Genomic DNA, 57,671 nt, shown 5'->3' with positions numbered 1-57,671 from the left:
CTACAGTACGCCTTGATGTGCCCGTTTTTACACTCAATTCATTTATAGAAGGTAATGCGTCATTTTCGTTAATGTGACCGGTAGTCGCGTTCATAATTGCATTAGCCAATTGCTGATACTTCGGAATGCCGGCATTCAGATCTAATTTTAGAATTCTAATGATATCGTCTTGATACATATACTTAAAATGAGTCTTTAAATGTATAATATCAGTTCTGTTTAGATGAAGGAGTAGAAAATATTAACCTTAAGTAGTTCTGGCGGTGAACATATCAGACCGGGTTATTGGTAGCCCTATCAAATAATCCTGATGGTCCGCATCAGGATTATTTGTAATCTCACTGTAACATTTTTTTGAACATATGCATCTTATGGGTATAAGATTCAAAAAATGAAAACACTAATACTACTTACTGCCGCACTGTTATGGAATGTGATATTGCCGCAAGATATGCAGGCCCAGGATCTGCCGGTGTCAGGAAAAATATCAGGAAAAGTGCTGGATGAAAAAAAGGAAAGGTTTCCTTATGTTTCCGTAAGCTTGCTTCAGGCAAAGGATTCTGTCGTCCTTAAAGGAACGATCACTGATGATCAGGGTAGCTTTACTTTTCCAAAACTCATAGCGGGTTCTTATCTGTTGAAATACCAGGTAGTAGGTTATTCAGACATGGTTAAGGGGCCATTTGTGATATCAAGTGAGAAGCTGGCTGCGGAAGTACCGGCAGTAGGCATGTTAACTACTGTGAAACAATTAAATAATGTAAATGTCACCGCAAGAAAGCCGCTTATCGAAAGACAGGTGGACAAGACAGTTCTCAATATAGAAAATAGTGCACTCGCAACCGGAAATACAGCACTGGAAATCCTGCAAAAAGCGCCTGGTGTGAGCGTTGATAAGGACGGGAATATCAGTTTGCGTGGAAAAAAAGGTGTGACAGTTATGATTGACGGTAAACCAACCTATTTATCCAGCGAACAATTGGCAAATCTTCTACGTTCTACAGAAGGAAATTCAATTCAGTCTATAGAGCTGGTTACGAATCCGTCAGCCAAATACGATGCTGCAGGCAATTCAGGAATTATCAATATAAAATTGAAAAAGAACAGCAATTTCGGAACTAACGGGACCGTAACCGCAGGTGCCGGCTATGGTAAATATGGAAAGTGGAATACCGGGCTGTCGCTTAACCATCGTCAGAAAAAATTCAACTTTTATGGTGATATCAATTACAGTAGAAACAAAAGATTTCACGTATTAAATATAGACCGGGTGAATGAAACAGAGGAGAACAAGACGTTTTTTGACCAGAAAAGTAATGCAGTCGGACGCCGGAGAAATATGAACTATAAAGCTGGATTTGATTATTTCATAACCGATAATCATACTGTCGGTGTTGCCGTAAATGGTTACAGAAGTACAGGAAAGAACGACGTAGATGTCAGCACTGCCATTGGGTCGCAACGATTTGAGACAGATTCTTCTGTAATTGCTTTTAATCCAAATGATTATAAATATACTGGGATAACTTATAACCTGAATTATAAAGGAACTTTAGATACTACAGGGCAGGAAATTAATGTGGACGCTGATTATTCCAGATATCTCGGCAATCCGGACAACTTATTTGAGAATAACTACCTGGACAAAAACGGGCAGGTATACAAGGCCCCCTTTATCTTCCGGAATGCAACGCCTTCTACGGTGAATATTTACACAGCTAAAGCGGATTATACTTATCCCATTAACAAGAAAATGAAGCTGGAAGCAGGAGTGAAGGCAAGTAAAGTCAATACAGATAATAACTCTATTTTTGAGAACTTCGTAGAGAATCAATGGCAGAATGACGTAACCAGAAGTAACCAGTTTATATATGACGAAAGAATTCAGGCTGGATATGTTAACCTCAATAAACAGTTTTCCGGGTTGACAGTGCAGTTAGGTTTGCGCGGAGAAAACACAAATTCGAAAGGTAATTCCATCACTGAAAATAAGATAGTTAACAGACAGTATTTTGATCTGTTTCCCAGCCTTTTTGTTAACCGTGAGCTATCTAAGAATCATGACCTTGGCTTTTCATACAGCAGGAGAATTGACCGTCCCGATTACGAATCGTTAAATCCATTTATCTTTTTCGTTGACCTTTATACATATGGAATTGGTAACCCATTTCTAAAACCGCAATACACAAACTCTTTTGAACTTAGCTATGGTTATAAAAAAATGATCAATGTGACAATGGGTTATAGTCATACCAGCGACGTAATAACCCGCGTACTTGTCTCTGATACTGCTAAGAAAACACTGTTTATTTCTTCGCAGAATCTGGCTGTTCGCAACGCCTATAATATGAATATCAGCTCCCCTGTGAACTTTACCAAATGGTGGACTTCATCTAACAATCTGACTGTTTATTATAATGAGTTTAAAACTCCTGATTTACTCGGTGTTCCCTATGAAAGTGGAAAACTCGCTTTCAACCTAAATACAAATCAAACCATTACCCTTGATCCCAATACTAAATTTGAGATGTCGGGATTTTATCAGTCGGCACAAGTTGAGGGAACTTTATCACTGAAAGCTTTCTATGGTGTCGATTTGGGAGTCAGCAGGACATTTATGGATAAAAAGTTAAATGTGAAGGTCGCTGCCAATGATGTGTTTTATACACAGAAATATCATATTACCAGTGCACTTCCCGGACAGAATTACAGAGTCAATGAAAGGAATGAAAGCAGGGTATTACGTCTGACCTGCAGTTATAGGTTTGGTAACTCTGGGGTAAAGGCAGCACGTCAGCGTTCCAAAAGTTCAGATGCAGAGTCAAACCGGGTTAAGTCGGGAGGTTAGACGGTCTGATCATATTCCGACTTAATCTGACTGATTACACTGCTGGTCATAATTTTACCGACGTCCTCTATATTTGCGAGATTATGCTTAACGAATTCATGATATGAAGCCATATCGGGTGTTTTAATTTTGAGCATAAAGTCAAATGTTCCGGTAAGCTGGTAACATTCCAGAACCTCCTTGGCATGCAGAACACACTGGCGAAAATTTGAGAAACTTTCGCCGGTGTGTTTTAACATCGTGATCTTAGTGATGCAGATTAATCCGGACTCTATTTTACTACGGTCGATAACTGCAATGTATTTTTTAATAAATCCAAGATCTTCTAAACGTTTTCTGCGTTCAAATATCGGAGAGATGCTTAGGTGAAGAGAATTCGCCAGTTCTTTATTGGTGAGTTTTCCATTCTGGTGTAGCAGTTTTAAAATTCCAATACTAGTTGAATCCAGTTGTGTTTTCATAGTTGAATTTTTCAATATTATAATGAGGGCAGGATCGTACAGGAGATCTGCCTTTACGTAAATGTAACCTTTTGATAACTTTTTATTGGCCCAGATGATTTTACTTTAGGTTAATTATACGTTTGTTTTTAGAGTTAGAAATAACCATAATTTCTGTGAACATGTGAGCTAAAAGGTTATAATCTCTTTATAACTGGCATTTTTTTTCACAGCGAATTCTCCCGTTCAGGGACATTATGATAAGGGGAATAGCGTTTCTTTTTCGGCTTTGATCAGAAGATACTTTTGCACATATTATGTTGATGAAATTCTACCCTTTTGAGGAATACCAACATCTCGGATCTGCAAAAATAGGGAATGTGAAAGGTTTTTTTTTAAGTGTTTAAGACTGGAAATGAGTGTTCTAGCAGTCATTTATTTCAATTACCGGCCTATTGTAAAATGATTAGTTAACAACACTTGTTAATAACCCGGATTTATCCACAATAGAAACTGTAAAAACGAGTTAATTAATTGTATAGTAGTGTTTTAGTGGTTGGGTATAAGTTTATATTTTAATGTTGGTAATTTTCTTGAACTTCGCATTCTCCTTCACGAGAGAAGTAAATTTAACATTAAACTTTATAATATTATGCTGACACAAAATACCTGTACTACTGTTTGGAATAACTCACTTCAGACTATAAAAGCAAATATCCCGAATCAAAGTTATAAAACTTGGTTTGAGCCAATTTCTGCTTTAAAGCTGGAAGGAAATGTTCTTACTGTACAGGTTCCAAGTTTATTCTTCTATGAGTGGCTTGAGGAGCATTATGTAGGTTTATTACGTAAAACTGTTAAGCAGCAGCTCGGTGAAGAGGGCAGGCTTGAATATAATATCGTTGTAGATAAATCTCCGGGCAGTATCTCTCCTTATCCGGCAGTGAACCAGGGAACATCTCATAACACAACTCAGAAAGCACAAGGCTCTTCTGCACAGATCACACAGGCTAAAGATTTGAAGAATCCGTTTACGGTTCCAGGACTGAAGAGACTGAATGTTGACCCTCAGCTGAATCAAAATTACACACTTGAGAATTACATTGAAGGTGATTGTAATCGTCTAGCACGTTCAGCAGGTTTTGCTGTTGCTGCTAAGCCAGGTGCTACGTCTTTTAACCCGCTTATGATCTATGGTGCGGTAGGTTTAGGCAAGACTCACCTTGCACAGGCAATAGGCAATGAGATTAAACGGACGTTACCTGAGAAACTAGTTATATATGTGTCCTGTGAAAAGTTTTGCCAGCAGTTTGTGGAGTCTCTGAAAAACAATTCTATTAATGACTTTGTAAACTTCTATCAGGCAATGGACGTGATCATTATGGATGATGTACATAACTTTGCAGGAAAAGAAAAAACACAGGATATCTTCTTCCATATTTTTAACCATTTACATCAAAGTGGTAAACAAATTATCATCACTTCAGATAAGGCACCTAAAGATTTATCGGGACTTGAAGAGCGTTTGCTGAGCCGTTTCAAATGGGGACTTTCTGCTGATTTACAAATTCCTGAACTGGAAACTAGAATTGCGATTCTTAAGAAAAAAATGTCAGATGACGGTATTGAGCTTCCAGCAGAAGTTGTTGAGTATGTAGCAAATCATATTGATAATAATATTCGTGAATTGGAAGGTGCAATGGTCTCTTTAATTGCACAGTCTACGCTAAATAATAAACAAATTGATCTTCCGCTTGCTAAATCAATGCTGAAGAATTTTATTAAAAATAGTACAAAAGAAATCTCAATGGATTATATCCAGAAGGTGGTTTGTGAGTATTTTGATGTCGCTGCTGAGCTGGTTAAATCTCCTACCCGGAAGCGCGAAGTAGTTCAGGCAAGACAGATCTCTATGTATCTTTCCAAAAGCCTGACTAAGTCATCTTTGAAAAGTATCGGTGCATTTTATGGTGGAAGAGACCATTCTACAGTAATTTATGCGTGTCAGACCGTAGACGATCTGATACAGACTGACAAAAAGTTTAAAACCTACGTGGCTGATATAGAGAAGAAATTGAAAATGAGCTAAACAGCTTTATAGATTTTGGAGAAAAAGGCACCGGTGATTTAGATTTCACCGGTGCCTTTTTTATTTTACACCTGCCACCCTTTAAATTTAAAGCGCATATTTATGAACTGCAACGAAAGACATGTCAGGGCTAATCTTATTTTTTAGCCTCAATAGCATTTGAAAGTGCAATTTCCAGCCCCTTATTCTGATAGGATGGGAGAACAGCGAGATCAAAAACGGATTGGTTTTCTTTTGTTGCAGACAACACTGCCGATCCTGCCGGGATACCATTAATAAAGGCGAGGTAATAATAATTATTATTTCTGCTAACGGATGGATAATCAATTGCTAGTTCTTGTTTAATAATAGCGGAGACGATTGACTGCTCTTCTGCAGTACTCACCAATTTAACCGTTATAATCTGCGGAGATTCATTTTTAGCTAATTTTTCCTTGACCATAGCTTCTGCTCTTTGCAGGAAACTGCTTTCCTTTAATTTCTCTTCAGTTTCGTTGAGTGCTTTTAACAGATTGTTCGTGTTTTCGGTTAAATCCACGAGGACAGACTCAATAATAGTCCAGATCGGGCGAAGCTGATGTACAAGGTCAGAACCCTTTTCTGTCAGGAACATATTTCTTTTCCGCTCATCTCTGGTATCTTTTACTGAATCAACGAGATCTCTTTTTTCAAGTTCTTTTAACAATGCAATAAGCGCGGGATGACTAAGGCCTATTTGCTGAGCCAAATCCATAATTCCTAATGGAGATTTGACAGATAAAACATATAGTACCGGAAACCATTTGGTTTCAAATTCAATTCCCTGTGTTTTATAAAAGCTGTTTCCCTCTGCGCGAAGTAAATCATGTATGCGGAGTAAGCGTGTTCCAATTGCTAAAATTCCAGCGTCATCTATAATATTTTTCATTCTTACCAAATATAATGAATGTGTAAATATTTACGTAAAATAAAACTGATGTAGTGTTTTATTTATATTTGGCTGGTAAAACCTATTGATCATATCAAAACGACATAAAATGAAATATAATTTTAAGAATGACTACACCAAAGGCTGCCATCCAGATATATTGGCGGCACTGTCGACACATAATATGAGTGCGGAGGATGGTTATGGTGAGGATAGTTTTTCTTTGCAGGCTGCTGCGCTGATAAAGGATAAGATTGGAAATAAAGACGCGGGGGTTTATTTTGTCTCCGGTGGTACCCAGGCTAATCTAACCGTTATTGCCTCTATCTTACGTCCGTATGAATCTGTAATAGCGGCACAGAGCGCCCATATTCAGGTTCATGAAACCGGTGCGATAGAAGCTACAGGGCACCGTATTCAAACCGTAAAGTCTGCAGATGGGAAATTAAAGCCGGCAGATATCGAAAAACAACTAGATAAGTTTGAGGAAGTCCATACCACAATCCCACGCATGGTGTATATATCAAATTCAACTGAAGTTGGTACCATCTACAGCAGGGAAGAGCTAATTGCAATTAGCAACTTCTGCAGAGAACATGACTTGATTTTATTTGTAGACGGAGCAAGATTGGCTTCTGCGTTAACTTCAATTGATAATGACCTTTCCCTGGAAGATCTCGGGCGTTACACAGATGTTTTTTATATCGGTGGAACTAAGGCGGGTGCATTAATCGGGGAGGCAATTGTTATCAATAAGCCGGATCTGCAAAAGAATTTCTTGTATAATGTAAAGCAACGTGGTGCACTATTGGCTAAAGGAAGGTTGTTTGGAATTCAGTTCCTGGAATTATTTAAAAATGAACTGTTTTTTACGCTCGGTGCACATGCGAATCAAATGGCCAGGAAGTTAAGTTCCGGCATAACTGATTTAGGATTCAGCTTTTTAACGCCAACATGTACAAATCAGATTTTTCCGATTTTCCCGAATGCTGTTATAGCGGATTTACAGCAGGATTATGCATTTTTTACATGGGAAAAGATTGACGCAGAAAAATCTGTGGTTCGTCTGGTAACTTGTTGGGCTACTGATGAGGGTGCCGTTGACGAATTTATACGGGACTTAAAAAAAGTATGCTCCAATCATACCTAAAATAATACGGGAGAAGCCTCCAATCATGCGATTTGGGGCTTCTCCTGTATTATTGATTACATATCAATTCTGCAGCAGCTTTTGCCAGTTTAATCGGATGTGAATTACCCAGTCCCTTACTTCGGATAATTGCGCCTTCAAATAGCATCATTACCTGCATGGACAATGATTTGCTATCCTCTAAATTTCCCTCTTTCAGATAGCGTTCAATCAGTTCCTGAAGAGCTTGGACATAAGCATCACAGGCCGTCTCAATTTCCGTAGCCTTATTTGCGTATTCATTCTTAGCATTCATTGCAAAACAGCCGTACTGCTTACCGGCATCTACATGCATGGACAAGAAGTCGAAAATTTTTAACGCCTTTTCAACCGGTTTTTTTGAGTCATATTTTTGCAAATAATTGAAAATAACCGTGTACATAGTTTGGTGATAATAGTCTATTGAAGCAAGGATTAAACCTTCTTTAGAAGCGAAATGCTTGTATAACGTACGTTTGGAAATGCCTGTGCCTTGAATTATCGCATCTACACCGGTAGCATGAAAGCCATTTTTATAAAAAAGTTCGTAAGCGTATTTAATCATTTCATCCCGTTTAAGGGATCTCGAGCTCAAATTTACTTCTTTAGTCATAATTGATATTTTTCCATTGCAAATGTAAACTAAACGGTTTACATTTGCAATTATGTAAACCGATCGGTCTACATGTAAAAGTTGAATTTAATTAAAAGAAAAATGAAAGACAATAAAAACATGGGCACTGCAGTAGTAACGGGTGCGTCTTCTGGGTTAGGCGAAGTATTTGCCGAAAGACTAGCCAAACGCGGATATAATTTGAAACTGGTAGCACGTCGTAAAGACAGGTTGGATAGCCTTGCGGAAAAGTTAGAGAATAAGTATGGTATCAAAGTAACCAATCTGGTCGCAGACTTAGGGTCTGAAACGGATCTGCAGGGTGTGATTAATGATCTGTCGGCAGATAAGAGTATTACTCTTCTCATTAACAACGCAGGTACTTCCACGCTTGCGTCAGTTACTGCGACAAGCACGGAGAAACAAAAAGCAATGATAGGTGTGAATGTAACTGCCTTAATGCTCTTATCAAATGCAGTGTTACCATTGTTTATAGAAAGAAACGAAGGCGTCTTAATTAATATAGCCTCAGTTTTGGGATTTTATTCATTACCAATCAGTGCTGTTTACAGCGGAACGAAAGGTTTTGTGGTGCAGTACACACGTGGATTGCAAGAAGAAGTGAAGGGAACAAACGTTCGGGTTCAGCTAGTAAATCCAGCGACCACTGCCACTGAGATTTGGGAAGTAGGAGGCATTCCGCTGTCGGCTTTAGATGCGTCTACTATTATGGAAACTGAAGACTGTGTAGATGCAATTCTCGTCGGGTTGGATAAAGGTGAATTAGCTACGCATCCTTCAGTCAATGATCAGCAGTTAATAGATAATTATGAAGATGCCCGCCTCAAATTGTTCAAGGGTTCACAGCATAGTAAAGCCGCTGACCGTTATACTATTCAATAGAGAAAAACGGGTAGTTCATTAACCAAGGGTTAATAGAGTCATGTGTTGGTTTCATCAACATTTGCTTCACACTTTGTTCGGGGTTTGTTCGGACTTCCTTCATTGTTCCTTCAATCGGAATTGAAGAAACAATGAAGGAACTGTGGAGGTGATACGGACAAGATCCGATACAATCACGAAATACAGTCTATCGTATGGCGATAAATAGAAAACTGGAAAACTTTCTTTACTGTTCACTCCAGCCGGTATGATCTTCGAACCGTTTCTTGCCAGATTTAAGGAATTGATGATGATTATAATTGGCTTCTAAAACTCTTATGTCGAGAATATTCTAGCATTTTCATTAAATTGTGACATCATAATTTATAGATTAATATAAATCATTAAAAAAAAGATAATTCTTATGAGTAAGAAGTTAACCTCTCTATTTGCAGCATCAGCGTTTATTTTAACTCTATGCTGTTTTACAGTATCCTATTCAACTGATAAAAAAGGACTGGAGAGTGAAATAGAGGGTAAGATCACTTACAATAAGGATAAGCATAGCATCTCGTTATCATGGCCAGCATTTGGCACTTCCGGAGCTTATAAAATCACAAGAGGAGGTAGTCGTCTGGCTTCAGATTTTGCGTTCGTAGGGTCGACTTCCAAATTGATATTCACAGATATTAAACCAGGTGCGGATAAGTACGAAAACTATTATAAAATTACCCGCAACTCAATAACAATAATACTTTCGCTGGAAGGCCAGATTTTTGGTGACAATATGTATTTCTACGATAGAAAATACGAAAAAGCAGAAACTTCAAGGAATGAAATTAATTCGCATTTTTCCACGATCGGTCTGGGCGGACCGAATGGTGAGTGGACTACAAAACGTCAGGCGTATTATTTCAAAGCAAACGTTAATGAGCAAACTTATGATTCAGGCGGGTCAGGATCTGCATCATCGGCAGCGGCTAACTCGATAGAATTGGGATTTTACGCTCACATTGGAGGTTTGGGTAAAGTACCGTCAGATGTTAAATTGGGTTCTGTATTCACCAGACCCCACCTTTCGGGCGGAGCAAATGCCACGTGCACATTCTGGCGTTCTATGGAAAATGTGGCCGTGATGCGAGATTTTGCCTGGACAGTTTCTCAGTCAACCAGTGCGCGCAGGATGCTGATTGAAAGCACTTCGAAATATATCTCAGATGTTGGAACAGACAATTTTTGGGGTAGCGGTGGTTTCATCGCCGATACGCATTATACATCGTCCAGACCAAACTGGGGTGGACAACAACAATGGTACACCAGGAATGCGGTTTTTCCTTCTGGTTCGGGAACTATGGGTGGTTCTTATAACATGGTTTGGCAGGGTTGCGTAAATCCTCCGCAAGCGGACGAGGCCAACTCTCCAATTTCTAATACACCTATTATCAGAGAGAAACCTTTCCTCTTTATAGATAACGATGGCGAATACAAAGTATTTGTTCCGGCATGGCAAAAGAACAGAGTAGGAGTTTCATGGTCGTCGACAGATATGGGCGAAGGCGCAATTCAGGATTTGCTTACCGACTGGTATATTGCAAAAGAAGGCGACACAGATTTAGAAATTAATACGGCACTAAAGGCCGGTAAAAATATATTTTTCACACCAGGACATTACGCATTGAATGCGCCTATTCAAGTGAATAGAAAAGATGCCATACTTCTGGGTGCTGGTATAGCTTCGGTAACGCTGGAGCCTACCGAGAAGAACACCTGGGGATGTATTTATGCCGACGATAAGGATGGGATTATCATTGCTGGATTGCTTATGGATTCATTCAATAGTACGACTTATCAGGTTAGAATTGGCGATGAAGGAGCGAATGCCGACCATGCCGCAAACCCTGTTTTGCTTACAGATATCACTTGCAGAGTGGGTGGGGTTCAATCAAAAAAAATTCAGATACATACTTCGATGCAAATAAACAGCAATAATGTAGTGGGTGACCACTTCTGGTTGTGGCGTGCCGACCATGGTTCGCAACCCGGAGGAGATGCGCGTTGGGTGCGGGATAGGTCTAAAAACGGACTGATCGTCACTGGCGACGATGTTACGATTTATGCTCTTTTTGCAGAGCACTATCAAGAGTATGAAGTGTTATGGTTAGGAGAGCGTGGCAGGACTTATTTCTTCCAAAATGAACCTCCCTATGATGCACCGAATCAAGCAAGCTGGACTAGTCAGGGAGGCAGAGCCGACGGTTATGCAGCATTCAAAGTGGCTAATTCCGTTAAAGAACATCATAGTATAGGAATGGGTTCTTACGCAGTGATCACAGGAACCGACGGTCATGTGAATAAGAAAAACGGGTTCGAAGTACCTAATAGCCCGAAAGTGAAACTCGAAAAGATGTGTGCTACACGTTTTGCTGGGCCGGGTAATATCCAAAACGTTATCAATGGGATAGGTGGTAGCACAGCAACCGGTGTGAAGCGTGTTGCATTGTATAACAACGGTGCAGGTAAGCAGCCTTATGATGAAGTATTTGATTTGCCGGATCGTGAGTCATATCCTGCAAAGGTGCAGTCAAACTAGGTTAGCTTTAAAAGGGATATAACGAAAAAAGAGGCCATAAGCCTCTTTTAATAATTTTGTGTCGGGGTGGCAGAACTAGCTGCGCTGATCCTGAATAGGGGGGATTCAAACTCAAGCCTCGTCGCCCAAAACATCGCTGCGCTCGGTTTGGGACGGTATGTAAATAAAAAAGCCTCTTTTGCTTTAAGCAAAAGAGGCTTTCGTGTGTCGGGGTGGCAGGATTCGAACCTACGACCTCCTGCTCCCAAAGCAGGCGCGATACCGGGCTACGCTACACCCCGAAAAAATGGTATCACCTTTTTGTTTCCTTTAGGTAAGGATCTGCTATCCGGCAGAGACCAAATTTGCTGATCGTAATGATCTTTCTGATTTGGTGTGCGACAAAGGTAAGTAAATAGATCACATTTTATGCATTCGTTTTATTAAAAAAAATGAAAAATAACTTAATTGCCTGCTGTTCAATTAGAAAAATTTCAATTGGATGTAAAGCTTCTATTGAAAACGGATTTATGCTTCTGGAAATGGAGGTTAATTTGAGGTTCGATCCGGGAAACAGCATACTTTCCCGGATCAGACTGCTCAATTGTAAATGAGATTTTCGCAGATATTAGTTTGCAGACAGGAGCTGGAATGCGATTGCGGCAGTCAGCTTAGCCGTTCTATCCGCTTCGTCGTAAACCGGGTTAAGCTCGGCAATGTCCATGCTGATCAGTTTGCCGCTCGTCATGATGAGTTCCAGACAGCTGAAGAAGAAATGATCAGGATAGATTCCTGTAAAAGCAGGAGCGCTGACTCCGGGGGAGAAAGCTGCAGAAAAGACATCCATACAGATAGTCAGGTAAACATGATCCACAGAATCTATGAAGACTTTGATTTTTGCCAAAACCTCCTCCTGACCTTTACTAACAAATAGCGCTGCCGGGATATGCGATACACCTAACTTCTCTGCGGTCAGGAACAGTGCCTGGGTATTTCCATTTTTTTGAATACCGACTGGTAAATAGTTAAACGTCTTACCACTTTGCATACAATCATTAGCGATCTGTAGAAATCCGGTACCGGAACTAAATCCTGCAGATTCCTTTTCCCGAAGATCAAAATGAGCGTCAAAGTTTATAATACCAACACTTTTTTCTGGATTAATGGCGTCATTGATACCACAGTAGTGTCCATATGCGATCTCGTGACCTCCGCCAATCAATAAAGGAGTAAGCCCTTTATGGAGGGCTGAAGTAACTAATTTAGCAAGCTCATGTTGTGCTTTTTCAAGATTACCATCCGTACAACAGATATCACCCAGGTCATAGATGGCAGTTTGTTCATTAAAATGTACGGGTAGGTTAGCAGAAGCCTTTCTGAAAGCAGCAGGGCCATTCACTGCGCCTGTTCTGCCACCATTTCGTCTGACCCCTTCATCAGATGAAAATCCAATCAGCGCAAATGCAATCGCTCCAGATGCAACGCTTGGTATTTCATTGTGCTGCAGATCAATGCATTGAATGCGCTGATGCCATCGCTGTTGTGAAAAATCAATTCCGTCTGTCCGTCCCTGCCAGTTTTCCTGCGGAGTACATTTATAGTTGAGTTGATCAATTTCCATATTAATTTTTAACTAGTCTTCCATCTTTCCAGACTTCAACAGGTTTTAATTTCCCTTGATAGTATAGAATCTCACGATAATCAGCGGTAGGGTAGGCCTGCATATCGGCCACCATGCCTTTGGCAAGAACTCCTTTATCTACAATATTCAATGCTTTTGCCGCCCTGAAAGTTAGTGCTGCAAATACTTCTGCAGTAGTCAGCTTTTCGGATGCGCTTAGGACAGCAGCCTGCATGAGAAGATCTCCCATTGGGGCAGATCCTGGATTCCAGTCGCTGGCGATGGCTACGCAGGCACCGTTATCGAGCAACAGACGTGCTGGCGCGTATGACATGCCCAGGCCAAGAGATGCTCCCGGGAGCACAACTGCGACGGTTGAGGATTGATCGAGTAGACTCGCCTCCGCTTCACCGGATGCTTCCAGGTGGTCCGCTGAGAGTGCACCAACCTGAATTGCAGCTTTCAGTCCGCCGGTGCTAAACTGGTCTGCATGCACCGTCAGGTTGAACCCCATTGCTGCAGCTTTATTCAAATAGGGGATAGCTTCTTCTACAGAGAAAGCACTCTGTTCAATGAAAATATCAACCCGGTCTGAAAGTTTCTGCCTGCTGATTTCCGGTAGAATGGTCTGCAAAACAAATTCGAGGTAAGCTGTAGCATTTCCACCAAAGTCTTTAGGGTGGAGATGAGCAGCGAGGCAAGTAGAAATGAGGTCTGCCTTGGTTTTCTGATTCGCGTTTCTTATCGCGGTTAATTGTTTAAGTTCATGTTCAAGATCAAGGCCATAACCACTCTTAACTTCAATCGTGGTAACACCTTCGTGTAAGTGCCTGTTCGCCCTGGAGATAATACCGGCTTCCAGCTGTTGAATACTGGCTTTTCTGGTCTGCAGCACAGAATCCCATATGCCCCCGCCACTCTTAGCAATCTCCAGATAAGATCTACCCTGTATTCGAAGGCTGTAATCCTTTGCGCGGCTTCCGCCAAAGCAAATATGAGTATGGCAATCGATAAAACCTGGTAAAAGCACACGTTCCTGATCGATCTGTTCGACTATAGCGTAAGGGTGCAGGCTTCTTAGTGTCTCAAAATTCCCTACGTCTTCGATTCTCCCGGCTTTGGTTAATATGCCTGCATTTTCAAGGCAAACCAACTGATCGTCGGAAACGGAACCATGCATTTTAATGCCCTCCATAGTCAGTATTTGTGAAAAGGGACCAATTAATTTATGTGTTTCTTTTTCCATTATCCGATTGTGAGGTTAAATCTTTCTGCCCATTCTTTTGCCTGATCGTAACCGGCATCTGCATGTCTGAAAATACCCATAGCCGGGTCATTGTACAGCACCCTGCGGATACAGCTTTCTGCTCTTTTCGTTCCATCTGCAAGCACCACCATTCCCGCATGTTGAGAATAACCCATACCAACTCCGCCACCGTGATGAAAAGATACCCAGGTTGCACCTCCCGCTGTATTTGACATCAAATTGAGCAGCGGCCAGTCAGATACTGCATCAGAACCATCCAGCATACCTTCAGTCTCCCGGTTTGGAGAAGCAACTGATCCGCAGTCCAGATGATCCCTTCCAATTACAACCGGCCCTTTAAGTTTACCGCTTGCGACAAGTTCGTTAAACAGTAAACCTGCTTTTTCCCGGTCACCCATTCCCAGCCAGCAAATTCTTGCCGGTAGACCCTGGAAACTAATCTTATCCTGAGCTTTTTGCAACCAATTGATGAGGTCTGTGTTTTCGGGAAATGCCTCCATTAAAGCACGGTCAGTGGTATATATATCCTCAGGATCACCCGATAGTGCGACCCAGCGAAACGGGCCTTTCCCTTCACAAAAAAGGGGACGGATATAAGCTGGGGTGAAGCCCGGGAAGTTAAAGGCATTTTCAGCACCTCCTTGTTTAGCAAACTCCCGAAGATTGTTTCCGTAATCAAAAGTGACTGCACCGGCCTGTTTCAATTTGAGCATGAAGTTCACATGCCTTGCCATACTTTTAATTGATTTTGCTTTATAGGTATCCGGATCACCAGCGCGTAAAACGCTCGCCTGTTCAACAGTGAGTCCATTTGGAATATACCCGTTTAACGGGTCGTGTGCAGAGGTCTGATCGGTTAGTATATCAGGAATCAGATTGTTTGCAATTAAACGCTCCAGCAGATCACCGGCATCGCTGACCAGACCCACTGATAACGGAATGCCTTTCTCAATAGCATCTTGCACCCATGAAATCGCTTCTTCGTAATCGTAGCTGATCTTGTCTATATAATTCGATTCTACACGTTTCATAATCCTTGATGCATCCGTATCCGCACCCAGAAAAACGGCTCCGGCCATCGTGGCGGCTAGGGGTTGTGCACCACCCATTCCTCCTAAACCAGCACTGACAATGAGTTTGCCTTTCAGATCATTGTTGAAATGTTCTTTTCCACAGGCTATAAAAGTCTCGTAAGTTCCCTGAAGAATACCCTGGGTTCCAATGTATATCCAGCTGCCTGCTGTCATTTGTCCATACATCATCAGGCCCTTGGATCTTAATTCATTAAAATGCTCCCAGGTTGCCCATTTTGGAACTAAATTGCTATTTGCAATTAAAACCCTCGGCGCTTCCGGATGACTGCGGATAATTCCCACGGGCTTGCCGGACTGGACCAGTAAGCTATGGTGCTCATCTAATTCAAGTAATAATTCAATTATCTTTCGCAGTGATTCCGGGTTACGGGCAGCCTGTCCGATACCACCATAAACAACAAGGTTTTCCGGGTCTTCTGCAACCTGACCGTCGAGATTGTTTAGCAACATCCTTAATACAGACTCTGTCTGCCAGCTTTTAGCATGAAGCTGCATACCTGTCGGTGATTTATAATTTGGATGATTCGCGTATTTTTCAAGAAAGGCTGAATGATTCATCATGTTTTAAATTTATATGGTGAGCAGATGCAGTTTGGTTTGCAGTTTGTAGAAAACTGCCGCTTGTCAAAAGTTGATGGATGGCTTGTATATCCAATGCGAAAATCCGGTCTTCGGTAGCAAAGCTGCTTTTTTGGCGGATAAGCTCATGGCAAGCTTCTATAACGGGGCCTGATCGAAGGGGGCGGCGAAAATCGATAGCCTGAGCGGCATAAAGTAATTCTATAGCCTGAATGTATTCCAGGTTGTCAATTATCTGATTAAGTTTTCTGCCGCTGATTGAACCCATGGATACATGGTCCTCCTGTCCGAGCGAGGTTGGGACACTGTCTGCACTGGCAGGAAAGCAGAGTGTTTTATTTTCGGTTACTAATGCTGCTGTGGTGTATTGAGGAATCATTAAACCGGAATTCAGACCGGCATCAGCAATTAGGAGTTTAGGCAGATCGTACTTACCTTCATTCATTAGGTAACAACGTCTGTCTGCAATATTTCCAAGCTCGGCGGCCGCAACACACGCATAATCTAAAGCCATTGCAAGCGGCTGACCATGAAAATTACCACCGCTGATCGTATCGTCCGCGCTAAAAATAATTGGATTATCTGTCACGGAATTGAGTTCTATTTCCGTTAACTCCTTCAGATGCAGCCACGCATTTCTTGACGCACCATGAACCTGAGGCATACAACGTAAGCTATAGGGATCCTGAACCCGGCTGCAATGTGCGTGAGAGCTATTAATTTGTGAACCGGATAAAAGTGAGGTCAATCTCGCTGCGACCTGGATATTCCCTTTAAAGGGTCTTAACTGATGCAGCCTGGGGTCAAATGGTCTGGCAGAGCCTGTAAGCCCCTCCAGCGACATTGCACCGATCAGATCGGCACATTCCAAAGCATGGTGCAACCGCTCGACTCCTTTTACTGCAAAAGCAAGGATAAACTGGGTGCCATTGATCAATGCAAGTCCTTCTTTAGGCCCCAGAACCAATGGCTCCAATCCATGTTGCTTTAGCATTTCAGCTGCGCTTATCCGGCTTCCATTCCTGTAGACTTCGCCCATTCCTATCAGCGGCAGAAATAAATGTGAAAGGGGAGCAAGGTCACCGGATGCGCCGACAGATCCTTTTTCCGGAACTACGGGAATGATATTTTCTTCGATATGCCAGAGGATACGTTCAAGTGTCGTCAGCGCTATTCCGGAATATCCCTGGGCTAATGCCTGGACTTTGGTAATCAGCATGATTTTAGCAGTCTCGGCCGGAATTGGAGCACCTACACCAACACTATGGCTTTGGAGTATATTGCGCTGTAACAAAGAGGTGTCTTTTTCAGATATACGCGTATCACACAATGGGCCAAAACCGGTATTAATTCCGTAAACCGGATGTTCCCTGACGACAATTTCCTGTACCGAATGCCACGATATGTTGATCTGGTTTTTCGCTGTTTCCGATAAGTGCCCTACTATATTTCCAGCAGCAATGTCAAGACAGATACTGGTTGTCAGATGATCAATACCATAATTAAATATTTTCTTCATGACTAATAATGTTTTTAGAATTAAGGTTTTCCATGATATTATTTACCAAACCTTTCGATTTGAATTCATCTTCAAGTCTGGTGAGGTTTTCCAGCAGGTGATGACCATCGGTACCAGCCATATCTTCCATTGCAATTCGGATAGCTTCCCAAACAGGCTTTACGCGCATAAGTAAGGTCTTTCCCTGCTCACTTAAGGTGATTTGTTGTTTCCTGGCATCTGCTGCATGTGCCTGACTGCAGACCAGACCTTTTTGTTTTAGTCCGGAAATTAACTGACTGGCTCCAGGTTGAGAAACTTCCATTTGCTCGGCAATTTCTTGTATTGTGAGTACTTTATGTTTATCGAGTAATTGGAATACGGGGAACCATGTTGTCTCGAAAGCGATCCCTTGAAGGCGATAAGCTTTATTGATTTCTGATAAAAAAAGCTCGCTTAATCTTTTCAGACGGCTGCCTAAGACCAGATATCCAAGTGATTGATAATAATTCATACCTAAATATATAAGTACTTATGTAATATTACCAGAAAAGGTTCAAAAATGTTTGTTACGCTTTAGCTCAAACCTGGAGGAGGGGGGTGTTCGACTACTGTTTTTTGGAGTTCTTATCAGATTCTTTAGGAACAAAATCAGGTGGTACGGCAAGTTCCTCACCATTTCTGACTGCCCGGTAATGTGGAGAAAGGATTTCTATGCCAGCAGCATTAAAAGTATCCTGAATGTTTTCCATCAGGTTGCTGTAAATCTGAGCCTGTTTATTGGGTTCTCTGGTATAAGCATTAATCTGATAAGAGATGTAAAAATCGTCCAGACTGGTCTGCAATACAAAAGGAGTTGGATTAGAAAGAATATAAGGAGTCTTTAATACCGCTTTGATCAGAAGTTCATAAACATCTTTCCAGGGAACTTCATAACCTATTGTAAGGATATAGTGAATAATAAGCCCATCGCAATCTTCCCTGGCATGATTGGAATAATTGATCGTACTGCTCGATAAAACCATAGAATTAGGGACGGTAATATCTTCGTTTTTAATAGTCTTGATGCGGGTAACCAACATGGTTTTTTCTATAACATCTCCCGTAACCTCACCTATTTTCACACGGTCACCTATCTTGAAGGGCCGCATGTATGTGATTACCAGTCCGGCAACGATATTGGTAATAGCACTGGATGATCCTAAAGAAATCAGAATGCCCAGAAAAACGGAAACACCTTGAAAAGCCGGAGAACCTGATCCGGGCAGATAAGGGAAAATCAGGATCAGCATAAAAGCGTAAAGGACGAACCGAAGAATATTAAACGTTGGTATCGCCCAGTCTTCGTGAAATCCGCGTAAAGTGATATTCTTCCTCTTTATTTCATAAAAAAAGTAGCGGATTCCTCTCAGAATATATCTGAATATAAAGTAGATGATTAGAATCGTAAACAGATTCGGGAAATAGTGGAAGATGGCCGCCAGTGCAATCCTTAATGGACTCAGTATCCAGTTTAATAAAGTTCCGGTCCATTTCTCTGTTTCAGGGAAAATGCTGAATAACAGGGGAAGAGAAAGGTAGATAATTAGTATTATAACTATAATCCTTATGATATTGACGATCCTTAAAAAGATTCTTTCCAGATGTTCCGGTGTAAATATCCGGAGGTTGCGGAACTTAAGTCTGTCGAGGAATGCTGTACTTGCAGATTTCAGCCAGATGGAGGTTTTCCGAAAGAGTAAATTGATACCAGCTATAATCAAACCTAAAACTATAATAATCAGCAGAACCAAAGCAATTCTTTTCATCCAATTCACCAGGCTGTGAGCTTCTCTTTCTTTTATAATGCCAGATTTAATCTGTTCTTTGTATTCCCCGGCTAGCTGTTCATTGTTTTTATTAAACCATAGTCCGTCAAGGCCAGAAACAGAAATGATAATTTCTGAATCTTTATAAATCAGATCATAGTTATCGTCATTTTTACTGATTACAATTGAATCGGGATTAAAGAAGGGATCTTCATATAGTTTTTCTATTTTTCTTGATGCTGCAGCTGCGCGTTCGGCTGCAGTAAAAGACCCTGTTCGGGTATAAATATGAAATAATGTGTCCTGATTTAGATGTACAGGGTATCCTGGCGCAGTTTTCTTTAAATCAGCGATTTTACGAAACTGTTCAATTTTCCTCAGACTATCGCTTCTGGTGATCGCGGATAGCTTTTGTTCCAGCTCTATCGTTCTGGAACTATTTCCAGATGCCAACTTTAATTCGGCCTGTAGTTGAATCTTAACTAAAGAATCTATTTGCTGCTGCTGCTGCTCCTGTATCAGACGTGCCTCATCAATACGTCTGCTCTCAGTCTTGAGACTGTCTGCCGGGGTTTGAGCAGATAGATTGCCTGACAGTATAATAATAAATATGAAAGGGAGAAAAATGTATTTATGCATAGGATTAAAATAAAAATACAGATAATCTTTCTTTTCCGGGAATGTATACTCAACAAAAAAACCTTACTCCATCTGCATTGGCGCATCAGGAATAAGGTTTTTGCAATATATTCAAATCTGCTTTTCAGCAATTTTTATTTCAAATCCGGCAGGAAGGATGGATATCTGTAATCCTGAGCCGGAACGAAAGATTCTTTAATTGTTCTTGGAGATACCCAGCGCAGCAAATTAATCATTGATCCGGCTTTGTCATTTGTACCGGAAGCTCTTGCGCCTCCAAATGGCTGTTGACCGACAACAGCACCGGTACATTTATCATTGATATAGAAATTACCAGCTGCATTTCTTAAAGCAACAGAAGCTTGTTGAATTGCATAGGCATCGGTAGCCATTACCGCGCCTGTTAATGCGTAAACAGATGTTTGATCTACTAATTCTAATGTTTCTGCGAAAGCATCATCTTCATAAATATATACTGTCAGCACAGGTCCAAAGAGTTCCTGGGTCATAGTCGCATATTTAGGATCTTTGGTGACAATTATAGTCGGCTCAATAAAATAGCCGGCAGATTTATCGTACTTACCACCAGCGATAATCTCGGTTGATTCGTTGTTTCTAGCTTTTTCAATCGCATCTGCAAGCAGGTCAAAAGAAGCCTCATTAATTACAGCATTAACAAAGTTGGTGAAATCTTCTACCGGCCCTGTTTTGATCGTAGCGAGATCAGCAAGAATACTGTCCTTAATTTCAGGCCAGAGTGAAGCGGCAATATATACTCTGGATGCAGCAGAACATTTCTGTCCCTGGTATTCAAATGCACCCCTTACAATAGCAGTAGCTGCTGCTTTTGCATTAGCGGACTGATGTACCAGGATAAAGTCTTTTCCTCCTGTTTCACCCACAATACGCGGATAAGTTTTGTATTTGTGAATATTGGTTCCGATAGTTTTCCATATATCCTGAAATACGCCTGTTGAACCTGTAAAATGAATTCCGGCGAAGTCAGCATGGTCGAAAATTACATCACCTGCAACCGGTCCCGAAACGTAGATCAGGTTAATTACACCGTCAGGAAGGCCTGCTTCCTTAAATACTTTCATTAATACCTGAGCTGAATAGATCTGGGTGTTCGCAGGTTTCCAAACAATAACATTACCCATCATGGCAGCAGAAGTCGGTAAATTACCAGCTATCGCTGTAAAATTGAAAGGCGTCAGTGCAAAGATAAATCCTTCCAGAGGACGTTGCTCTACACGGTTCCATACGCCAGAAGGTGATACTGGTGGTTGCTGACTGTAAATTTCAGTCATATATTTCACGTTGAATCTCAGGAAGTCTATGAGTTCACATGCTGCATCAATTTCAGCCTGGTAGGCATTTTTAGACTGACCAGCCATTGTAGCGGCAAGCAGCTCATTACGATATGGACCTGCAATCAGATCAGCAGCTTTCAAGAAAATTGCAGCACGATGCTCCCATGCAAGATTTTCCCATTCTGCTTTTGCTGCAAGTGCGGCATCAATTGCCAGTTTTACGTGGCTTGCATCTCCTTGATGAAAATGGCCTAAAATATGTTTGTGATTATGTGGTGGAGTAAGCGGTTTTAGGTTACCGGTTCTGATTTCCTGAGCACCAATATACATGGGTATGTCCAGTTGATTTTGGTACGCAGACTTTAAAGCAGCCTGCAATAACTCTCTTTCTTTACTTCCCGGTGCATAAGCTAATACGGGTTCATTTATTGGTGCAGGTACGTTGAAAAATCCTTTGATCATAATGGGGTTTATTGTTTCTACCAAATAACGCAGTCTTTTTGCGGATGAATAGCGCAAATATTATCAGTTAATTAACGAAAATTGCCGTATCTAAACATTTATGTCTATATATATCCGAATTAGACAGGTTTGTCAATAATTGTCCGGTCTGTAAGTTTATTATGGGGATTATGGATAATTTAAATTTATAAAGTATAAATTTATATGTTTACAAAAAAGGTTATTGCAACTGACCAGGCATATTTATTCCTTTTTGAACCTAAACACAAACCAGATTACGCTAAACTCATCTTATGAAAGTCATTCAATTTACCGTGCCCGTCGCGAACGAAGGCTCTGTGGTTATACAGGAAGATATTTTACCCTATTTCTATAACTATCTTCACCGGCATCAGGAAGCGCAGATCACCTTAGTCCTGAAAGGAGAAGGGACCCTTGTCATCGGCAATTATACCCAGGCATTTAAAGCAGGTGAAGTTTACATGATTGGCCCGAACCAGCCACACATGTTTAAAGGGGACCCTAAATATTTTGAAAATCTTCAGGAGAAAAACATCCATGCAATTCATATCTTTTTTGATATCAAATTTTTCGAAAAACATTTGAGTTTTCCAGAATTGGAAACGGTGAAAAAATTCGTCACGAATTTGCCCGGAAGCCTCCAGTTGCCTGAGGGGCATCCTGTCGCCAATGACCTGATTGTACAGATTAGCAGGTTAACTGGTCTGGACAGATTAATTCGTTTCTTTAACCTGCTGCAGTATTTTAGCAGTGCCGTAGTAAATTGGAAAGGTTTATCGACCGGATTTACACAGCAATATTATACGGAGTCAGAAGGAATTCGCATGAACGATATTTTCCAGTATACTATTGAAAATTTCTCAGAACAAATCAGTTTGGTGAAGATTGCTTCCATCGCACACATGACTTCACATTCCTTTTGTAAGTATTTTAAAAAGCATACCCGTAAAACTTATTTGTCATTTCTAAATGAGATCAGAATAAACGAGGCGTGTAAAGAACTACTTCATGGAGATTCCAAGTCGATTTCTGAAATCGCTTATGCAACCGGTTTTAACAGTGCAATTACTTTTAACCGTGTTTTTAAAAAAGTTATCGGAATGTCGCCGAGTGAGTATATCCGGGCATGTAAATTTAAAGCATCATAGATTTTTAAGGTTGTGCATTACCGAACAATGTCTGTCCGCATTTGAACACTTAACGATTTAATACTATGTTCAGGGGTGTTAATTCCGGTTTTCGGGTATTGGCATACCATTGGACTAGAATCTGAAAAATTAAAGTAATGTTTAGAATAAACCTGAAAATAGCAATCCGGAACTTATGGAAGTATAAAGTCTATACTTTCATTAATGTCGCTGGCCTGTCAGTTGGTATGGCTAGTTGCATCCTGATCTTTATTTTTATCAAATATCAGCTAAGCTTCGATCAGGGATACAAAAATGAGGATAGAATTTACAGAATTGTCACCGATTGGAATTATAATAGCTTCATAGATCACTCTTCCGGTTCTCCATTGCCATTGGCCAACGCAGCGAAGGGAGAAATTGCCGGAGTTGAAAAAATTGCCAGGGTGATCCGGAATGGAGGAGCTACCATTGTCAAAGACGAATCTGGAAGGCAAACATTTAAAGCAGCAAAGACTGTATTTTTTGCCGACCCGGAATTGTTTGACATCATTCCTGTGACCTGGCTGTCTGCCAGACCAGCTAATTTGTTGGCAGAACCAAATACTGTGGTTCTTTCAGAAGCAACAGCAAAACTGTTCTTTGGCGGGGCAGAGCAGGCTTTAGGAAAGACTTTCTTGTTTTGGAATCAGATGAACCTGAAAGTGACAGGTGTATTTAAGGACATCCCGGTCAATAGTAGTATTCCACTAAATATTGTGATAAGTATTGAAAGTACAGGACAGAAAAATAATAAAGATTGGGGTTCAGTTAGTTCAGGCGACCAGGTTTTCTTCTTAAAATCACCGAATGTATCGGAAGCTGCACTGCAGGCCTCTCTTGATCAATTTAATAAAGTTCATTTTACTGATAAAAATGTACCTGGGAATCAGAAAAGTGTACTTCAAAAATTACGGGATATACATTTCAGTGAGAAGTACGATAATTTTTCAGACACTACAATTACCAGGAAAGAAATCTACGGATTAGCAATAATCGGTCTTTTCCTAATGGTAACTGCTTGTATAAATTTCATCAACCTCGCCACCGCACAATCTGTGAACCGGTCTAAAGAAGTGGGTGTACGAAAAGTAATGGGTTCCATGCGCAGACAGCTCGTCTTCCAGTTTTTAACGGAGACTTTAGTGATTACGGTAGTTGCGCTGCTTATTTCCTGTATTCTCGCAGAACTGGCATTTCCAGTGATGCAGAATTTATTCAAAGAAAAAGTTGTCTTCAGTCTGTTTCAGGACCCTATTATACTAGTATTTATGTTGGGGTTAGTTGTATTCGTTGCCTTTCTGGCAGGTTTCTATCCCGCAATGGTCATGTCCGGCTTCAGCCCTGCAATGGCTATTAAAAATAAGGTCAATATAAATTCCGGTAGTCTCAGTTTGCGCAGAATCCTGTTGATCGTTCAGTTTTCTATTACAATAGTGTTGATAATCAGTACAATCGTAATCATGAAACAGATGGAATATGTGCGCGAGAAACCATTGGGCTTTGCCAGTGAAGCAATTGTAATGATAGATATTCCGGGAGATAGCCTTTGCAGAACGAGAATGAATTCTTTCAAAGAAAGTGTGAAAAATATTAGAGGAGTTGAAATGGTGAGTTACTGTGCACGGCCTCCGCTTTCGAGCTCAATGAGTACGACGAACTTTAGCTTTAATGGAATTGAAAACAAGGATTTTGAAGTTAGGGTGTCCTCCAATGACGAAGCATACTATCAGTTATTTAATATTCCATTTCTAGCAGGAAAGGTCTATACAAAAAGTGATACTATAAACGGTTATATAGCTAACGAGAGCTTCATTCGAAAAGTAGGGATCAATGACCCACAAGCAGCTCTGGGGAAGATTATAAATCAAAATGGACGCCAGGCGCCAATTGTAGGTGTAGTGAAAGATTTTAATGACCAGTATCTGAAAGAGAATATTTCCCCAATGATATTTTATCAGATGACGAGGTTTTACGGTCAGCTTGCGGTTAAAATTGATAAGCAAGAGATTAGGCATGCCATGAAAGAGATAGAGACTCAATGGAATGAATATTTTCCGAATGAAATCTACGGGGCGAGATTTTTGAATGATGATATCAATGGATATTATCAGGCAGATCAGGTTACTGGTTTTCTTTTCCGGGTATTTGCAGGAATTATTATTTTCATCTCCTTTATTGGTCTTTTCGGACTAATTTCTTTTGTAGCAACACAAAGAACAAAGGAAATTGCTATTCGTAAAGTATTGGGTGCGTCGACTATGGAGCTGGTTAAAATGCTGAACGGGTCATTTTTGATCATGGTATTCTTTGCGAATATAGTGGCCTGGCCATTAGCATACCTTTTTGTCTCCAATTGGCTCGACGGTTTTGCTTATCGTATGGATTTGAGCATCTGGCCGTTTTTGCTGGCCATGTGTATTTCGATGGTGATTACATTAATAACAGTAAGTATACGTTCCTACAACGCTGCGGTCACAAATACAATAGATGCGCTGAAATATGAATGATTAGTCAGAATTCGGCTATTTACAACATTAGAAAATCTGCATAAAAGCCAGTTATTTTATTGGTATAAATAGCTTGTGCAACTGCTTGAATTTTTAAATTAAATTATAATATTTACACTGGAATTCTAAATAACGCTTATAGCTGGATTAAATGATGGATTATTTTGTCATAGGTGATATTCATGGCTGTTTTTATACATTTCGAGAAATGTTAAAGAACTGGAACAAGGAAAAGGAGCACCTTATTTGTGTCGGCGACTTGATCGATCGTGGAAATCATAGTGCTATGGTTGTTCAGGAATGTATGCAGCTAACCGAAATTTATCAAAATGTAACGATTATAAAAGGTAATCATGAGGCTGAAATAATTGAATACTATGAAAAGGGGGCGCTTGAACACTGGATAGTACAGGGGGGAAAACAAACATTAGAAAATCTCGAGCAACATCAGGTACGACTGTCTGTTGTGATCCCCTGGTTTGAAGGTCTGCCGCTGAAATTTGAGCAGGATCATCTTTTTGTAAGTCATGCCGGACTTTCGAATACCTTACGGCCCTTCGAGGAAGAAAATCAAGATGGTGTCTTATGGAACCGGAAGCCATTAAAGAATATTGGAAAAATCCAGGTTCATGGACATACACCTCTGCGGAGCTCCAGCCCGCAATATACGGCAGAATCCGAATCATGGAATATTGATACTGGTGCGGCATATGGCTACGGGTTAACGGGGTTAAAAATATCCTTTGACGGAAAGGTATCTGACGTCATTTTCATCAAAACGCTGGAAAAAGATGTGCGAATTATTTAAGTTGCCCAATTAGTTTGAAAAGCCTAATTCTATGTAACTTTGATTATGCCATTTAATCTCTAACGGAGCTCCCGCATCACTGATAGTTTCTGTACTGACTGGTTTCCCCGTACCATAGTTAATTTCTGAAAATGGATTTTTATTGATATTGAGCATGACTAGTAAACGACTCCCTTTGCTCAGCCGCTTGCTGAAAACCCTGGAACGATAAAAGGGGATATCCGTAGCTTTTCCTGGATTTAGTAACTGTCTTCTGCTCATATCTTTTGCATAACTTGCCCTTCCCAGAAAGTATGAAAGTTGAAAATATTCACCTGTGGGTGTAACTTCATATAATGATAAGCCAAAATCCATATCTTTTTTATTAATAGTTACCCGAAGGTTTCCTTTAAGCAGGCCGCTGACGCTTGTAGCAGTATCGAACGGTTGGCTTATAAAAAACAGACCATTAGTCGTGTCCAGTTCACTCTTGATAATCGGACTGGGATAATAATCGTTATTCGACGTGATGCGGTCTGAAAGATCGACAATCTGGGTTAAATAATCGTTTTTTACAGGCTTACGATCAGAAAGTGTAAAGGCAGTACCATTTTTCAACTTATCCAGATATAATCGTCGTTTTCTAGGTCCCATCTGGTCAATAGATTTTGCATGATGCCATTTGTTTTCACCCATCACTTCAAAATTGATTTTATCCTGAATGATATCGGGTTTTTTTGTACCCTTCAATACATAATCGAGCCACTGAAATGTAATCTCTCTGGTATTGATCAATGCTACGGAGTCTACCTGGTAGCCTCTTAGTTGTGCTGTTCCTCCTTTTTGTGCGCCAAAATGATCATATGGTCCGATCAGAAGATAATGGGCTGCATGAGGGTTATACTTGTAGTGCTCGCGTAGATATTCCAAGGCGGAAACCTGTCCATCATCATAATAACCCGTAATACTCAGCACTGGGATATTAATTTTGGAGAATTCTTTTTTGTAAGGAACCATCGATTGCCAGTATTCATCGTAATCTGGATGTGACAACCATTTTTGCAACCAGGGGTTAGGAGTTCCGTCAAGGCTGTCTATCCGATTGTAAGCTACCCCGGTTTCCCACCATCGGTCTCTCATTCGGTGCCAACGCTCATTGTCGTTATTAACCAGATCATCAGTGAATTTGTTATTGGTGATATAAAATGCCCATTGATAATTTGCCGTTAGAAATACATTGTTCTCCATTGGGAGACCTAATCCTGGTATTGCAGCAACGTAAGGCACAATAGTTTTAAGTGCAGGATGCAAATATTTAGTGGCCGCCCACTGTGCAAATCCGGAATAACTACCGCCATACATTCCCACGCTTCCATTACTCCATGATTGCTGGGTAATCCAGTCAATTACTGAGTTCACATCCCGGGCTTCATGCTCGTAAGGTTCGATCTTATCTGGACTTAAACGTTTTCCACGGGTATCAGCCACTATACCAATATAACCGTAATCTGCAGCAAATTTGGCTTCTGCTAAACTTCTCTCCGTATTACTATAAATAAAAAACATCAGCGCTGCCGGAAGTTTACTAGTAAACGGTTTTTTAATTACAGTTACTGCCGATATTGTGGCACCGTCTGAAGTCTTTATTAATACTTTATCGTTAATTAAATAATTGGCCGTGTCGGGCAATTGAGGGCTGGTTTGAGCCAAGCACAGCCCGCTCATTAAAAGACAAAGCGCGGCCATGACGAATAATCGAATATTGTTCATAGTTAGATGGGTAGGTTTATTTGTTTTGGTTATATAGCTTCTTTAGTTTAACGGCCTGCCGAATAGAGACTGGAAAGTGTTGCCCAGATTTAAGTTCTACTGAAAGGCTGTTTTCTTCCTGTTTAATGGATTCTATATAATTCAGGTTGACAAGCTGTGCCCTGGCGATTCTAAAAAATGTAGAGTTATCAAGTTTTTCTTCCAGCTGGTTTAAAGAACTCTTGAAAAGTATATTCTTATAACCAAAGTAAATGCGGACGTAATTATCGAGGGATTCCACGAGATGTACTTCAGACCATTTAATTAGATGATATTGCCCTTTATCTTTAACAAAAAGGTGATCATTTCCAGCTTCTTTAAATCTGCTCTTAATTTCCGAAACTGCCTTTTTTAACCTTTCTTCACGCAAGGGTTTCATCAGGTAATCAATGGCACTTACATCAAACGCCTTCAAGGCAAAAGTCTCATAAGCGGTAATAAAGACAATCAGAGGAGTTACAGAGAGTGATTCCAATAAATCAAACCCAGATCGCACCGGCATTTGAATATCCAGAAAAATTACGTCGGGTCTGAGATCCGAAATCATTCGCTCTGCCTGGTCTGCATTTGCGGCTTCTCCGATTATATTAATTTCGTGGAATTCGTTGAGCATCAACCTGAGTTCATCTCTGGCAAGGCGTTCATCATCGATTATCAATGCTCGGATTTTCTTCATCGCAAAGGGATTCTTATCACAGAATAAATCAAATCGTCGTTCTTCTTAAACAGCTTAAAAGTTGCTTGACCGTGATAGGCTAGCCGCAATCTTTCTTTTAGATTTTTAAGACCAATTCCGATATGATCCGGATCTTCATTTATTATACCCGGATTAGTTACCATGATCTCCAGAAATCCGGTTTCACGGCTTATGTTTATGGCTATATGTCCACCGTCCTTCAGCTTCGATACCCCATGCTTTAATGCATTTTCCGCCAAAGTCTGGATGGATAAACCAAGTACAGGGAAGTTATTCAGGCTTTGGTCAGCGTGCACGCTAAATGTAAGTCTTTCTTCCATTCGCATCTTTTCTAACTCGAGATAGTCTTTTGCAAGCTCGAGTTCTTCTGCTAATGTATGGGTCAGAGAGGCCTGGCGATACAGACTACTTCGTAACAATTCGCTTAATAAATCTATTCCTCTTCTCGCCAGTTTTGTGTCAGTGCTAATCAGAGATTTTATAGTATTCAGTGAGTTAAAGAGAAAATGTGGATTGAGCTGATCAGAAAGCTTGTCAAGCTGTGCTTCCCTATATCTTAGTTGTAAAGAAGCATTTTCTTTAACCAGTCTAATCTCGCGCCGGGAATACTGGTAAAGATGGTAGGCAAGCATCCAAATAGCCATAAGTCTAAATCCAGCCATCAAGATACCAGGTAAGTTTTGTCTGATAAATTCCAGGATTTCGACGTTGGTTCCTTGTGCGAATACTAACCTGATGAGATATATTTTTGTCACTGTTACTCCAGTGTAAGCAATGGCCATAATAGGTAGGGCCAGTAATAAGCGTTTAAATAACAGATTAAGAGGCGAATTCTGCCAATTATTATTCCTTGCAAAAGTCCGGTAAAGATGAGTGATTAAAATATACAGTGCTATATCAGCGAGAAAATGGAGCAGGCCAGCCGACCAGCTAAATCCATCTCCGGAAGAACCTTGCACAAACCAGTACAATGATGCTCCAGACCAGCCTATAAGCTGACATTTCCAGTAAAAGGATACACTGTTCTTCATTTTTTTATGCTACTCAACAAATCAACGAAAACATATCCAAACAGAAAAGATAAAGTACAGGAACGCATTAAAACAGGGGATGGGCGATTAGTTGTCAATTAAGCGGAAGTAGGGGGAATATTTTAACTGATCTTAACCAGCTCTACACGCCTGTTTTTAGCTTTATTTTCCTCTGAATCGTTCGGAGAGATAGGTTTGTCAGCACCGTATCCGGCCGCCTTTAAACGCGATGGGTTTATAGCTCCTTTTTCAATCAGGTATTTCATTACAGATTGTGCTCGCTCTTTTGACAGTTCGACATTCCTGTTAGCCAACCCAGTATTGTCGGTATATCCTTCAATTGAAATTTTCAGTCCCGTATTTTCGTTCAGCAGGTTAGCAATTTCATCTGCAACCTGTTTGCCCTCCGGCTTTAATGTGGCTTTATCAGTATCAAAATTGATGTATAGCACTGCTTTTCCGGTTTTGTCTATTTCGGAACCAATTTCTGTAGCAGTATATTTTTTTATGGTCCCTTCAAACGCTTCTAGTTCCATTATGAAAATGGTACCCTGCGCGGAATTGGACTGTACGTTAATAATATAGTTTTTCCCCTGATTTCTAAAGGCATAAACAGTTACAGGCTGGTCATCTGATGTTCCTGTCGTACGATTAACTCCACTGTACATGTTTTCCTTCAGTTTTTCCCGCACACTCTCTTCTTTTGACAGGGGGCCGCTATATAAAATTTTCGCACCTATTTTATCCAGATATCCATATACATTTTTATCGAAATAACGATCGTTATAACCGGGTTTCATTTCCATTACGATTACACCTAATTTTCCCTCAGTTTTGATTAACTGATCATTGCCTAGATAATTCTCTAGCTTCTCATATTCAAAATGTTCGGTCAATCCATTTTTCTCAGTCTCAATTTTCAGGCCTTTAGGTGCTGTGATAAACGGATATGAACCGATATCTTTAAGATCAGGGATAGTATTCCAGTCGATTGCACCCACCGCATTATGATTTGCAGCTACAGTGTCAACTAGATTGTCCTGTGCGGTAAGTACTGAATCAGTATTGCCGGAACCGGATTGCTGCTTGTTTGAATTGCAGGCAAATAAAAATAAGCTGATAGCGAACAGTAAAACTGTTTTTTTCATGAGGCAGAGGTTTTAATTTCAAGTGAATATAATTAAAACTGTATCTCCTTTTCAGCAAAATTACATAAGTGTTCTAATAAAAAACTTAGGTCTGGTTGCAAGAGTTAGTAGAGGCTATTTTTTAATAGCCTCTACCATTTTTTCTGTGACAATTTTTTTATTGGAATTGCCCCACGAATTTTGAATGTAATTGATTACATCTGCAATCTCGTCATTACTTAATCCCGGATTTGGCATCATTGTATTATATTCTACACCATTAACCGTTATTTTACCATTTAGGCCATACTTAACAGCATGAATTGCTTTCTCGGGCATTTTTATTAGATAATCAGCTTTGGCCAGCGGAGGAAAAGCTCCGGGAACACCCTCGCCTTTGCCCATATGGCAGGTAATGCAGGATTCCTTGTAGATTATTTTCCCTCTTTCCATGCTTTTAGTCAATGGATCTTCCTGCCCGGAGATATAGGAGGAAGTAAACAGAACACCACAAAATAATATTGATAATAGTTTCACAGATTAATGGATTTAAATTTTGTGCTTATGCTTTTGGGCTGATTTTTAAAATACTGCCGGAATCTTCTACTACTACATAGATATTTCCATCCGGACCCTGGCGTACATCTCGTACTCTACCTATTTTTTCAAAAATGATTTCTTTTTTTACGACTTTATTGTCTTTAATAACCAGGTGTTGTAAGTAATTGAACTTCAGAGATCCAACAAGTAAATCGCCTTTCCAGTCCTTAAATTTTTCACTGGTTATAAAGGCCATTCCACAGGGTGCAATAGATGGCTTCCAATAAAGCACGGGTTGCTCCAATCCTGTTTTTGCGGTATCTTTTGAAATGATGCTGTTATCGTAGTCAATTCCATAGGTGATCAACGGCCAGCCATAGTTTTTACCTTTTTCAACAATATTCAATTCATCACCACCTTGTGGACCATGTTCGTGCTCCCAGATCACACCTGTCGTAGGATTAATAACTAAACCCTGGGGATTACGATGTCCGTAGCTCCAGATTTCAGGTTTTGCACCTTCAGTTTTTACAAATGGATTATCGGCAGGTACTTTCCCATCTTCGTGAAGACGTATAATTTTGCCTTGGTCTTTGCTCAGATCCTGTGCCTTTTCCATTTGGCCGCGCTCTCCCAGGGAAAGAAAAACATAACCTTTATTGTCAAATATAATTCTTCCACCAAAGTGTGGGTTAGACTTTACATTTGGTAAAGCCTTAAAGAGGATTTGTACGTCAGTAAGAGCGTGATCTTTAAGTTTAGCACGTAACATTGCAGTATTTGCGCCACCGTCATCTCCCGGTTCGCCAGCAGCTTTTGGTGAAGAGTAACTGATGTATATCCATCCATTTTTTGCGTAGTCGGGATGGAGGACAACATCAAGTAAGCCCCCTTGTCCTTTATACAAAAGCTTCGGAAGACCAGTTATTTCTTTAGGATCTATTTTGCCATCTTTTACCAGGCGAAGCTTTCCGGTTCGTTCTGTTACAAGTAATCTGCCGTCTGGTAAAAATGCTGTTGCCCAAGGCATATCCAGACCTGTGACAACCGTCTCTACTTTAAGATCCGATTCTTTCAGGCTTTTTTTGATCACTGGATTTTCCGTCGCCTCGCGATAGCTCATTAGTAGCGGGGTGGAAGCAATTAATAACCCCCCTAATGCAGCAGTCATGATATTCTTTAATACAGGCTTGTTCTTTCTCATTATTGATTGGTTTTGGTGGGTTTAAATTAGTTAAATTAATTTAAAGGGGTTATCTGATTAATTTTAAATCGTTTAAATGCCTGGTGATTAGCGCTGTTTCTTCCTCGTTAGGTTCGAGATCTGCAGCAGCCGCATTTTCGAATGTGTATACTGAATTCCGAGCGCCTGCAAGGGCAATCAGGGCAGAAAAGTAGATGCAATGGTCTCAAAACTATTTTCGTAATGATGCCCGCCTTTAAGGAATATAACTTTAGCTCTTTGTTTTGATATTTCTTCGACCGGAAGATCACTTTCGTCTTTTCCGAAAAAACATACTGGGCGTATGTCAGCAATCTTGTCGATTTCTGCCGGAACGGAAAACCCTTTTGGAGCTGATCCAATATTAAACAGGTCAGTCACATGAACCTCGAAATCAGTATCTTTTGATGGCGACATCAGTCCAAGTCCGATTATGTTTCGTTTCAGTTTTTCCGGAAGGCGATTATATACAAATGGCATAACATCTGCACCAAAGGAATATCCAACAAGAATAACTTTTTCTTTTTTCCATTCAGCAGAATAAGTTTCGATTATTCTAATTATGTCAGCGGTAGTTTCTTCGGGACTTTTACGCTGCCAGAAATACTTCAGCGAATTTAGTCCGGCAACCGGTGCTCCTTTTGCCGCAAAAGCCGTCGCCATTTGTTGATCAAAACCCGTCCATCCTCCATCTCCGGAGATGAATACAACCATCGAATTACTATTTTTATCTTTTGCAGCCTTTGTGAAATGGAGGGGCAGATTTAGATTTTTAGCAGCGCCTTCGTACATGTTTTCTTCGTTTTGTTTAAGCAGACTATCATATACAGACTTAAGTTGAGGAAGCCAGTTCTTTTCGACACCATAACCATGCCCAACCTTTGGCAGAGATATAACCTTTGCGTTCGGTACTTTTTTAAGAAAAGCTACAGTTTTTGCATAGTTACAGACCTGATCTGCTTCTCCCTGCAAAGATATAAAGGGTGTCGAGAGGTTTGCCACAGGACCTATATCATAACCCCGGCCGTTTTTAAGTTTCGCCAACGTGAATTTTCCTGAACCGGTACATAATGGCCTGTCTATCTGAAAATCAGGGCAGAACCCTAATGCAAGGCCAGCTCGGAATGTGTTTTGTGGTGCTTGTGCTACTAACCCGTAAACCAGTGTGGCTCCGGATGAGTAACCAAGCAGAATAGGAATGTTATAAGTTTGATAGCCTAGTTTCTTTTGTATAAACTGACTCATACGTTCGAAGTCAGCAGCTGGATACAAACACGATTGCCTACTCGTTTTCATATACTTTAATACCTGGCGAATATCTACACCTACGAGTAATGTGTTTTCTGTTTTGAGATGAAGAGCGATCCCTTCGATGCCTGAATTCCAGCCACCATCGCCGGAAATACAAATGAGTACATGATCAGGTGTTTTCGCGGGTTTATATAGTTTGAGATAACCGAAACCCGAACACGCTATGGAATCCTTTTCCAGTACTGAAATCATTGCGGCCTTTGTGCTTCCGAATAGCATTAAAAATACTGCGCATATCAGCATTCGATTAACCCAGATAATTCTTTCATTTGGCATTTTCATAGGTAGCTACATTTTCAGGGTTTCATTACCGTATTAAGTGCAACAGGTAATCTGAGCAGGTCATAATGATTATCATATACTAAAAATTCATCCTCCCACTCCGGTGAGAACTTCTCTTTGAAATCTCTCAAACCATGGTAGTGACGGAAAGAGCGTAATTTTTCGTAACTGAATTTAATTGTCCTTTCCGGAAGATCCCTGCCTTTAATAATACCAGACATCGGAGCCATTCCAAGGTTTAGTTTTGTATATCCTTTTTCTTTTGCATAAGCGATCAGTTCTACAATAAGTACATCCATATTTCCGCCGGGCGCATCATCTGTTTTGCGAATCAAATCGTAAGTGAGTTCTCCGGGGACGTAATCGGGAATAATATTTAGGAAGGCAACGATTTTCTCATCTTCATTTTCCAATGCCAGGACCGTTTGTTTACCAATTTCATCCGCATCAAAAATTCCCTGTGAAAAAACCATTTCAGCCCTTTCAAGACTGCTAAGCCAATTATTGCTTACCTGTTCTAATTTTTGAATGGTGCCGGCTTTGATTGGTGCGTCGTATATTTTAAGCTTATATCCTTTTTTGAGAACACTGCTCATGGCATTTCTTAAAGACTTCCGGTTTCCACCTTCCATCGTGAATCCTGGCAGGTCAACTATTGCTTCCTGCCCGATAATAATATTTTTTTTATTCAACAAGTCAAAAACTTCAAGACCTTTACGATCTATTCTATAATAAGCAGGCTTCAGACCGTTGCGCAGACAGAATTCTTCATACTCCAGAATAATACGTCTGGAAGTTTGGATATCTGATGCACAAACCGGTGTTCCGAGTGCTATAGCAAAGTCGCCGCCTATCCTATAGGAAATAAAGCCGTCCCTGTCTTCTGCGAAGAAAAATAATTTATCGCGGTAAGTTTTGAAGTAATCCACAGCTGAGTTTCCATGTTTTTGTAATAATTCTTCTGCGCGTAAAAACTCATCTTCCTCCGCCTTGTCTTCAAATAAATATGGTTTAATGGAGCCATAAAACACGAGTAATATCGAACTGGCTCCCAGTACTCTGATCGAATATAAAAACAGATGTGCGAAATGCGTACGGGGTTCTAGTCCTCCCGTGTTGAGAAAAATGAAATTGTCAAACGTGCTGCTTACAGATTGAGTCAGGCTGAAATCGATTCCAAAATGCTTCTGGTCCAGAAAATAGAAGCCGACTATCCCGTAAACAGTAACTGCAGTAAATATCCACAACGAAACACCGAGACTGAAATTTTGAAGATTTCGGTTCGCACGGACGTAATACTGTTTGCGGGTTAGCCATAGGGAAAATAAAACAGCAAATGCAAGCGTTGCTTCCTCATAATCAAGTCCTTTGGTAAGATTACCCGCGATAGCAAGCGTGCAGAGTATAACTGCAATATTCCAGGCACTGCGCATTCCTCTCAAAAGAAATGCAGAAGTAATCAGCTGAAGAATGCCGATAAGCAATACAAGACCATTAGACAAGCGTAGCGCCTCTACCGGAAGGAAATCTGAAAGCAACTGGATACGAGTGCCCAATGCCGGCGTAAGTACTGATATAATGTCTACAATACCCAGAGTGAACAAGAGCATTGCCGGGAAGATCCTGAGAAAAAGATTGCCCTTGTTCAGAATAAAACTCATGGCTCCTGCCAGCATAGGTAGCCAGAATTCGAACAAACGATAAAGAAATGTTACAGCAGCGGCCTGTGTTGCACTGAACCCGTAACTCTGAAGAACCAAAACCAGACTCAGTTCAACAGCCCCTAAACCTTTTAGAAATGGCGAAATAACAAGAAAAAGTGTAGCGATAACATAGCCGACTACTGCGGCATCAAAATGACCTTCCAGTCCTAATGCATACATCGCAATGAGCAAATGTGCAATTCCAAGGAATTCAATTCCCAGAGAAATAAGGATAGTCGAAATCAGGCTGGAAATGGAGAAGTCACTGTCAGCAATTTCATCCAGAATCAGTTCGGTATCAGGTTTAAATGCAAGAATTTTTTTATACAGCCAACCTTTCTTATAGAGAGAGATTGTTCCTGTAGTCAAAAGAATGATAGTCAGGGTTAATACGCCAAACGCAATTAGTTCGCCAAACATGTGCTGACGGGTAAATAACAGGTAGATTATTACTGGTATAGTAACCAAAAATACGGTGAATATCCCTATTAGTCCGTAGATGTAGGATGCCAGATTAATCTTTGTCTGACTTATTCCTTTGTTTTCAATCTCTTTAGAAAAAAAAGCCAGGGATGTTACGCCACCGCCGGGTAGAAAGACACTTACAAAGTTTCGCTTAAGAAACAGTCGAAGGCCATCGGTCCAAAGGATTTTTGAGCCGATGGTTTTAAAGCTGTAACTGTACATCAGGGCATGCGATAGGGCATAGAGAACGGTAACAATTAAGCCCGTCAACAGGATCCATTGGTTCGATGACCGCAGTACGCCACCAAGAGATCGAAGTTCGTGCCCCTCGTGTCTGAAAAAGTATATTGCAAAAAGAATGAAGAGAAAGCCCAGTATTTCCTTTGCGTAGTAATTTTTTGATCTTAGATAGTGACGGTTAAACTTCATACGATAGATGAGTTACTTATAACGCTATGTAATAATAATAAATTTTCTTCTTGTTGTGGTAGGAAAATAAAGGGGAATTTTTGCGAAAAAAATGCCGCTTATGTGGGCGGATATATACTTGGCTATTCGTTAACAATTTAAGTATATTGGCTGGGCGTTTGAAATATGCATGCTTTTATGGATGAGTTCAAAGAATTAAATTACGAACATAATGCACTGCGGCTTGCCGAAGAACGAAATGCGATGTTTGCAGCAATCGTGGATTCCTCAGATGATGCAATTATAAGTAAAGACTTGCAAGGAGTAGTAACGAGCTGGAATCCTGCGGCAAAACGTATATTCGGTTATACTGCAGAAGAAATGATCGGGCAGCCGATTCTGAAAATAATCCCCGCAGACAGGCTGGGAGAGGAGATAGACATTCTTACCCGTTTACGCCGGGGCGATCGTGTTGAACATTTTGAAACGCGCCGGATGGCAAAAAGTGGTCGCCTGCTGGATATCTCCTTGACAATATCACCTATCCGCGACTACTTTGGTGGTATTATTGGTATTTCTAAGATTGCCAGAGACATTACACTTCTCAAGCAGGCAGAAGAAAAAAGTGCCGTCCTTGCAGCTATCGTCGATTCTACTGACGATGCAGTTATCAGTAAAGATCTTCAGGGAATTATAACGAGCTGGAATATCTCAGCAGAAAGAATCTTTGGATTTACTGCGCAGGAAATTATCGGTGAGTCTATTTTAAAATTGATTCCTGAGGACAGAAAAGAAGAAGAATATTCGATACTGGCCCAATTGAAAGCTGGAAGGCGTGTAGATCATATTGAGACCAAGAGACTAACAAAGGATGGACGATTGGTTGACGTCTCTCTGACCATTTCTCCTGTTAAAGATACAAAGGGAAACATCATCGGAATTTCTAAAATAGCGCGGGATATTACCGAGAAAAAACTGGAAGAACAGCGTAAAAATGATTTCATAGCTATTGTCAGCCATGAATTAAAAACGCCATTAACTTCCGTTCGTTCCTATGTGCAGCTTGCCCTTTTAAAGGCCAGGCAGCGAGGGGATCTTTATACTGAAAAGGTGTTGTCCCGTGCAGAAAATCAGACAGTTAAAATGACCAGTTTGATCCATGATTTTCTCGATTTGTCCAGATTGGATGAGGGTAAAATGGCCTTAAATTTATCTAGATTTTCGCTTCCGTTATTGATGAATGAGATCGTAGATGAGGCCATAACCCTGGCGCCCCTGCATCAGATATCTTATCAGCTTTGTGAAGAAGTACATATCATGGCTGACAGGGAAAAGATCAGCCAGGTTATGACAAACTTACTTAGCAATGCGGTTAAATATTCTCCAGCCGGGACAACCGTTACGGTGAGCTGCCTGCGGGTTGGAAACGCTATGCAAATTTCTTTTGCAGATCAGGGAATAGGGGTGTCTCCTGCGGACCAGAAGAGACTTTTTGAACGCTTTTACAGGGTGAACAATGAACAGATGAAAAACGTCTCGGGTTTTGGGATCGGGCTTTATCTGGTTACCGAGATTTTAAGGATGCATGGAAGTGTAATTGAGTTGCAGAGCCAGCCAGGACAAGGGTCAGTTTTTTCATTTTCATTGCCTGTTCAGTAACGCTGACAATCAGAATTCAATCTGCTTAATTAAAAATTCTTGTACAGATACACTATATACCGATCTTGCGTTAAAGGGGGGAATGTTTCTGAAGCATAGATAATCCAAGCTGCATTCCGGTCTTGGAACAGGCTGCAATTCCGGTTTAAGATTTATTTTTTAATTCTAAGTTTGTAATTAGTGCAGCTTTTACCTGGGTGAAAGCATCGTCTTTAGCTTCTGCATAGGATACATCATATTTTCTTTGGATAATCTGCATGTGCTCAGGGAACCTTTCCAAAAGTTTATCGTAATAAATATCCAGAACAGACCGCGTAGGCATTTCGAAGCCAATAGTTAATTGAAAACGTCTGAGCAATGCTATATCAATGATTGCTAAGTGATTGGTTGCGCCGATTAATAAAGACCTTTCCGGAAAATAATCTATTAGTTGAATCAATGTATTAACTAGTCTTCTCATTTCCCCGACATCTTTATCCTGATGATCACGTGCTTTGCCTATCTGATCAAATTCATCCAGAAATAACACGGCCTTTTCACGTGCAGCTTTGTCGAAAACCTGTTTGATGTTCTGTGAAGTTTCGCCGATTCGTGAGCAGATCACATTACTCAGGTTGAGGATCAGCAAAGGTTTCCCTAAAGCATTGGCGATTGCTTTGGCTGTCGTTGTTTTACCGCAGCCTGAGCTGCCATGCAGCAATAATTTGTTATTTACTGGAAGACCGTATCGGTGTAGCTCTTCTATATAAGAATACTCCTTAATGAGCAGTTCCACACTTTTTCTATTTTCTCTGTTCAGGAAGATATCGTCCAGCTTTGTCTGCTCTTTATCAAAAATAATCAGATCGAAAATATTCATTCGTTTTTATACTTTGAATTGTTCCTATTATTCCATTCCTCGCTCTCAATTGCATATACAAAGTTTAATTTAGGTGATTCTCCAAAATATGTAACTTCCTGTTCAGTAACTTTCCGGGCTCCTAAACGACCAATAGCTATTTGCGAGCGGATGTTGCTGGCACCGATATGAAAGGATACTTTTGATACAAATTGGAAAAGGTAATCCAGCATCATTTTTTTTACTGATGAATTGATACCTTTTCCCCAGTACCGGGTAGCATAAAAAGTGTAACCAATCAATATGCTGTTATCTGTTTCGTCGTAATCGTAAATTCTGGTACTTCCCGCGACATCTCCGGTAGCTTTATCTATGATTAAAAAAGCACCCTTACTCTGAATTGCTCCGGTAAAAAAGTTTTGAAATACATCTTCTTTCCAGCGGTCTTTATTAGGGTGTTGCTCCCATATTTTTGGATCTGCAGCTACATTATATAAAACCTTGAAATCCTGTTCCAGCAAAGGTTGCAGCATAAAGGTCTCATTTTCTAAAAAAGGTTGAATATTGAATTCCATGGCTAATTCTAATTTCTTTCTGATGGTATCAAAATTAGGTTAAAATTGAAATACGTATGTAGTCCAATTATAATATAATAAGTAGTCCAATTACCGTCAGGCTATTCGATAAATAATTTTATTTGCCCCAAATTCTATTTATAAATTTCCTGCTGGGGCGCTCCACCCATTGATAGGTAACGTATGAAATAAGCACAAGCAGGATTAAATATATGATGCAATAAAGCATTCCACTGGAGAAATCAATATTTTGTTTACCTCTTCCTATGCCAATAGTTCCCGGCAAATATATACCATGCGAAAATGGCTCCTGAAGAAAAATCTGCATCAGGTAAATAGAATAGGAAATATTTCCCAGGAACTGTAGAATTTTCCCGCTGCAGATTTTAGCTATTCTGCCACTATTGGCTGTAAAACTGAGTACCAGAACTGCAAATAGAGAAACAGTGATTCCATCATTTAGAGAAAAGTGCATCGATACAATAATCCCAAGAATTATAAACACAGAAATCAGATCTGAGGAAAACGCTTTTCTGATGGCTTGCAGTTCATAAGCAAGGTAGATGAGAATGCCAGTGGTAAATCCGGCTATCCCGCGGATATATCCATAGTCAAACGTTGTATTTAGATTATGTGGGACTGGTATTGCGGGGTTTATTGGGTTTTTTCGTGGAAGTACATACATAATAGAATAGTAGGCAGCTAAAACCAGAACTGCAAACAGGATAATCGAAACAGCCTTTTTCTTATTAATGCAGATTGCAATTACTGGAAATAGGAGGTATGCTGCCCACTCCGCGCTAATACTCCAGGAGGGGATATTCCACGAGTATATCTTTGTGAATCCAAAAGAGTGGAGTAACAATATGTTTGGCAAAATATCAGATGGCTGTTCCAGAAGAATAGGTGGATTACCCCAATCAGTAATCCAGCGTACGATTACTACCAGTAACAGGAGCGAAAAAAGGTGAAGTGGGTAGATCCTTGCAAACCGGGCGACCAGAAAGTTCTTCAATGTACTTGCCTGTATTTTGTCTTGAAACTGATCGCTATACACATGTAGCATGATGAAGCCGCTCATGATGAAAAAGAGATCTACCATAAGGTAGCATTTTTCAAAGAACATTGTTTGATCGGCGGGAACGAAGCGTGCAGCAGCCATTTCGAAATGGAACACAGCCACTAATAATGCAGCAATGCCACGTAAGGCCGTTAATGAGGAAAGATACGCTACTTTTTGAGTTGTATTTTGAATTGATTCGGTGTTTACAACCGTTATTACCCCGGCAGATTGAGAAGTTTGGTTCATATTATAGTCCGACTCCTATGCCAGCGTTTACAAGTCTGTAGTTACCTTCAATTCCATAAGAAGCATATAATCTGATGATGGGAAATCTAAGCTCAAAACCCATGTCCGCACGAAAACCGTCGACGTATGTTTTTTCAATTTTAACCGGATCTGTATACGTTGTGTATAAAATCTGGTCGGACGTTACATCTGTTGCGATAGGATAATTACCTTTTATACCAACTTCCGCCTTGGAAGTGTTATAACCCAAGGCTACATAAGGAGTGAAAAATGAAATCTTTTTAGAGAAAATTGCCTGAAACAAATAATTGTCGAATTGGCCGTATATCTTCTGGTTACTAAAGTCTGTTGATTGCTCTTTATCGGCAGGAACTGCAAAACCCTCAGGCTGCAAATTTAGACGTTTTTCGTATTTAAGACTGTTATAACTGAAAGCTACAGCGAAGTCAAAAGGCACAGATAGCCCCGCAACTGCGAAATCTTGCGCAATGTTATGTTTAATACCAAAACCAATTAGTGATATAGATCCAAAATCCTTGTTTATTTTCACTTTCGGCATTGCCCGAACGGTAAAATCGGTATTTTGAATAAGACCAACAGTGGCCTGTATCTGGGGTGTAGGTACTATGTCCTCAAATATCCCCCTCGGTAAATGGAATGAAGTAATCTTCTTCCCGTTATCATCGTAAATATTCATTTCCGGACCACTTGTATTTCTATTGCCGCTGAAAGTGGGGGAGATTACTTTACCAGGAACTGCAGGACCGATATTACTTGATAGACCGATCTTGCTTACGTTGAAAGATTTGTCAGACGCTGGTACCACTACACCAGTAGCCGTAACACGAACATCAACATGAAAAAGATCAAGTGTTTTTGCACTGTTGGTCCAGCCGCTATTCATTCCCAGACCGAAACCCTTTAACAACGGCTTGCCGTAGGCTTCAACTAATTTAGTGGCATCGGCGGGGCCAGCTTTTAATAACTGTTCGAAGCCATTTTGTGCCTTTAAAACACCAGGAGAGAACAAGAGTAATCCAGCAATAATAAGTAAGCGTCCTTTTTTCATTTTGATTTTGCTATAATTTGGTTTCTGTGCCCAGAATCCTTCACAATCAGTTCGATCTCCTGTGATTTTTTTTCAGAAAGCGTGTTCGTAGTGATAGCATTAGGTTAATAACTGCTAAAATACCAGTTTGTTGTATACAGATTTTAATTTTATTTAAACAAACATAACAAAATGCCAGATGATGAGGTAGAGAAATCAATTCATCTGGCACTAAGTCGGTAACAACGTTTATTTTTTGGCAAAACTTCCGGCAAGTGCGTTAAGTTGAGCTGCGCTTATAGTTTGTCTGCCATTGTTAATAACAATCCGATATCGGAAAGTTACCGACTCTCCCTTTTTAAGATGGAGGTTCTTCTCGGATTTACCGTTGGTGAAGATCTTTTCGCCAAGAGGATTAGCAGCAAACAAACCATATCCCCGGGCATGCCAGAAAGTTGGGTAATTGATGTTTTTAGGGTGGTCTATGATACTGATGCTTACCGAATCAGCACCCATCTTACCAAAAACTTTGCACCAGACGGCTCTGGAACTCCAGGCATCGTTTCCTGTTTTGCCGGTGCTGGTTACATAATTTCCAGTCGCTAAACGGTCCTTGTCAAGTAGCTTCGCATCTTCGGCATCAGGTATCTGAAGTTCATGGGCCAGGCGTATTCCGAGCATTCCATCTTTAGCGTCATTAAAAGCGGCATCTTTATTTGCTTTTAAAGTCGTAAAACGGTCAATTATACGCTGGTCGCCATCACCGCTAAATTCATATCGGGTTGTCTCTTCCAGTATAATATCTTTTTGTTCGTTAGTCCAGTTCGCGTGGTAAGTTAGTACACCCGTATCGCCACTTTTTGTCTCCAGAATACGATCAGTTCGTATCCAGCCATACAGCTTCTTTTTATCTGCAGGGATAGCGTAGGAATTATTCCAGAAATCCAGACCGTTCACACTCTCAAAGTTAAACCAAACTCCGAGATGATGCGGATGATCGGTTGGGTCGCCCGCTCTTGACTCCAACGGGAAACTGCGCGTAACGACAGTACCGCTGGCTGCGCGCAGCGGATAAAGTACCGGTTTTTCCAGTGAATCCGGATATAGGAAGCTTGTAAAAGGCCTTCCCCCGATGGAAATATCCACTTTATTTTCATTCGCCGATTTCAGCACTTTAACCTGCAGATTCTTTTGGGCAAATAGAATGGGAGCCAAGGTCATAAGCGGTATAAAAAAGCTCAAAATTTTAAATCTGATCATCATTTAGTATTTAAATATTTTGCCATTTGCTATAACTTCTTGTCTTTTTTCGTCAAATGTTGCTTTATAGCCAGTGTGTACTGCGGCAGTAGTCATAATATTCGCTATAGAGTGACTATAACCAGCTTCCACTGGTGCATTTGGTTCTTTACGGCTGCGTACACATTCCATCCAGTTACGTATATGATTTGACGTCATAATGTCACCACCGGTGTTAGCAGAAGCAATTACTTTCTCTGTACTCTTAAGGCTAATTTCCGGAAGCAGGTTTGGCTGCATATTCATCGCAGCAGCCATGTTCTTTGTTAAGCCTCCTTGAGGAGAAACTTTGTTGGTGTTCAAGTTTAATTCGCCCCCATTTGAATAATAGATCTCTGCGGGATTCTCATCTCCATTATGCATCCGAGAACTGAAAGTAACCTGAAAACCATTTGAAAGATCATCAAGCGGGCCGTAATCAAAAGCAGCCAAAATGGTATCCCAGTTTCTGCGGCCGTCTTTCCATTGGTAAATACCGCCATTGGCCACCACACTACGTGGATGCTTAAGTCCTGTAAACCAGTGTACAGTATCAATCTGATGACTCATCCATTGGCCCGGGAGCCCAGAAGAATACGGCCAGAACAAACGGTACTCTAAATATTTTCTGGGATCAAAAGCTTCGTAAGGCCGGTTCATGATAAATCGTTTCCAATCGGTCTCATCCTCTTTTAGTTGTCCTATTAGTTCGGGTCTGCGCCAGCGTCCCGGCTGATTAACATTCCATGATAATTCAACCATAGTAATGGGGCCAAATTTTCCTGAGCGGATGAAATCATTAGCAGCATGGTAATTGGCACCGCTTCTGCGCTGTGAGCCAATCTGAACAATTTTTCCGGATTCTCTGACAGCCTTAAGTGCGGCACGGTTTTCTTCCATGGTTTCAGCAAATGGCTTTTCAACATAGGCATCACACCCTGCTTTTACAGCTTCAATAGTATGATTGGCATGCTGAAAATCTGCAGTGCTGATAAATACCGCATCAATTGTATTGCTATTATATAATTCCTCATTGTTCCGGTAAGCTTTTACATCATTCTGCATTTGCTTTTTCCAGACTGCAGCACCTTCCTCCCTGCGGTTTTTCCAGATATCTGACACACCGACAACTTCAAAATTAAGTTCTTTATAGTGGCTCATGAAACTTGGAATATGTGAACTTTTGTGCCTGTCAGAAAAGCCCACGACACCAACCCTTACGCGGTCATTAGCTCCAATAATACGTTTATAACTCTTGGCATTACTCCAACTGGTTTTAGGAAGCAATACACTGGCGCTAGCCAATGCAACTTGCCTGATAAAAGTACGGCGTGATTTTTCCATGCTGTTTAAAAATGTTTTGGTTTAGGTTATTTCGAGATTGTTTTTTAGGGGCTATTTCAAATATCGAAGAAATTATACAAAAAGCAATATTATTTTTCTACGATTAAATATAGCAAAGGATAGCGCGATTTTACACTAGTTCTCTTCTGATACTCCAGTTAAGTTTTTGATTACCTCGACCTCATCCTTTTTATATGGAGTACCATCTTTGCGGAAAATTTCGTGGAACCAAAGTTCTGGTTCTTTACCTGCAGGGGTCGGCTTGTCCCAGGTATATTTTGTATTTGTTTTTCCATCAACAAGTCCCCAGTTATAAGCGCTGATGTTTTCCTTTTTCAAAAGAGGCATAATTGTGCTGAATAAGCTGTTTCTGGATCTGGCCATGTATTCTGTACAAACCAGCGGACGCTTAGACACACTTCTAAGCGTATCTATCGCCTGCTGATGTTCTTTTACACCATCATAGTTATGGTAAGTGATCACATCAGAATTTTTAAGCTGATAGTCGGTCAGTTCTTTCAGCTTGAAATCCCAAACGCCCGCAGAAAGTGGCTGAGTGGGGTTAACAGTGCGCGCCCATTCAAATACTTTCTTCAATAATGGTAAACTTTCATTGCCATTTTTAGAATTTCCAGGCTCGTTATAAAGATCCCAGAGTACAATACGCTTGTCGTCTTTAAACGTAGTTAAAATGTCCTTGACATAAGCTTCCAATACTTTTTCAAGTTTAGGATCCTGTTGATAAAGTGGTCCAGGATCTCTTACCCAACCAGAATTATGTACTCCGGGCTTGGGGGCTGGCTGGCGCCCTATGGTATAGGTAGGATTCCAGCAATCGTCGAAAAACACAAACAAGGTAGAGATATGGTGTTTTTCTGCTATGTCAAGGTAAGTAGACACTCTTTTCTTGAATCCTTCCTTGTCTTGTTGCCAGGCAGCATGGTGCAGATATACGCGCATAGAATTCATCCCGATTGCTTCTGCCCAACCGAGTTCTTTGCTGATTGTTTCAGGGTCGAAAGTTTCTTTTTGCCACATTTCTAACTGGTTGATGGCAGTACTTGGGGTGAAATTACTTCCCCTTAGCCAGCCCCATTTTTTTTGCCATTCCTGTGCCTGTGCTACCGACCATATTGCTCGTGGAGAAGGGCCCGGCTTTTCTTGCTGTTGGGCGAAGGACTTAGATACCAGCGGCAGTAAAATCAGGACTAAGTAGATCTTTAAATTTTTCATAATATTTGTTTTTAAGATGAAGCTATTACCTCCTGTGTTTTGTCAGCACAGCCGGCACATACCGCTCCAATAGTATGCATTAATAACCAGGATTTTGAGTAAGTACCGCTGTATTGTTTCTTTCTATCTCATCTGCAGGAATAGGCCATAAGTTATATTTTGGTAACGCATCACTGTAATACGGATTGTGTTTTTTTACACGGTCATACCATAGGCCTAAACGCATCAATGTTAGTCTGCGTTTTTCTTCGACACCCAATTCGCGCATACGCTCATCCAGAATATAGTCAATATTTACATTGGCGGCGCTTACATCAGAAGCATTGGAGCGACTACGTACAGCGTTTATATCTGCAGCAGCAAGGGCGTTCTGGTTAAGTCCCATATAAGCTTCTGCTCTGATCAGATAGGTTTCTGCCAGTCTGAACATATATTGATCCAGATAAGTGCCACCCGCAGTCGCTTTCAGCAGACCATTCGCAGGATTTGCAATTAGGTTTAAAGGGTGTCCGCCTGGTGTAGTAGATTTGGCCTGAAAGGCATAAAATGGCCTTGAAGGCGTCGTAATTCCCGATGGCGGATTGGCAGTAGATATAATTGTGTTATAAAGTGGAGAAGCCGGATTGGTAGCCTTAAAGTCCCTGACAAAGTTAATATTGGCGTTTCGAATATCATTGTTAAAGTCACTTTGCCAGATCACATTACTAAAGTAATCAGTCGAAATGGCCCAGCCTATTCCACGACCACCGGTAAGGTCACTTACAGGATGTAGAAAAGGGTTAGGGATTTTAGTGATCTGGGCCAAATAAGGTGCGTGATGTCTCTCCAGGAGGTAATTACCAGCTTGTCCGGTTGATACAGCTGAGCCCCCTGGAACATCTGTTTCCAATTGAATTACCCAAAGACCTTCCATATTCCCAGATTTGCGGTTTTGGTTACCTGGTTGAAAAAGATCCCAGTATACATTACCTGTAGCCACAGTCGATTTTGTGCCAAACCGGTTCCGCATTAAACTTACAGGTTCTTTACCGATTACCGAGGTGGCGGCATCCACCGCATTTTGGTACTCACCAGCAGCAAGGTAAACTTCAGCTAGCAAATGGGCAGCTGCTGCGGAGTTAATTTCGCCATCCAGAACGGCATTAATAGGGGCCAGGTTAGCCACGGCATATTTCAGATCTTCAATACACTGCGCATATACCTCTTCTTTAGTGGCACGGACATAATCTGTCTTTGGCACGCTGATTTCTTCTAATGCCAAAGGCACCCCACCATACAGGTAAGCCAGGCTACGATATGAAAATGCCCTGAAAAAAGATGCTTTTGCAGTCGCTAGTTTCTTTTGTTCCTCTGTCATTTCCGAAGTAGATATGCGGTTGATTATAACATTGGCTTCAGAAATGATCTTATAAAATGCAGACCAGTGCGTAAGGGGAATGTTACGGCCCCCACTGGGCACATAGGCTGCAGCCATATTGGTATGCCTTGCCGGGTCAGGCTGTCCATCATAGACAATGTCACAGCCATATAAATAGTCAAAAGGATAGTTTTCATCCCTGGTGTAAAATTCGGTGCGTGTTACCCTGTACATGTCGTTAATAGCGATCGTAAAATCTGCATTCGTGATATAGGCGTTGGATGAGCTTAAAAAGTCTTTGGGTGTTTCATCCAGATAACCCTTCTTGCAGGAAAACACCGAAATGGAAATAAACAGGGCAGTTATAATAGATATTTTTTTCATGTTCAATACGATTTAGAAGGTTAAATTAAGTCCAAATGAGTAGCCCACCAGCAGTGGACGACCATCTATATTCAGGCCGCCCTCGCTTATTTCCGGATCCCAACCCTTCCATTTGGTTAAGGTCACGAGGTTCTTTCCGCTGGCAAATACACTTAGGTTTTGAATTTCCATTTTCTTGGTGAAACTGTTCGCTATCTTATAGGACAGCGTGACATCCTGCAGGCGGATAAAACTGCGGTTGCGAAATACGGAAGGATTGATTGTTGGGGCTTTCTGGAACATAGGATACTCTCCGTCAGGGTTACCTGGACTCCAGAAATCCACTGCACTCAGATAGTTCCATCTAATGTTATTGTCACTAAGCATCCAAGACTGGCTATTGTTGCCCAGGTATCCTTTATGGCCACCCTGAATCGAATTGATAAATATACTTAAGCTGAAGTTTTTGTATTGAAAACTGTTTAGGACACTAAACCGGTAAGCCGGGTCTTCGGAGCCGAGTATCGATCTGTCAGCTGTATTTACAACACCATCACCATTTAGGTCTATCACCCGGTAATTACCCGTGTTATAGCCGACGGGCGCTGTTTCTCCAATTTGATAAATGCCATTGGTCCGGTAATCAAATACAGCGTTGATCGGTTGGCCAATGAATAACTTACTAGCGACTAAGTCACCAGTGCCAAGCAGCTTCATGACCTTGTTTACATTTCTCGAAAATGAAAAAGTTGTATTCCATTTAAAAGATCTGCCATCAATATTTTTAGAACTCAGACTAAGTTCAAAACCTTTATTGGCAATCTCTCCAATGTTTGTATTTATTTTGCTGTAACCAGTAATATTCGGAATATCCACACTATATAGAAGATCTCTGGTTTTTCTACTGTAGTAATCAAAACTCCCGGTTAGACGGCTTTGGAACAGGGTGAAATCCAGTCCTGTATTCAGTTCATAGGTGCGCTCCCATTTGAGATCTGGATTACCCAGTATATCTATATACTGACCATATTGGGTGGTTCCGCCGTCTCCAAAAACATAGGCAGGTTGAGTTGATACTTTGCTCAGTGAACTGTAACGGCTAGTTTGATTTCCACTTACGCCGTAACCTACTCTCAGTTTACCAAAATTAAGCCATGGAAGATTTTTTAGAAAAAATTCCTCTGTGAATACCCAACCTGCAGAGGCCGAAGGGAAAATTCCGTATTTACTATTTTTTGCAAAGCCCGAGAATCCATCGCGTCTCAGGGTGGCGGTCACTAAATATTTACCGTCAAAAGCATAGTTTATCCTCGCCATCTGGTAGTTTAATGATTCTGACCATGCGTTGAAGTTGTAAATCTGTTGGTGCCCTGTTGCAAATTATGATAGCCTAAAGTAAGCCTGGTGAATCCGTTTGCTTTTGCCTCGGTGGATTCATTTTGACGTTCGATAGCTCCATACACCAGCGTTGCGTTTATGGAATGTTTATTGAAAGTGCGGGAGTAGGTGAGAATATTATCCAGCATATAATCATAATACTGTTGGTTCTGTTTGTAGGCCTCACCTGTAAGACCGGCGCCATATTTACTGGCAAAATAATGGTTATCGGTGCGGGCATTATTACCGAAGTTGAACCTGTAGTTTAAACCTTTAATGAAAGGAATATTAGCGTCGGCATAAATATTGGCGAAATAATAATTATGGCGCTCATAGTCATCTACATCATAGGTAAGGAAGGGATTGGATGAATTGTTTCCTTCATAAGGGTTTGGTTTCAGTGTGCCGTCGGCATTATATGGAGAGTTCAAAGGCGATGTCCGTCTCAGGTCGGTAAGTCCCGGCTCGGCACCATCCTGGTTCACGAATGAACCAAATGTCTGTAATCCTATTTTTAACCAGGATGTCGGTTGTGTCTCAATATTTGCACGCAAACTTTTACGTTTAAACAGATCATTGATAATATATCCTTTCTGATTGGTATACCCTCCGGAGATCAGATAACTTACTTTCTCTCCTCCACCGGAGATACTCAGTTGATTGTCTTGGATAAAACCTTTTTGACTACCAGCCTTATTCCAGTTAAAATCAGTGTCTACAATCTTGCCGTTAACATCGCGCTGGGAAATATCTACTTTATTAGCCAGATTAAAATCGGGGTTGGGTTGCGTATATCCGGGGGCAAGAAAGGCTTCTGTATAATACATTTTCCGAACCTTTTCAAGTGTTTCTTCCCTGTTCAGTGGTCTCAGGTTACCTGAAGGATTTTGGGTGGTATAAGATGAAGAGAAGGAGATCCGTGGTTTTGTGTTATTTTTACCTTTTCTACTACTGACCAGGATTACGCCATTCGCTGCCTGTGCACCATATACAGCAGTTGAAGATGCATCCTTCAATACGTCAATTGATTCTATATCATCCGGATTAATTGATTCCAGTGAATTATTATATTGTATACCATCAAGAATGATGAGTACATTTCTATTACCATTTATCGTATTCTGACCTCTGATTGTTATTTGTGGTGTTGAGCCTGCTTTGGTTACCGGGCCTACGTTCAGGCCTGGCACTGTACCCTGAAGATTTTGTGCAATATTTGTATTCGGGGCATCCCTGAAAGGTTCGAGATTCGCACTGGTGACTGCTCCGGTCACAGTTGTTCTTTTTTGCTTTCCGTAACCCACCACCACAACTTCGCTTAGATTGCTTTGATTGAGTGTCAAGACTACATTAATGATTTTTGACTGGGCGACGGCTCTTTCTTCCTGCTTATAACCGATATATGAAAATACAAGTATGGCCTGTTCGTTGGGGACAGTAATTTTATAGATCCCGTTTGAATCGGTTACTACACTGGAACCTGCATCCCTCATCTTCACAGTTACGCCTGGCAAAGGATCTCCGGTCTTTTCGTCTACCACTTTACCGGTAATGGCAATATCGGCCATGATATTACTCTGTATACTCTTTACGGACTGCTTTTTTGAAATGATAATTACGTCATCAGCGGCCTCATATTCCAGATTTAACGGTGCTAAAAGCTGATCGAGCAGTTCCGATAGGGGACGTAATTGGCTAAAGGCATTCACCTTCATTTTAGCGTCCACTACACGCGGGCTGTAAACGAAATTGACGCTGTAGTCCTTCTCCAGTTGCTTTAGAAGCCGGTCAAGGTAAATGGATGGCTCATTAATAGTGATTTTCGTTTTCAGAACTGCTTGCGCCTTGGTGTCTTTTGCAAGCGTAGTGCCAAATACTAAAAACAAAATAGTTAACTGTAAAAATGTTATTCTCATAATTTTTACGAGTAGATCTTTATATTTCATATTTTTGAATGGGTTATAGTGATTATCAACTCAACAAAAAGCCCCGGCACAGCCTGAAAAGGCTGCGTCATCTAATGGCTGGAATCATTTAGAGGGGCTTGCATTAAAAACCGGTAGTACTTCGAATACTATCGGTTTTTTTATGAATTATGGTTTCTATATCTTCATACGCATAGGATTTAGGTTTGTGGTTTATTTGGGTCTATTTTATAGAGATGGTTCCATCTTTGAATTCGTAAACTGCGTCAATGGCTTTACAAATGGCGCGCACTTTCTCATCCAGCGGTAACTTTGACAACGAGGCTGTCACAGTCACCTCTTCATATTTTTCCTTATCATAACTGATTGTTACGCCGTAGGCTTGTTCCAATTTTTTAATAATAACCGGGAGGGGGGCATTGGTGAATGAAAATTCCTTTTTAGCAAGTGCAGGTGAGAGAATAAGGGGTATGCTCACTGGGTTTGTTTTAAATGATGATAATTTAGGTTGATACACCGTTTGGAGGTTAGGCGTCAGAATTACCGATGCCTTAGCGCTGCCATCAGCACTTTTTTGGTTGTTGGATACCTCTACTTTACCCGTGTTCACCATAACCCGGAATCCATTGTCGCCATCGTAAGCGCTAACAGTAAAACTGGTGCCAAGTACCTTAGTTACCATATTGCCCGTATGAATCAGAAATGCTTTAAGTGAGTCTTTCCTTACTTCAAAGAATGCTTCTCCCTTTAAAAATACTTCACGATTCGTACTGCTGAATTTTAACGGATAAGTTATTTCCGAGCGGGATTTTAAAACGACGATACTCCCGTCAGCGAGCTGAAGGAGTTGCGGTGTTTGTTTATCATTGTATACTTTAACAAGGCTGGATTGTGTAGTTGCCAGAATATCAGGGGACTGTCTGTTTTGTTTGAAAAGGATCGTTCCCACAACAAGCAAGAGTACAGCAGCTGCAGCCGTCCAGCGGGTAGATAACTTAAATAGGCGAGAGTGCTTTGGCGTAATAGAATGGAGAAAACGTTCGGACATATCTGCTACGTCCTGATCTGACAATTGTTTGTCGTTAGGCTTGATCTGCAATGCCCTTATAATTACAACAGCCTTTCTTACGTGTTCGCGGCGGTCTGGATTTTCGCTTAGCCAGGTTTGCCAAAATACCCGGTGTTCGGGTTTTGGATTTAGTACCCATTCTATAAAAAATCCATCGCACAGAAAGTCTTCCGCTTCGTAGTTCCGGTATTCGTTCATAAGGAAATATTTGGTTAATAGTAATACCCTGATACTGCATCATATTACCCCTGTTGCAAATGTTTTTTTTAGATATTATTTTTAATGTGTTGTAAAACAGCGTTTTAATTTTACCGATAGAGAAGCGAAATGCTGGTTAAGAGCGGTAAAGCTGCAGGGTTGTGGCGAATAATAGGAATAGCACGCTCCAGTCTGCCCGAAGGCTCGAGTAGGCTTTTTGGAGTAGGTTGTGAGCAGATTGCTTGTTAATATTCATAATGCTGGAGATCTGCTGAATATCCAGGTCTTCAAAAAATTTCAGATAAATTATTTCCCGCTGTCTTGCCGGCAGCGTTTGTATGGCCTTCCTGACTTTCTGTGCGAGTTCCAGGTTGGCGGTATCAGTAATCAGTTTGCTGTCAATGGCAAAATCTAATACGAAGCCGTAGTCTTCCTCGAGTAGTTCCTCTTTGAACCATTTGTTTTTTTCACGCAGAACCCGGTTCCTAATTGCTTTAAATAAGTAGGATTTAATGGTAGAATTTTCACTAATATCAAAGCGCCGGTTCCATAAATCAAGATAAAGTTGCTGGATACAATCTTTGACAATGTCTTCATCCGGACAAAACCGATAGCCAAAATCGAAAAGCTGCTTAGAATACTTTTTGATCAAATCAGTATAGGCACGCCTCTGGTGATCTTCCTGGCGGGGTTCCGGCAGATTTTCCTTAATTATTTTTTCTCCGTTCAAGAGTTTTGGTTTATTGAATCAGGTTGTATTGACCGAATAAAGCTATAAGTTTTTTGTAATTAATCAAATATTTGCTGGGATTGGACGGGTGTGTTTTTTTTTAAAACCAAATGAGCTAAATCGCTTTAACGATGAATGGGAGGAGAGGTGAAGAATTTAAGCGAGCGGGGCTTTCAATTTTTCTTCCATTATACTCCTCATTATTTTTAGGAATTGACTTTGCTGATCTACGAATGGGTAGTGGGAACAATTTTCGATAATATAGAGTTTTTTCTTACCGGTAATTTTCTCTAGATCTGAGATTTGTTTGGAAGAGAAAATGCCGTCATTCGCTCCATAGATAGCAAATAGTTTTACACCCTTAGTTGACAGGCTTTTTAAGATAGGCTTTGTATCAATATTTACGTGGGATTCATTCTTGTAAAATAAAACAGGCGCCTGATTATTGCGTATGTTGGACTTATAAAAGTCGCCAGTATCATATTCTTTGTTTACGTTTTTCGACTCTTCTGTAGGCTTGGGCATTTTGAAATATCCAAAACGAGAGGCAATCTCGTATGTTAGCTGACGATATTCAGCCCCACGTTTATCTAAAGTATTTATATAGTTTATCTTGCGTATGGATGCTGTATCATTTTGTGCTGTAGCCGTCTGTGCGCCCGTACGAAGTATATAGTCATAACTCTCCTGTTGCGCGAAAAGAGCACCTACCAAGATCAGCCGATCAACTTTTTCTGGATTTTGATTCGTAAATAAGGTCGAAACAATTCCTCCAAAACTATGCCCTATCAGGCTTACTTTTTTTAGCCCATATTGTTTTATCAGGTTATTTAGATCATGAGATGCCTCATCAAAGGTAAGATTAGCTGAACTATCTTTGGAACGGCCTTCACCTCTTCTGTCATATACGATCACATAGAAACCCAGGTCTGCTAACTTTTGTGCAGTGGTACCTTCAAATAAAGTTGAGTTTCCTCTGGGGCCGCCATGTATATAAATCAGTGGTGGGTTCTTGCGGTCTCCATAGACTTTAGAATATAGGTTTTGAGCAAATAGCGATTGGAAGCAGGTATATACAATGAGTGTGACTAGTACAGATATTTTAGTAAACATAGAATTAATAGAGTAGGTTTAGCCATAATGGCGGTGTCGGAACTTCAATAGTAACTCTGGATGAAAATACAAATTTTAGCGGATGGGCAATTGAATAATTTGGATATTTTAAAATAGCAACAAAAATACTAATACCGGTTTTACCAGACAACAAAGAGAAAAAGCCAGATTTATATTGTTTGTTTAATATATTAATCATTTTCATTGCAATTGTTTATTATATAAAACAATGAAAAGATAATCTCCCTGATCTCAAATCAGGGAGATTATTTAGATTAAAAATCTGTATCAAGCTTTTTTGACATCTCTTTTTGGACTAAATTAAAAGTAGATAGCATCTTGTCATTAAGTGTTTTCAACACTCTCATTCTTTGTCGTTTACCGTTTTGCCTAGAATTAGCCAGGGAACCTACAGGTTTACTTTGCGATTGGAAGTCCGAATATGTCTTATATCTGGATGATTGGCCGTACGTATACTGAGGAACTTCCATTTTTATTTTGTATTTATCATCCTTAACTATGATCGACAATACTGCATTAAAATAATACTGATCAGTACTTGGATTTGAGCCGAAGGCACTTAAAGCTGTCATATCACTGATATCATAGAAATTGTTGATACTGCTAATTCCAGCTTCTGCATCATAATTCGAAGTCCCCATTTTATTGTTCGCAAAGGTCTTCTGAATTGCTAGTTTGGAACGTGAAAATAACTCTTGCTTTGATGTATTTGGGAGTTCAATAACTGCTTCTACATATACTTCGTTATCCCTCAGTGGTAAGTAATCGCCTAGAGCTACAGTATCTGCAACCTTACTTCCATTTCTAAATGTACTCCAGGTTATCGCATCTTGCGCATAAGAGCTTAAGCTCATTGAAAGAAATACTAAACTTGAGATCGTTAATTTGTTTAATTTCATTTTTTGGTTATTAAATTTAAGGATAAAATTAACAATTTCCTGTGGAATTTATTAGGAAGTTTATTGTAAGTAAATTGTTTTACGTTAATAATGTTGTTTATCTTAGGAGTATAGATCTAATCTTAGACTGGACGCTGATTAAATGTCAGCAGGCGCGGTGGGTGGGCTATATTAGTACCATTAATTAAGGTTTCCGATGCAGAAATAATTGAAATTTATGAAGACAACTAATATCCCGGAGTTTTCAGCACTTTGTCATAAGGTCATTATATCTAAACTAGATATAAAATATGTAGATGAGATACAAACATTTTGTAGCGCATGCGAAGGCCACGCGGAACTGGATTCTTCAAGAATCGAAGCTAAAAATCTGCTTAGTCTTGTATATGTCAGTAATGGACTTCCTGAAAAATCCCTTGAAGTAGGTTTAGAGTTATTGTCGCAATTTTCAGATGAAATGCTTAGCAAGTATAACAGTACAATATCTGGTGCAGTAACCAGAAGTACTGATCTTGGACGAATGGATGAAGTCCGGCCTTTTGCGCTCAGATATTTGATAAATAAAAAAGGCAAAGATTGGGGCACCTTATTAAAAGTGTTGATCTGGTATATCAGATACTATCCAGATGCTCCAGAAATCTCTAGTGAGTTCAAAGAAGTTTTTTCAGGTATTTCCTCTACTATGGGTCATTTACCTGATTCATCTGCTTCACTTACAGATCAGGTAAGTGCCTTATCTGAAGAAAACGCGAGAAATGATAAGAATCTGAATCAATTTAGCAAGATCTATTTTGAAACAGCCACAGAAAATGAAGAACGGGTATTAGCAGATTACTTAAGTACAAATCCCTTATTTGTTTATAAGAAATTTGCATTTGATATGATAAAAATGAAAAACCGCGTTTCCGAGTAAACTGGAATGGGGCAACCAGAATACCGACCCTGAACGAAAATGGAATTAATTACGAAACTATAGGGCAAATATCTTCTTTTAAAACCCAATCATTACCTTTCTTTTTATAAACGAGAACACTTCCCTGTCCGCAACGTCCACCACAAAAGAAATACTTTTTTAAAATAGCAAAATTTTGATCTTTAGAAAAAATAGGCTTTGAAATGACGTAGAATGTTTTGTCTAATGTTTCCCCATCAAATGGCGCAATATCTCTAGAAATGGAGCTTCTTTCCCGGCTGCTTAATATTTTCACTGAATCAGTACTGAAAAATTCTTTTGACCAGGCTATAGTATCTGTTTCCTGTGCTTGAAAGGTTTCTTCAAATGGAATTTCAAACTTATATTTATTTAATATTTCAGTTAAGCAATCTCTATTCACGGGTCCGTAAGAGGACTGCGATATCTGTATCATTCCTTGCGAATCAATAGATTTAATCTAGGTGCTCACTAACGATTTAGTTAGCATATTCTTCGCTTCATAATTTGAATCACTTTTACATCCGATCGTTAGGTAGATTAACGATGCTATGGCTAGCAGAAGTCGAGTTTTCATTGAATAGTTCTTTCGTGATTTGCAATCTAGCTTACTACGCAATTGCATTGTAAAAAATTAGATTAAACCCCATAGTTTACATTTGAAACCATTTGAGAGTAGATTCATCTATTACACTTACGGATTAGCTTGTTGCTCTCACTGATCTCTGAAGGGGGGGCTGCATTTTTAGATCTTTACTATCCTGGTTTCTAATTGAATTGGCTTTTACTCTTTATCCGTTACAGACTTTGGTAACATCAATAAAAATGGTAAAGCTTTTGAATAGTCCAGATGCTGATATTCCAGACCTAAAGCTCTTATATTATTATAATAGATTCCCCTTCAATTTTGCTGGAATAAACTGATGCTACAGCATGATTAAAGTTAAAATCATCTGTAGAAAGGGCGGCATCTTCTAATTTGTTAAAAGATTTGAGCAGAGCATTCCCAGAAACAATCTTCTTGTATTGCTCATACAACACTTTGGGGATTAATTGTAAATTTATTGTTCCCATATAATTATTTCTGAGGTTTATCCTTCAAGAAAGGGATTAGCTCGCTTCGCTCGCTGATCCCGGAGGGGGGGCTTCAAACAGAAATGCGCTCGCTTTGCTCGGATCAAGTCAAAAACTTGTGGACTAAGGGTGTTTTTAAGCATAAAGTTGGGTGAGGCGATACAAGAAAAACTCAGTGCTTCTTACTCCCCTAAACTGGCTTCTAAATGCCTTTATCTTTGCATTGAAAGACTCAGCTGAAGCATTCGTGGAACGACTATCAAAGTAGTTTAGGATGGTTTCATAATGGTGCTGAATGGATCTTGAAATCGTATTGAACGACTTAAAGCCTGATTGCCTTACTGCCTCATGCCATTTGGCAAGTCTTGCCAGACCATAAAGTTTGTCGGTGGTTTTCTCGAAGATGTTACTCAGGTTTAGGCTTAAGTTGTAAGCTTGCTTAAGTTTAGGATAT

The 57,671-nt window shown here is 40.4% G+C and carries 47 protein-coding genes and 1 tRNA gene (1 of these 48 running past the window's edge); 10 read left to right on the top strand and 38 right to left on the bottom strand.

Features of this window, described 5'->3' with window-relative positions:
* Window positions 1–178, bottom strand: the 5' end (the start) of a protein-coding gene (locus tag BLR53_RS15885) for a GntR family transcriptional regulator (RefSeq protein ID WP_074591128.1). The gene continues 851 nt to the left of window position 1, outside the view; the window shows 178 of its 1,029 coding nt (coding positions 1–178); its start codon is at window positions 176–178; its stop codon lies off the left edge, out of view.
* A gap of 213 nt (window positions 179–391) precedes the next feature.
* Between BLR53_RS15885 and BLR53_RS15880 the strand changes: the two genes are divergently transcribed.
* Complete coding sequence (locus BLR53_RS15880) at window positions 392–2,848, top strand: TonB-dependent receptor (protein WP_074591126.1); 2,457 nt, start codon at window positions 392–394, stop codon at window positions 2,846–2,848.
* Here BLR53_RS15880 and BLR53_RS15875 read toward each other — a convergent pair.
* Window positions 2,845–3,309: an Lrp/AsnC family transcriptional regulator gene (locus tag BLR53_RS15875; protein WP_037438356.1), complete on the bottom strand. Its 465-nt coding sequence runs from the start codon at window positions 3,307–3,309 to the stop codon at window positions 2,845–2,847. The genes BLR53_RS15880 and BLR53_RS15875 overlap by 4 nt on opposite strands.
* 631 nt (window positions 3,310–3,940) lie before the next feature.
* On the opposite strand from BLR53_RS15875, the gene dnaA reads away from it, so the two are divergent.
* The gene (dnaA, locus tag BLR53_RS15870) at window positions 3,941–5,377 is read left to right on the top strand and encodes a chromosomal replication initiator protein DnaA (protein ID WP_037438355.1); all 1,437 of its coding nucleotides are present in this window, start codon (window positions 3,941–3,943) and stop codon (window positions 5,375–5,377) included.
* A 136-nt stretch (window positions 5,378–5,513) separates the two neighbouring features.
* Here dnaA and BLR53_RS15865 read toward each other — a convergent pair whose 3' ends face one another.
* On the bottom strand, window positions 5,514–6,284 hold the full coding sequence (locus tag BLR53_RS15865) for a bifunctional helix-turn-helix transcriptional regulator/GNAT family N-acetyltransferase (RefSeq protein WP_074591124.1): 771 nt from the start codon (window positions 6,282–6,284) through the stop codon (window positions 5,514–5,516).
* Window positions 6,285–6,393: 109 nt separating this feature from the next.
* Between BLR53_RS15865 and BLR53_RS15860 the strand changes: the two genes are divergently transcribed.
* Complete coding sequence (locus tag BLR53_RS15860) at window positions 6,394–7,434, top strand: threonine aldolase family protein (RefSeq protein WP_074591121.1); 1,041 nt, start codon at window positions 6,394–6,396, stop codon at window positions 7,432–7,434.
* Between the two features lie 49 nt (window positions 7,435–7,483).
* Here the strand turns inward: BLR53_RS15860 and BLR53_RS15855 are convergent, their stop codons facing one another.
* The gene (locus BLR53_RS15855) at window positions 7,484–8,065 is read right to left on the bottom strand and encodes a TetR/AcrR family transcriptional regulator (protein ID WP_074591119.1); all 582 of its coding nucleotides are present in this window, start codon (window positions 8,063–8,065) and stop codon (window positions 7,484–7,486) included.
* 102 nt (window positions 8,066–8,167) lie between these two features.
* Here BLR53_RS15855 and BLR53_RS15850 point away from each other — a divergent pair, with 102 nt between their 5' ends.
* Both BLR53_RS15850 and BLR53_RS15845 read left to right on the top strand, forming a co-directional pair.
* Window positions 8,168–8,968, top strand: a complete 801-nt coding sequence (locus tag BLR53_RS15850; protein WP_074591230.1) for an SDR family NAD(P)-dependent oxidoreductase — start codon at window positions 8,168–8,170, stop codon at window positions 8,966–8,968.
* 403 nt (window positions 8,969–9,371) lie between these two features.
* Window positions 9,372–11,537, top strand: coding sequence for a pectate lyase family protein (locus BLR53_RS15845; protein WP_074591116.1), 2,166 nt, complete (start codon window positions 9,372–9,374; stop codon window positions 11,535–11,537).
* 207 nt (window positions 11,538–11,744) lie between these two features.
* Here the strand turns inward: BLR53_RS15845 and BLR53_RS15840 are convergent.
* The 8 genes from BLR53_RS15840 to pruA form a co-directional block, all read right to left on the bottom strand.
* Window positions 11,745–11,818: transfer RNA gene (locus tag BLR53_RS15840), tRNA-Pro, on the bottom strand.
* Window positions 11,819–12,144: 326 nt separating this feature from the next.
* Window positions 12,145–13,137: a formimidoylglutamase gene (gene hutG / locus BLR53_RS15835; protein WP_074591114.1), complete on the bottom strand. Its 993-nt coding sequence runs from the start codon at window positions 13,135–13,137 to the stop codon at window positions 12,145–12,147.
* Window position 13,138: 1 nt separating this feature from the next.
* Window positions 13,139–14,383 (bottom strand): imidazolonepropionase, encoded by a 1,245-nt coding sequence (gene hutI / locus BLR53_RS15830; protein ID WP_074591112.1) that lies wholly within the window; start codon window positions 14,381–14,383, stop codon window positions 13,139–13,141.
* Window positions 14,383–16,059: a urocanate hydratase gene (gene hutU / locus BLR53_RS15825; protein ID WP_234797505.1), complete on the bottom strand. Its 1,677-nt coding sequence runs from the start codon at window positions 16,057–16,059 to the stop codon at window positions 14,383–14,385. The genes hutI and hutU overlap by 1 nt, the downstream gene beginning before the upstream one ends.
* Entirely contained in the window at window positions 16,034–17,596 is a 1,563-nt protein-coding gene (gene hutH, locus BLR53_RS15820) for a histidine ammonia-lyase (protein ID WP_074591109.1), read from the bottom strand. Before hutH ends, hutU begins: the two co-directional genes overlap by 26 nt.
* Window positions 17,580–18,089, bottom strand: coding sequence for a MarR family winged helix-turn-helix transcriptional regulator (locus tag BLR53_RS15815; RefSeq protein ID WP_074591106.1), 510 nt, complete (start codon window positions 18,087–18,089; stop codon window positions 17,580–17,582). Before BLR53_RS15815 ends, hutH begins: the two co-directional genes overlap by 17 nt.
* 94 nt (window positions 18,090–18,183) lie before the next feature.
* Window positions 18,184–20,022, bottom strand: coding sequence for a mechanosensitive ion channel family protein (locus BLR53_RS15810; protein WP_074591104.1), 1,839 nt, complete (start codon window positions 20,020–20,022; stop codon window positions 18,184–18,186).
* 134 nt (window positions 20,023–20,156) lie between these two features.
* Entirely contained in the window at window positions 20,157–21,797 is a 1,641-nt protein-coding gene (gene pruA / locus BLR53_RS15805; RefSeq protein WP_037438346.1) for an L-glutamate gamma-semialdehyde dehydrogenase, read from the bottom strand.
* Window positions 21,798–22,090: 293 nt separating this feature from the next.
* Between pruA and BLR53_RS15800 the strand changes: the two genes are divergently transcribed.
* The 3 genes from BLR53_RS15800 (at window position 22,091) to BLR53_RS15790 (ending at window position 26,302) form a co-directional block, all read left to right on the top strand.
* A complete protein-coding gene (locus BLR53_RS15800; RefSeq protein WP_037438345.1) occupies window positions 22,091–22,966 on the top strand; it encodes a helix-turn-helix domain-containing protein in 876 nt (291 codons plus the stop codon).
* A gap of 137 nt (window positions 22,967–23,103) precedes the next feature.
* Complete coding sequence (locus BLR53_RS15795; RefSeq protein ID WP_074591102.1) at window positions 23,104–25,494, top strand: ABC transporter permease; 2,391 nt, start codon at window positions 23,104–23,106, stop codon at window positions 25,492–25,494.
* Between the two features lie 151 nt (window positions 25,495–25,645).
* Window positions 25,646–26,302 carry a metallophosphoesterase gene (locus BLR53_RS15790; protein ID WP_218122993.1) on the top strand — a complete coding sequence of 219 codons (657 nt, stop codon included), beginning with the start codon at window positions 25,646–25,648 and terminating at the stop codon, window positions 26,300–26,302.
* 9 nt (window positions 26,303–26,311) lie between these two features.
* Here the strand turns inward: BLR53_RS15790 and BLR53_RS15785 are convergent, their stop codons facing one another.
* The 8 genes from BLR53_RS15785 to BLR53_RS15750 form a co-directional block, all read right to left on the bottom strand.
* On the bottom strand, window positions 26,312–28,051 hold the full coding sequence (locus BLR53_RS15785) for a CocE/NonD family hydrolase (RefSeq protein ID WP_074591099.1): 1,740 nt from the start codon (window positions 28,049–28,051) through the stop codon (window positions 26,312–26,314).
* Between the two features lie 16 nt (window positions 28,052–28,067).
* Window positions 28,068–28,766 carry a LytR/AlgR family response regulator transcription factor gene (locus BLR53_RS15780; protein WP_051759614.1) on the bottom strand — a complete coding sequence of 233 codons (699 nt, stop codon included), beginning with the start codon at window positions 28,764–28,766 and terminating at the stop codon, window positions 28,068–28,070.
* The gene (locus BLR53_RS15775; RefSeq protein WP_074591096.1) at window positions 28,763–29,818 is read right to left on the bottom strand and encodes a sensor histidine kinase; all 1,056 of its coding nucleotides are present in this window, start codon (window positions 29,816–29,818) and stop codon (window positions 28,763–28,765) included. The genes BLR53_RS15780 and BLR53_RS15775 overlap by 4 nt, the downstream gene beginning before the upstream one ends.
* 122 nt (window positions 29,819–29,940) lie before the next feature.
* Complete coding sequence (locus BLR53_RS15770) at window positions 29,941–30,966, bottom strand: OmpA family protein (RefSeq protein WP_074591094.1); 1,026 nt, start codon at window positions 30,964–30,966, stop codon at window positions 29,941–29,943.
* Window positions 30,967–31,080: 114 nt separating this feature from the next.
* Complete coding sequence (locus BLR53_RS15765) at window positions 31,081–31,482, bottom strand: c-type cytochrome (RefSeq protein WP_074591092.1); 402 nt, start codon at window positions 31,480–31,482, stop codon at window positions 31,081–31,083.
* Window positions 31,483–31,507: 25 nt separating this feature from the next.
* Entirely contained in the window at window positions 31,508–32,689 is a 1,182-nt protein-coding gene (locus BLR53_RS15760; protein ID WP_037438340.1) for a PQQ-dependent sugar dehydrogenase, read from the bottom strand.
* Window positions 32,690–32,866: 177 nt separating this feature from the next.
* Window positions 32,867–34,300: an AcvB/VirJ family lysyl-phosphatidylglycerol hydrolase gene (locus BLR53_RS15755; protein WP_083332107.1), complete on the bottom strand. Its 1,434-nt coding sequence runs from the start codon at window positions 34,298–34,300 to the stop codon at window positions 32,867–32,869.
* Window positions 34,301–34,314: 14 nt separating this feature from the next.
* Window positions 34,315–36,897, bottom strand: a complete 2,583-nt coding sequence (locus BLR53_RS15750) for a phosphatidylglycerol lysyltransferase domain-containing protein (RefSeq protein ID WP_074591090.1) — start codon at window positions 36,895–36,897, stop codon at window positions 34,315–34,317.
* A gap of 177 nt (window positions 36,898–37,074) precedes the next feature.
* On the opposite strand from BLR53_RS15750, the gene BLR53_RS15745 reads away from it, so the two are divergent.
* Window positions 37,075–38,535, top strand: a complete 1,461-nt coding sequence (locus tag BLR53_RS15745) for a PAS domain-containing sensor histidine kinase (RefSeq protein ID WP_176763553.1) — start codon at window positions 37,075–37,077, stop codon at window positions 38,533–38,535.
* 145 nt (window positions 38,536–38,680) lie between these two features.
* On the opposite strand, the gene BLR53_RS15740 is transcribed toward BLR53_RS15745, so the two are convergent.
* The 15 genes from BLR53_RS15740 to BLR53_RS15675 all read right to left on the bottom strand — a co-directional run bounded on the left by BLR53_RS15740 (window position 38,681) and on the right by BLR53_RS15675 (window position 55,167).
* Window positions 38,681–39,394 carry an AAA family ATPase gene (locus tag BLR53_RS15740; RefSeq protein WP_074591085.1) on the bottom strand — a complete coding sequence of 238 codons (714 nt, stop codon included), beginning with the start codon at window positions 39,392–39,394 and terminating at the stop codon, window positions 38,681–38,683.
* On the bottom strand, window positions 39,391–39,948 hold the full coding sequence (locus BLR53_RS15735; RefSeq protein WP_074591083.1) for a GNAT family N-acetyltransferase: 558 nt from the start codon (window positions 39,946–39,948) through the stop codon (window positions 39,391–39,393). The genes BLR53_RS15740 and BLR53_RS15735 overlap by 4 nt, the downstream gene beginning before the upstream one ends.
* Before the next feature lie 118 nt (window positions 39,949–40,066).
* Window positions 40,067–41,257, bottom strand: a complete 1,191-nt coding sequence (locus BLR53_RS15730; RefSeq protein ID WP_074591080.1) for an acyltransferase family protein — start codon at window positions 41,255–41,257, stop codon at window positions 40,067–40,069.
* Window position 41,258: 1 nt separating this feature from the next.
* The gene (locus BLR53_RS15725; RefSeq protein WP_074591078.1) at window positions 41,259–42,326 is read right to left on the bottom strand and encodes a DUF6588 family protein; all 1,068 of its coding nucleotides are present in this window, start codon (window positions 42,324–42,326) and stop codon (window positions 41,259–41,261) included.
* A gap of 228 nt (window positions 42,327–42,554) precedes the next feature.
* A complete protein-coding gene (locus BLR53_RS15720; protein WP_074591224.1) occupies window positions 42,555–43,526 on the bottom strand; it encodes a DUF6807 domain-containing protein in 972 nt (323 codons plus the stop codon).
* A gap of 42 nt (window positions 43,527–43,568) precedes the next feature.
* Window positions 43,569–44,927 carry a Gfo/Idh/MocA family protein gene (locus BLR53_RS15715; RefSeq protein WP_074591076.1) on the bottom strand — a complete coding sequence of 453 codons (1,359 nt, stop codon included), beginning with the start codon at window positions 44,925–44,927 and terminating at the stop codon, window positions 43,569–43,571.
* Window positions 44,928–45,062: 135 nt separating this feature from the next.
* Window positions 45,063–46,160, bottom strand: coding sequence for a cellulase family glycosylhydrolase (locus BLR53_RS15710; protein WP_074591074.1), 1,098 nt, complete (start codon window positions 46,158–46,160; stop codon window positions 45,063–45,065).
* Between the two features lie 79 nt (window positions 46,161–46,239).
* Window positions 46,240–47,901, bottom strand: coding sequence for a RagB/SusD family nutrient uptake outer membrane protein (locus BLR53_RS15705; protein WP_074591070.1), 1,662 nt, complete (start codon window positions 47,899–47,901; stop codon window positions 46,240–46,242).
* A 12-nt stretch (window positions 47,902–47,913) separates the two neighbouring features.
* Complete coding sequence (locus BLR53_RS20255; protein WP_218122992.1) at window positions 47,914–49,197, bottom strand: SusC/RagA family TonB-linked outer membrane protein; 1,284 nt, start codon at window positions 49,195–49,197, stop codon at window positions 47,914–47,916.
* An 8-nt stretch (window positions 49,198–49,205) separates the two neighbouring features.
* Window positions 49,206–51,173 (bottom strand): SusC/RagA family TonB-linked outer membrane protein, encoded by a 1,968-nt coding sequence (locus BLR53_RS20250; protein WP_218122991.1) that lies wholly within the window; start codon window positions 51,171–51,173, stop codon window positions 49,206–49,208.
* A 232-nt stretch (window positions 51,174–51,405) separates the two neighbouring features.
* A complete protein-coding gene (locus BLR53_RS15695; RefSeq protein WP_074591067.1) occupies window positions 51,406–52,449 on the bottom strand; it encodes a FecR family protein in 1,044 nt (347 codons plus the stop codon).
* Between the two features lie 136 nt (window positions 52,450–52,585).
* Window positions 52,586–53,179, bottom strand: a complete 594-nt coding sequence (locus BLR53_RS15690) for an RNA polymerase sigma factor (RefSeq protein ID WP_051759608.1) — start codon at window positions 53,177–53,179, stop codon at window positions 52,586–52,588.
* A gap of 156 nt (window positions 53,180–53,335) precedes the next feature.
* A complete protein-coding gene (locus tag BLR53_RS15685; RefSeq protein WP_074591062.1) occupies window positions 53,336–54,292 on the bottom strand; it encodes an alpha/beta fold hydrolase in 957 nt (318 codons plus the stop codon).
* Between the two features lie 4 nt (window positions 54,293–54,296).
* On the bottom strand, window positions 54,297–54,497 hold the full coding sequence (locus BLR53_RS15680; RefSeq protein ID WP_074591059.1) for a hypothetical protein: 201 nt from the start codon (window positions 54,495–54,497) through the stop codon (window positions 54,297–54,299).
* A 70-nt stretch (window positions 54,498–54,567) separates the two neighbouring features.
* Window positions 54,568–55,167 carry a DUF4468 domain-containing protein gene (locus tag BLR53_RS15675; RefSeq protein ID WP_074963903.1) on the bottom strand — a complete coding sequence of 200 codons (600 nt, stop codon included), beginning with the start codon at window positions 55,165–55,167 and terminating at the stop codon, window positions 54,568–54,570.
* 262 nt (window positions 55,168–55,429) lie between these two features.
* Here BLR53_RS15675 and BLR53_RS15670 point away from each other — a divergent pair, with 262 nt between their 5' ends.
* On the top strand, window positions 55,430–56,125 hold the full coding sequence (locus BLR53_RS15670) for a hypothetical protein (protein WP_074591057.1): 696 nt from the start codon (window positions 55,430–55,432) through the stop codon (window positions 56,123–56,125).
* Between the two features lie 49 nt (window positions 56,126–56,174).
* On the opposite strand, the gene BLR53_RS15665 is transcribed toward BLR53_RS15670, so the two are convergent.
* From BLR53_RS15665 to BLR53_RS15655, 3 genes are all read right to left on the bottom strand, one after another.
* On the bottom strand, window positions 56,175–56,579 hold the full coding sequence (locus tag BLR53_RS15665; RefSeq protein ID WP_074591055.1) for a hypothetical protein: 405 nt from the start codon (window positions 56,577–56,579) through the stop codon (window positions 56,175–56,177).
* 440 nt (window positions 56,580–57,019) lie between these two features.
* Entirely contained in the window at window positions 57,020–57,217 is a 198-nt protein-coding gene (locus BLR53_RS15660) for a hypothetical protein (protein ID WP_074591052.1), read from the bottom strand.
* Between the two features lie 135 nt (window positions 57,218–57,352).
* A partial coding sequence (locus BLR53_RS15655; RefSeq protein ID WP_143007893.1) for a transposase occupies window positions 57,353–57,671 on the bottom strand: 319 nt, incomplete at its 5' end.

Origin of the sequence: Pedobacter antarcticus (genome assembly GCF_900103515.1) — a bacterium.
Taxonomy (GTDB): domain Bacteria; phylum Bacteroidota; class Bacteroidia; order Sphingobacteriales; family Sphingobacteriaceae; genus Pedobacter; species Pedobacter antarcticus.
The sequence above is the reverse complement of the archived record's forward strand: the minus strand, read 5'-3'. Positions and strand labels throughout refer to the sequence as shown.

Bases quoted from the DNA above. Each gene is read 5' to 3' on its own strand.
- BLR53_RS15850 (WP_074591230.1), top strand. From the start codon at position 8,168: ATGAAAGACAATAAAAACATGGGCACTGCAGTAGTAACGGGTGCGTCT.
- hutI (WP_074591112.1), bottom strand. From the start codon at position 14,383: ATGGAAAAAGAAACACATAAATTAATTGGTCCCTTTTCACAAATACTG.
- BLR53_RS15680 (WP_074591059.1), bottom strand. From the start codon at position 54,497: ATGAAAATGATTAATATATTAAACAAACAATATAAATCTGGCTTTTTC.
- BLR53_RS15865 (WP_074591124.1), bottom strand. From the start codon at position 6,284: ATGAAAAATATTATAGATGACGCTGGAATTTTAGCAATTGGAACACGC.
- dnaA (WP_037438355.1), top strand. From the start codon at position 3,941: ATGCTGACACAAAATACCTGTACTACTGTTTGGAATAACTCACTTCAG.
- BLR53_RS20250 (WP_218122991.1), bottom strand. From the start codon at position 51,173: ATGAGAATAACATTTTTACAGTTAACTATTTTGTTTTTAGTATTTGGC.
- BLR53_RS15760 (WP_037438340.1), bottom strand. From the start codon at position 32,689: ATGAGAAAGAACAAGCCTGTATTAAAGAATATCATGACTGCTGCATTA.
- BLR53_RS15875 (WP_037438356.1), bottom strand. From the start codon at position 3,309: ATGAAAACACAACTGGATTCAACTAGTATTGGAATTTTAAAACTGCTA.
- BLR53_RS15695 (WP_074591067.1), bottom strand. From the start codon at position 52,449: ATGAACGAATACCGGAACTACGAAGCGGAAGACTTTCTGTGCGATGGA.
- BLR53_RS15810 (WP_074591104.1), bottom strand. From the start codon at position 20,022: ATGCATAAATACATTTTTCTCCCTTTCATATTTATTATTATACTGTCA.
- BLR53_RS15705 (WP_074591070.1), bottom strand. From the start codon at position 47,901: ATGAAAAAAATATCTATTATAACTGCCCTGTTTATTTCCATTTCGGTG.
- BLR53_RS15710 (WP_074591074.1), bottom strand. From the start codon at position 46,160: ATGAAAAATTTAAAGATCTACTTAGTCCTGATTTTACTGCCGCTGGTA.
- BLR53_RS15800 (WP_037438345.1), top strand. From the start codon at position 22,091: ATGAAAGTCATTCAATTTACCGTGCCCGTCGCGAACGAAGGCTCTGTG.
- BLR53_RS15785 (WP_074591099.1), bottom strand. From the start codon at position 28,051: ATGAACAATATTCGATTATTCGTCATGGCCGCGCTTTGTCTTTTAATG.
- BLR53_RS15720 (WP_074591224.1), bottom strand. From the start codon at position 43,526: ATGACCTTGGCTCCCATTCTATTTGCCCAAAAGAATCTGCAGGTTAAA.
- hutG (WP_074591114.1), bottom strand. From the start codon at position 13,137: ATGGAAATTGATCAACTCAACTATAAATGTACTCCGCAGGAAAACTGG.
- hutU (WP_234797505.1), bottom strand. From the start codon at position 16,059: ATGATGAATCATTCAGCCTTTCTTGAAAAATACGCGAATCATCCAAAT.
- BLR53_RS15755 (WP_083332107.1), bottom strand. From the start codon at position 34,300: ATGAAAATGCCAAATGAAAGAATTATCTGGGTTAATCGAATGCTGATA.
- BLR53_RS15780 (WP_051759614.1), bottom strand. From the start codon at position 28,766: ATGAAGAAAATCCGAGCATTGATAATCGATGATGAACGCCTTGCCAGA.
- BLR53_RS15745 (WP_176763553.1), top strand. From the start codon at position 37,075: ATGGATGAGTTCAAAGAATTAAATTACGAACATAATGCACTGCGGCTT.
- pruA (WP_037438346.1), bottom strand. From the start codon at position 21,797: ATGATCAAAGGATTTTTCAACGTACCTGCACCAATAAATGAACCCGTA.
- hutH (WP_074591109.1), bottom strand. From the start codon at position 17,596: ATGAAGAAAATATTTAATTATGGTATTGATCATCTGACAACCAGTATC.
- BLR53_RS15750 (WP_074591090.1), bottom strand. From the start codon at position 36,897: ATGAAGTTTAACCGTCACTATCTAAGATCAAAAAATTACTACGCAAAG.
- BLR53_RS15735 (WP_074591083.1), bottom strand. From the start codon at position 39,948: ATGGAATTCAATATTCAACCTTTTTTAGAAAATGAGACCTTTATGCTG.
- BLR53_RS15860 (WP_074591121.1), top strand. From the start codon at position 6,394: ATGAAATATAATTTTAAGAATGACTACACCAAAGGCTGCCATCCAGAT.
- BLR53_RS15775 (WP_074591096.1), bottom strand. From the start codon at position 29,818: ATGAAGAACAGTGTATCCTTTTACTGGAAATGTCAGCTTATAGGCTGG.
- BLR53_RS15790 (WP_218122993.1), top strand. From the start codon at position 25,646: ATGATGGATTATTTTGTCATAGGTGATATTCATGGCTGTTTTTATACA.
- BLR53_RS15660 (WP_074591052.1), bottom strand. From the start codon at position 57,217: ATGGGAACAATAAATTTACAATTAATCCCCAAAGTGTTGTATGAGCAA.
- BLR53_RS15730 (WP_074591080.1), bottom strand. From the start codon at position 41,257: ATGAACCAAACTTCTCAATCTGCCGGGGTAATAACGGTTGTAAACACC.
- BLR53_RS15670 (WP_074591057.1), top strand. From the start codon at position 55,430: ATGAAGACAACTAATATCCCGGAGTTTTCAGCACTTTGTCATAAGGTC.
- BLR53_RS15845 (WP_074591116.1), top strand. From the start codon at position 9,372: ATGAGTAAGAAGTTAACCTCTCTATTTGCAGCATCAGCGTTTATTTTA.
- BLR53_RS15855 (WP_074591119.1), bottom strand. From the start codon at position 8,065: ATGACTAAAGAAGTAAATTTGAGCTCGAGATCCCTTAAACGGGATGAA.
- BLR53_RS15795 (WP_074591102.1), top strand. From the start codon at position 23,104: ATGTTTAGAATAAACCTGAAAATAGCAATCCGGAACTTATGGAAGTAT.
- BLR53_RS15770 (WP_074591094.1), bottom strand. From the start codon at position 30,966: ATGAAAAAAACAGTTTTACTGTTCGCTATCAGCTTATTTTTATTTGCC.
- BLR53_RS15725 (WP_074591078.1), bottom strand. From the start codon at position 42,326: ATGAAAAAAGGACGCTTACTTATTATTGCTGGATTACTCTTGTTCTCT.
- BLR53_RS20255 (WP_218122992.1), bottom strand. From the start codon at position 49,197: ATGGCGAGGATAAACTATGCTTTTGACGGTAAATATTTAGTGACCGCC.
- BLR53_RS15715 (WP_074591076.1), bottom strand. From the start codon at position 44,927: ATGGAAAAATCACGCCGTACTTTTATCAGGCAAGTTGCATTGGCTAGC.
- BLR53_RS15665 (WP_074591055.1), bottom strand. From the start codon at position 56,579: ATGATACAGATATCGCAGTCCTCTTACGGACCCGTGAATAGAGATTGC.
- BLR53_RS15880 (WP_074591126.1), top strand. From the start codon at position 392: ATGAAAACACTAATACTACTTACTGCCGCACTGTTATGGAATGTGATA.
- BLR53_RS15740 (WP_074591085.1), bottom strand. From the start codon at position 39,394: ATGAATATTTTCGATCTGATTATTTTTGATAAAGAGCAGACAAAGCTG.
- BLR53_RS15815 (WP_074591106.1), bottom strand. From the start codon at position 18,089: ATGAATTATTATCAATCACTTGGATATCTGGTCTTAGGCAGCCGTCTG.
- BLR53_RS15685 (WP_074591062.1), bottom strand. From the start codon at position 54,292: ATGTTTACTAAAATATCTGTACTAGTCACACTCATTGTATATACCTGC.
- BLR53_RS15675 (WP_074963903.1), bottom strand. From the start codon at position 55,167: ATGAGCTTAAGCTCTTATGCGCAAGATGCGATAACCTGGAGTACATTT.